This is a genomic window from Pseudomonas sp. AN-1 (genome assembly GCF_034057115.1).
Lineage (GTDB): Bacteria > Pseudomonadota > Gammaproteobacteria > Pseudomonadales > Pseudomonadaceae > Geopseudomonas.
This window is the reverse complement of the sequence record NZ_CP139195.1, coordinates 3,033,591-3,088,462: the sequence shown is the minus strand read 5'-3', so window position 1 is coordinate 3,088,462 and position 54,872 is coordinate 3,033,591. Positions and strand designations below refer to the sequence as shown.

The window sequence follows — 54,872 nt, the reverse complement described above, 5'->3', positions numbered from 1 at the left end:
CCTTGCCGGTGATGGCCAGGGCGTCCTTGTAGTTGAGGGTGCTGTGGCTGACGCGCACGCGCACGTCGCCTTCCGGCAACTGGGCCTCGTCGAGCGCCTGCAGGCTGGCGCGGTAGCCGGAGTCGTCCTTGTCGATCAGGATGGCGCGGAACATGGGATCACACCTCTCTGGTTTTAGACCGGTCGTCTAGAAATGGGCGATAAGAAATCAGCGCGGCAGCAGGGCGAGGAAGCCGCGGATGAAGGTCTGCAGCGGCGCGTCGCTCTGCACCAGGCGGGCGCGCAGCACCGCGCCTTCCCAGCCGATCCAGAAGAACGCCGCCAGCTCGTCGCAGTCCAGCGTCGCCGCTAGGCTGCCGTCCTGCTGGGCGGCGCGCAGGCAGGCGGCCAGGCGCGCCTGCCAGTCGCACAGCACTGCTTCCAGTTGCTCGCGGAAGCCCTCGGGCAGGCGGGTCACCTCCTGGCCGAGGTTGCCGACCAGGCAGCCGCGGCGGAAGGCGTGGCGGGCCATGCCGGCGCGGGCGTCGGTGACGAAGTCCTCCAGGCGCGCCAGCGGCGGGCGGCTCTCGTCGAGCAGCCAGCGGTCCAGCTTGGCAGCGAAGTAGCCGGCGTAGCGCTCCAGCACGGCGCGGCCGAAGGCCTCCTTGCTGGGAAAGTAGTGGTAGAAGGAGCCCTTGGGCACGCTGACCTGCTTGAGCACCGCGTCGATGCCGGTGACCAGGAAGCCCTGCTCGGTGAGCAGGCGCATGCCGGCGTGCAGCAGCGCCTCGCGGGTTTCGCGCAGGTCGCGGTCGAGCTTGGGCGGGCGGCCGCGGCGCGGCTGGGGGGCGTGAGCTGTCATGCGCCGATTATTGGACCGGTCGTCTTGAAAAATCAACCGGCGACAGGCATGAGGGCCGGCGCCTCATGGCCACTGGCTCCGGAAGGCTTGCCAACGAGATTCTCCAGGTTCGCCTCAGCCTCACGGCTCGATCTCGCGTTCGCTGATCCACTTGACGTCGATCGGGCCATGATGGCCGTCAGGGCAAAGCTCAGCGGCATTGAGCGACCACTCATTGCGATCTGGCGAAAATAGGAGTACCCCGATGTCTGCAAGGACTGCCGCCAGAGCACTGGAGTCAGGCGGATTGCCCCTATCGTAAGTAGCCCTGAAATAGGCCGTTCCGATTCCAAATTCCGCTTCGTTGGCGCGGACCTGCGTTGCGCTGTTGGCCAACCGGAAAGGAGCATCGCCGCATTCCTCCCTGAGGTTGTTCAGCATGCGATTGATCACGTCGACCGGAAAGCGGGAGCCTCTCTTGAGGAGGATTCCGGTGTCGTCAATGCGATAGTGGAACTGCTTCTGCCTCGCAGTGGTGTAGCACTCAGTCCAGGCAGGATGAGGAGCCGGAATACTGCTTGGCACCGCTTGGGCGGCGCGGTCGCTCCTGGGCAGGTCATACCCGATCATGAACAACGCCGCTTCCAGGCGGCGCAGTGCCGGAATCGAGGAGGGCTGAACAAACTGGCTGGTCTTGTCCCGACGCAACACTTCGCCGAGAATCCAGCTCGCTTTCAGGTTCCATTCCGCGTGAAGCGGACCGGGATTCAGGCGCGGAAAGCTCAGACCATTCCGGCCAGGATTGCGGTTCTTGGGAACTGCTGCATTGGGCGCCTCTTTCGACGGTGCCCAAGGAAATGCCAGTCCTTCCGGCACGCGCGACAGGCCATTCTCCTGGCAGTACTTAACAACGAGCCAGCCCAGTGCTGCAGCAACACGGCTGTCGTAGATGATGAAATCCTCGGCCAGCAGCGAATACACCTTGGTCATGCCTGCATTGAAGCGCAGGTTCTTGTGCAGCAGGCCGGGATTGCCACTGTCCAACACTGCCGTAGTCGAACACAGCAACTTGGCGAGCCCTTCGGTATTGGTCTGGAGCCAGCGGATATTCCCTGCCCCGACCCCGCCCCATCTCATGACTGCGCAGGCAGCATCACAGGCAGCATGGTCATTCCCACAGGCGAGAGCGCTCTGCAAGGCAGTACGCAGGGCATCCAGGGCATCAGCGTTACTCGCCAGCGTGTTGCCCGGCGGCACGCCAGGAACTCCCCGATGCTTCCACTGGTATCGCTCACAGGCATCTTCCAGACCGTTGAACTGCCACTTCCGGCCGCTGCGCCTATCGATGTATTCGTGCATGAACAACGTCTTGCTGCTCAGGTTCCCGGCCAGCCAATCGATAAATTCACGAACGGCATGAGGCTCCACGCCGGAGGTATCGGCGCCAAGATACTGACTGCGGTACATTTCCCTACTCCTTGCCTGATTCGAATCGGATGAAACCATCATCGCGCCCACCGGCCACCTCTGACACACGCTGAACCCATCCAGCTGTCGACGCCATGTCAATACGCGAACAGGAGCAGATGCACATCGAACCATTTGGCTCGACCTGTAATGGATACTGTTGCTATCAGGCGACACAGCGGTGGCAGGCTCTCCTCTGCGGCACTGCAGACATCGACGTAATCGCCCAAGGAAAATTCGCCATTGGCATACATGTGCAGAAGAGCCAGTTTCACTCTTGCAGACGGAAGGCCTGCTATCCGATCCCGGAGAACAGAAATGGCTGCGTCAAGCTCTCCTGCGCCGCATGACAGACCTCGCGCAAAGGCAGAGTCCGGCAACAGATCGGCATAATCCTCCCAGGTCAGTCCAATGACTCCCGGACGGGCCAGCATGGAGAACAGGCTGGCGCAGAAGGCGCTGCCGACCTCCCGGCTATCCCATAGATAGTGGACTCCACCAGGGGCAACAGCTGCAGCAGCTCCTCCGACGTGATGGAAGAACACTCGCCTGGCTTGGGGCTTGACATCTTGCCACCAAATGCCGGGCGCCTTTGCATCGACGATGACATGAGCTTCATGGATATCCCCGACAGACAACAGCTGGTTGTATGCACAGGCATGGAACCGGAAGCGTCCATAACGGGCTTCATCCGCCTCGACCCCCGGCCTACAGTGGCTCAGTGTTTGCTCAATCCATGACTGAGCCAAATCCCTTATTTCGGTAATCACGGCAATATTCACCGGAGCTACGCAGGGCTCATCATTTATCATGCTCAAGTCGCGTGCACTGAAGTCGGAATAGCTCGGTGCATCCTTATCGAGGGGGGCGGCGTGCTGCATGGCTATCGAACCTGCATCGGAGCGCCGCAGCACTTGTACCCCGGATACTGCGCTTCGGCAGTGATCCTGGCCATCTGTGAGTCGGTAGCCTGCACGGTTACCCGGAAGTTGGCTCGGGGGCCTGCGTTGGGGATGACACGCTGCAACAGGGCAGAGTAGGTTTTCAGCATGACGACGCTCCTGATTGTCGTGGGGCGGATCAAGTATCCACCGCCTACGCGACATTCCACGTCGCAATGCCTTTATCCGCGACTCACCCCTGGTAAAGCGCAGCCATGCGTCGTGCTTTCTCGCCGACTTCGTCACGCAGTGCCTGCGGAGCCAGGACTTCTATGCTGTCGCCCTGAGACAGTATCCATAGCTTCAGCCCTTGGCTTTCGACAATCCGGCACTCCAGAGTACCTCCACCATCAGCCCCGGGCTCCAGCACCTGCTCCGCGGTCAAGGCGTTTTCAGAAAGCCGTTCGAACATCGGCTTGTCCAGACGCAAGCGCAACTCGATAGGCGGCGCGTCCTCAGAGGTGATGAACGACTTTCCTCTCACCGCCTTGCTCATCTCGAAGCCTGCAGGGACTTCAGCATGCGCAGCCCCTTTGGGGGGATCGACACGCTTGAAGCGCTGCAGAGGCAAGGCGCGGACCTTGCGTTCGCTATCGCCATCGAAGGTGCACGCCAGATAAAGGTTGCCATCCTGGAACGACATCCCCAGCGGGTTGATCACCGCCTCCTGATCCCTGTGGGAACTGCGCGAACGATAGAGTACGCCAACCTTTCTATTGGTCACGACTGCATCTTTCAGATGGGAGAGAACTTCGGGACGGATCTCGGCAGGGAGCAGCTGCTGAAACCGCGAGTTGCTGACGAACTTCCTCGCCCAGTCACCAACACTGTCCTTGTAGCCCTGCTCGACGATACGCCTGGCATGCTGATAAAGCGGCTCCAGATCCTCAAGGAGGATAGTCGCGCAGAGGGGGCGGGCATGATCGATCAACATCATCAGGGACAGCGCCGTCTCATGGGGCAACATAAGCTCCGGCACCGACTTGTCCAGCCACCACCTCTTGGCCTTCCCATCCTCTACGCACTTGAGATATCCGAACTCCGGCAGCCCACGCAGCTTTTGCAGATGTCGCTCCAGCGTACGCTTCTCGATGGCGAAGCCGGCTTCCTCGACCTTAGCAAATAGCAGAGGTGTACTGATGGCATCGTTCCGTTTTCTAGGCAACAGGCTCAGAATACCCAGCATGCGAGCTGCGATGCTGCCCGGCGGCTTACCTTTACTCGGCTTTGGCATAGAACTCTCCCTGTCGCCACATGCGACATGGTTTGTCGCACCCTTGTGGAAGAATATCAACCTCACCTGAAGAGGGAAAGGTTCATGCCGCGCAAGGAAGGAATCGGCTACCTGCCGTCGATGCGATTGCCCACGCTTGAACAGCTGCGGATCACTCCCATGAGCGAAATCCAGCGTTACTGGATGGGGGTGGGGCTGTCGACCTCGCTCTTCAGTGAACGGGTGTGCGAATTCGAGACAATCGGAGAATTTCAAGAGTATTACCGACTACTGCGCAAGGCGGCTCTGGCCGGTGTGGGTAACGCCTGGAACGAGCTTGGCTGGCTGTGGATGAACGGCTTTTTCCTTGCGAAAGACCACGAACAAGCCGTCAGAGTGCTACAGATCGCGACACAATTCCAGTGCCCGGAGGCCCATTACAACCTGGGGCTGATATATGGTTATATGGGGAGCCCACATCGCAATCAGCCAGAAGCACTGCCCCACCTGGAACAAGCCTATGGACGCGGGATCTTGCTGGCGGCGTATTCCCTGGGCGAACTCTACGAAGGTAACTGGGTGGCGGAGCAAGGAGAGGTCGGCGTTTTCGTCGAGCCTGATCCGAAGAGGTCTTGGGAATGGTACTTGCGAGGCGCTCAGGGCGGGCACGTCTGGGCGTCGATGAAGGTCGCTCTCCGCCAACTGGAAGGCACTGGTTTGTCTGGCAGCGTAGAGGATGGCGTGAACCTTCTCAAACAAGCCGCCGAGTACGCACTCGGTGCAGAGCCGGCGGAAGCACTGATGGAGTTCTATTTGGTGACCCAACCCGGCAGCGACGAATACCACCACTGGCGCGACAGGGCTATTGCCATGAATAGCAGCCAGGCTAGAAGATACCGGGCCTACGATGCCCATAGGCAGACCAGCGAAAAGGAGAAGCAGGCGTGACTAAACGTGGAACTACGATTACCGAGCTTTTTCGAGCCGTGCCTGAAAGCCGACTGGCCGAGGCGAATGACGGTTATCAGCGCCAGAGCACGCTCCGCATTCCCAGCAATGTTCCCTACGTCGTGGACAATATCTGGGAGTGGCTGCGACCAGCCTCGATGCCATCGCGTCGCCATGCCGTCTATGCCAGTCCGACGCCTAAGCTGGCGCTTGAGAATGCCAGCGCCCCGCTTGCCGACGGAGATCGCTACGTCGCATGCCGGGTAATTGTCGGCGCGGACGAGATCCGCGTCGCTCAACTCGAAGTGAGCGATGCACGAAACCATACGGATATCCGCATGATTACCCGCTGGCTCAGTCTTCACAGCCGGGAGTTCACTGAGAAGCCTCTGGCCGACAGGCAAAGACTGGCACTGCTGTTCAGTCCGGGGCTGCGGCAGGATGAGCTGGAGACTCTACGACAGCAGAACCCGTTGATCGAACAGCTTTGCACTCATGTACAGCAGCACTCGACACTCTGGCGCACGGCATCTTCCGCTCCCGGCGCGACGACTGGTGAGCTTTTTTTTGAACTGCTGGGTTCCGCTCGCTACAGACTGGAGCCACTCCGGACTTTCTAGGGAAACGCCGACGCATTCACGTCACCCCGGGCAGCTCCCACGGAAACCGTTGCTTTCAGGCCTGCTGCCGGATGAAAAATGAATGCTTCAGCGTTTTCCTAAAGACCTGACAGAGAAAGGAGTTCAACCAAATGAGCCTGAGAGTTTCGCGCGGTGGAAAAATAACCTACCAAACAGCAAGTGGCGACTCTTTTGATGTATCCAGCCAAGCGATCGAATACCTTTTCGAGGGTGTCGAACTTGATCGGGATGTACTTCTGAGAGATTTGCTTCTGATCCTTAATAAAAACCCTATTCTAATTGGTGTTTTCGCTCGACTTCGTGCCGAAGAGATCCTGGAAGATATACTTGAAGGACAGGTCAATGAAAATCACGAATACGGCATTGAAAATATCGAATACTTGGAGTTGGACTGGGGCTTTTCATTCAGAGGGGATGATCTTCTCTCAATCTGGCCGAAAATGTCTTTTTCTGGCATTGGCTATGAGTTGCAGGAACCGCTGCAGACCGACTATGCGGTTTTTCCTGCCGGTGCACGGCAGGACTGGGCCCTGGAGTTTTGCGCACCCAGAGAGCTGGCAAGCTACCCAGTACGTATAAATTCTGGGATCAAGATTGAGCCCAATTGCCAGCCAAAATTGATCGACCTTGGTCGCCCTGACTTGGGAAAAGTGATTGAGGGAGTTCTTTACTGCCTTTCGTGGTTTGGTTCAAAAACCGATCGAGAAGAGACAAAGTCCAGAATACTCGCAGCGATCGAAGAAAATGATTTTCACGAAATCGATGTAGACGACCACCTCAAGGAGCTGGGGGAAATGATCGCGAAAATTGACGAAAAGGAAAATCCTTGACACCGCGCCCATGCTGAGCCCCGATGTTTATTGACCTGATCAAAGCATTACATACCCAGGTTACACTCAGAGCCTGTGGAGGACCACCAGATGCCAATTCTAGCTCGCACCCCGGAACAAATCATGCGAGAGGAGCCGAGAGATCTGTACTTTATTGAGTTCGCCAGTGCCAGTGGTGAAATATTCCCCCTGGATCCGTTGCGGCACATTGAGAGTGGCCGACACCCAAGGCCGGACGACCCGCCTGGTCGCGCTGAATTGCTGGCGTGGTTGGAGGAGCACCTACCGAACATGAGAATAGAACCCCTGGCCCCCTACGAAGACTCTTGCGTTATCAGTGGGGGAGTGCTTGGCCGACTTCGTCTGGACTTCGACGAAGAAAGCCTACAAGTCTATGTTAAGCGCTGGGAAGACGCCGATGGCAAGCCTCTTGATCCGCGTTTTGCCTGCTATGCTTTAAGCTATGTGCAGATGACGGATGCTCTTAAATAGCTAGATGATGACCCTCGGCAGGGGGCGTCAATATGCGTTTAGTTAAATGCATTGAGTGAGTAGGGTCGCGCGAAGGAAATTTACCTGTAAAACTAATCGCCATTAATGGTTTTTGTCGCAGTTTCATGAAAAGTATTTGGGTTTTTTCTGCTTCCGGTCGCTGGCTGGGCATATAGAGGCCGGCACATCAAACAGCCACTCCCAATGCGGCAGCAAAAGTTCAAGAACAAAAAAAGGGGAGCCATTCGGCTCCCCTCAAGGGACTTATTCTCCAATCTCGATGAGTACTTCACCGGGATTGACCCTGTCGCCCTTGACCACGTGGATGGCCTTCACGGTACCGGCGATCGGCGCCTGCACCTCGGTCTCCATCTTCATCGCTTCGGTGATCAGCACCGGCTGGCCGGCCCTGACCACATCACCTTCCTTCACCAGCACGTCGACGATGTTGCCCGGCATGGTGGTGCTGACGTCGCCCGGGGCGGCGCTCTGCTTGCGCTTGCCGCCGGCGGCGCCGCCGACGAAGGCGTTGAGCGGCTCGAACACCACCTCTTCCGGCATGCCGTCGATGGCCAGGTAGAAGTGGCGCTTGCCGTCGGTCTTGACGCTGACGCCGGTGATGTCGACGCGGTAGCTCTCGCCGTGCACGTCGACCACGAACTCGGTCGGCACGCCTTCCTGGGCGGCCGGGCGGCCGGCGGCGTCCGGCTGCGGCAGCAGGGCTTCCGGCTTGAGGGTGCCGGCGGCGCGCTCCTCGAGGAACTTGCGGCCGATGTCCGGGAACATGGCGAAGGTCAGCACGTCTTCCTCGGACTTGGCCAGGGCGCCGATCTCCTCGCGCAGGCGGGCCATTTCCGGCTTGAGCAGGTCGGCCGGGCGCACGTCGATGACGTCCTCGTGGCCGATGGCCTGGAAGCGCAGCTGCTCGTTGACCTCGCCCGGGGCCTTGCCGTAGCGGCCCTGCAGGTACAGTTTCACCTCGTTGGTGATGGTCTTGTAGCGCTCGCCGGCCAGCACGTTGAACACCGCCTGGGTGCCGACGATCTGCGAGGTCGGGGTGACCAGCGGCGGGAAGCCGAGGTCGGCGCGCACGCGCGGGATCTCCTCGAACACCTCGTTGATGCGGTGCAGGGCGCCCTGCTCCTTCAGCTGGTTGGCCAGGTTGGACATCATGCCGCCCGGCACCTGGTTGACCTGCACGCGGGTGTCGACGCCGGTGAACTCGCTCTCGAACTGGTGGTACTTCTTGCGCACGTTGTAGAAGTACAGGCCGATCTCCTGCAGCAGCTCCAGGTCCAGGCCGGTGTCGAACGGGGTGCCGCGCAGGGCGGCGACCATCGACTCGGTGCCCGGGTGGCTGGTGCCCCAGGCGAAGCTGGAGATGGCGGTGTCGATGTGCTCGGCGCCGGCCTCGATGGCCTTGAGCTGGCACATGGCGCCCAGGCCCGCGGTGTCGTGGGCGTGGACGAAGATCGGCAGGTCGATCTCGGCCTTCAGCGCCTGCACCAGCTCGGCGGTGGCGTAGGGGGTGAGCAGGCCGGCCATGTCCTTGATGGCGATCGAGTCGACGCCCTTCTCCTGCATGCGCTTGGCCAGCTCGACGAACGACGCGGTGGTGTGCACCGGGCTGGTGGTGTAGGCGATGGTGCCCTGGGCGTGCTTGCCGGCGGCCTTGACCGCCTCGATGGCGGTGCGCAGGTTGCGCACGTCGTTCATCGCATCGAAGATGCGGAACACGTCGATGCCGTTGACCGCGGCCTTGGCGACGAAGGCCTTGACCACGTCGTCGCTGTAGTGGCGGTAGCCGAGCAGGTTCTGGCCGCGCAGCAGCATCTGCAGGCGGGTGTTGGGCAGCGCGGCCTTGAGCTGGCGCAGGCGCTCCCACGGGTCTTCCTTGAGGAAGCGCACGCAGGAATCGAAGGTGGCGCCGCCCCAGACTTCCAGCGACCAGTAGCCGACCTGGTCGAGCTTGGCGCAGATCGGCAGCATGTCCTCGAGGCGCATGCGGGTGGCGATCAGCGACTGGTGGGCGTCGCGCAGGATGGTGTCGGTGACGTGGATCTTCTTGTTCATGCTCAATTCCTCACAGGCCGGCGTGGGCGGCGATGGCGGCGGCGATGGCCAGGGCCAGCTCTTCGGGCTTGCGCTTGACCGAGTAGTTGATCAGTTCCGGGTGGGCTTCGACGAAGCTGGTGTTGAACACGCCGCTGCGGAACTCCGGATTGCGGAGGATTTCCTGGTAGTAGGGCGCGGTGGTCTTCACCCCCTGCACGCGCATGTCGTCCAGCGCGCGCAGGCCGCGGTCCAGCGCCTCTTCCCAGGTCAGTGCCCAGACGATCAGCTTCAGGCACATCGAGTCGTAGTACGGCGGAATGGTGTAGCCGGTGTAGATCGCCGTGTCGGTGCGCACGCCGGGGCCGCCGGGCGCGTAGTAGCGGGTGATCTTGCCGAACGAGGGCAGGAAGTTGTTCTTCGGGTCCTCGGCGTTGATGCGGAACTGGATCGCGTAGCCGCGGTGGACGATGTCCTCCTGCTTGACCGACAGCGGCAGGCCGCTGGCGATGCGGATCTGCTCGCGGACGATGTCGATCCCGGTGATTTCCTCGGTGATGGTGTGCTCCACCTGCACGCGGGTGTTCATCTCCATGAAGTACACCTCGCCCTCGGCGAGCAGGAACTCCACGGTGCCGGCGTTCTCGTAGCCGACCGCGCGCGCCGCCTTGACCGCCAGCTCGCCGATGTAGGCGCGCTGCTCGGGGGTCAGCTGCGGGCTGGGGGCGATCTCGATCAGCTTCTGGTTGCGGCGCTGGATCGAGCAGTCGCGCTCGAACAGGTGCACGGTGTTGCCGAAGCTGTCGGCGAGGATCTGCGCCTCGATGTGCTTGGGGTTGACGATGCACTTCTCGAGGAACACCTCGGCGCTGCCGAAGGCCTTGGTGGCCTCGGAGATCACCCGCGGGTAGGCCTGCTCCAGCTCGTCGCGGCTGTTGCAGCGGCGGATGCCGCGGCCGCCGCCGCCGGAGGTGGCCTTGAGCATCACCGGGTAGCCGATGCGCTCGGCCTCGGATAGGGCCTCCTCGAGGTCGGCGACGTTGCCTTCGGTGCCGGGGGTGCAGGGCACGCCGGCGGCGATCATCGAGCGGCGCGCCTCGGTCTTGTCGCCCATGCGGCGGATCACCTCGGCCGATGGGCCGATGAACTTGATCCCGCGCTCGGCGCAGATCTCCGCCAGTTCGGCGTTCTCGGAGAGGAAGCCGTAGCCCGGGTGCAGGGCGTCGCAGCCGGTCTCGACGGCCAGGTTGACCAGCTTGCGCGGGTTCAGGTAGCCGGCCAGCGGCTCGTCGCCGAGGTTGTGCGCCTCGTCGGCGCGCTTGACGTGCAGCGCATGACGGTCGGCTTCGGAATACACGGCCACCGAGCGGATGCCCATCTCGGCGCAGGCCCGCACGATACGCACGGCGATCTCGCCACGGTTGGCGATGAGGATTTTTCTTATCACGGAGGTCTCCCTCGGCTTGGGCTGGCTGACCGGCCGGTCAGGCCGCAGGTGCATTCACCCTAGCGCCGCGGGGTCGATTAAGAAAAATGAATATTTGTTAGGTTGAGCATAAACTACAACTTATGCATCGGCGGAGCGCCCGGATTTCCTGGCCTGCAGTCGACCGTCGGGTCACGACCAGCCGCTCGTCGCTACATGTTGCAACCCGGTTGCCGAATGGTTGCAGCGCGCTGCCGAGTGCCTTTCTCCCGTTGCCGAGGTCCCCATGCGCAAGTCCCTGATGCGTCTCACCCTGCGCCAGCTGCAGGTGTTCCGCGCGGTGTGCGAGACCCGCTCGTACAGCCGCGCCGCCGAGGAGATGGCCCTCACCCAGCCGGCGGTCAGCCTGCAGATCCGCCAGCTCGAGGAGCTGGTCGGCCAGCCGCTGTTCGAGTACGTCGGCAAGAAGCTCTACCTGACCGACGCCGCCGAGGCGCTGCGCCGCGCCGGCGCCGACATCTTCGGCCGCCTGGAGAGCCTCGACATGCAGCTCTCCGACCTGCAGGGTTCGCTGCAGGGGCTGCTCAGCCTGACCGTGGAGTCCAGCGCCGAGTACTTCGTTCCCCACCTGTTCGGCGAATTTCGCCGCGAGCACCCCGAGGTCGGCCTGCAGCTCACCGTCGCCAGCCACGCCCAGGTGCTGCGCCGCATGGGCGTCAGCCGCGACGAGCTGATGATCCTCTCCCAGGTGCCGACCGGCATGAACCTGGAGTTCAACCCGTTCCTCACCAACCACATCGTCGCCGTGGCGCCACCCGGCCATCCGCTGTGCCAGCGCGAGTCGCTGACCCTGCAGGAGCTGACCGCCTGGCCGCTGCTGGTGCGCGAGCCGGGCTCGGGCACCCGCCAGGCCTGCGAGCGCTTCTGCCACGACAAGCGCGCCCACTTCGCCCAGACCCTGCAGCTCGGCTCGCAGGAGGCGCAGCGCGCCGGGGTGCTGGCCGGCCTGGGCCTCGCCCTGCTGCCGCGCCATGCGGTGAGCCTGGAGCTGGCCAGCGGCCGCCTGCGCGAGCTGCCGGTGGCCGAGCTGCCGCTGCAGCACAGCTGGTGCGTGGTGTACCCGCGCGACCGCTACCTGAGCCCGGTGGCCAGCGCCTTCCTCGAGTACATCCGCGCCAACCGCGCGGCGATCAACGCCCTCGGCCAGCGCCTGTGAGCGGCTTCAGGCGCCGGGCTGGCGGCGTGCCTCGGCGCGCAGCGCGCGCACGTAGTTGACGGCGATCAGCTCGGGATAGTCGTGGATCTCCTGATCCAGGCGGCGCTCCTCGTTGTACAGCTCGATGGCCCGGCGGAAGGCCATGCGGCGCTGGTCCTCCAGCTTGCGGCGGGCCTTGGCGTCCAGGCGCGGGGCTTCGGGGTTGGCGGCGACAGCATGGTGGCGGGGCATGGCGTCTCTCCCATCGCGAATGATCCAGGGAGTTCGAGCATGCCGCAGGAGGAGTGACGGCTTGACGGCAGCGCGGTGACGCCGGCGTGACAGGCGCTTCCCGGCAATGACCTTGTTCAGCGCGAGGGCATTCGGCTACCCTGCGCGCCGCGAATCAATCCGCGACAACCTCATCGGAAGAGGAATGCACCATGCACAAACCCCTCCTGCTGGCTGCCGGCCTGCTGCTCGGCAGCAGCGCCTGGGCTGCGGCCCCTGCCAACGAACCCATCCAGCCGGTCGAGCCGGCGCGAATCACCGAACCGGCCAAGGTCGAGCTGGGCAAGCAGCTGTTCTTCGACCCGCGCCTGTCGAAGTCGGGCTTCATCTCCTGCAACTCCTGCCACAACCTGAGCCTGGGCGGCAGCGACAACCTGCCGACCTCCATCGGCCACAACTGGCAGAAGGGGCCGATCAACTCGCCCACCGTGCTCAACTCGGGCATGAACATCGCCCAGTTCTGGGACGGCCGCGCCGCCGACCTCAAGGCGCAGGCCGGCGGGCCGATCGCCAACCCGATGGAGATGGGCTTCAGCCACGACCTGGCCGTCGACGTGGTCGGCTCGATCCCGCAATACCGCGCCGCCTTCCGGCAGATCTACAAGACCGACCAGGTCACCATCGACGCGATCACCGATGCCATCGCCGCCTTCGAGAAGACCCTGGTCACCCCGAATTCGCGCTTCGACCGCTGGCTGGGCGGCGACCAGAGCGCCCTGACCACGACCGAACTGGACGGCTACCGCCTGTTCAAGGACGTCGGCTGTACCGGCTGCCACAATGGCCCGGCGGTCGGTGGCAACTCGTTCCAGAAGATGGGCCTGGTCAATCCGTACCTGACCAACAACCCGGCCCAAGGCGTCGCCGGGCTGACCGGCAAGGATGCCGACCGCTTCAAGTTCAAGGTGCCGACGCTGCGCAACGTCGAGCTGACCTATCCCTACTTCCACGATGGCGCCTACTGGAAGCTGGAGGAGGCGGTGGACGTGATGGCGCGCCTGCAGCTCGGCCGCCAGCTGCGCGAGGACGAGATCGGCAAGATCACGGCCTTCCTCAAGACCCTGACCGGCGAGCAGCCGAAATTCCCGCTGCCGATCCTGCCGCCGTCGGCGGCCGACACGCCGCGACCGCAGCCGTTCGAGTAACGGCTGGCGGCCCGGGCCGGCTCAGGCGCCGCCCGGGCCGTCCTCGGCCGGCTTGGCGGTCTTCGGCGACAGGCGCAGGCTGCGCAGGCTGCGCTTGACGCTCTTCAGGTGGTTGACCAGGTCCGGGCCGCGGGCCATGGCCACGCCCATCGCCAGCACGTCGATCACCACCAGGTGGGCGATGCGCGAGGTCAGCGGGGTGTAGATCTCGGTGTCCTCCTGCACGTCGATGGCCAGGTTGACGGTGGCCAGGTCGGCCAGCGGGGTCTGGCTCGGGCACAGGGTGATCAGCGTGGCGCCGCTTTCGCGCACCAGGTTGGCGGTGGTCAGCAGGTCCTTGGAGCGCCCCGACTGCGAGATGCAGATGGCCACGTCGCCGGGCTTGAGGGTCACCGCGCTCATCGCCTGCATGTGCGGGTCGGAGTAGGCGGCGGCGGTCAGCAGCAGGCGGAAGAACTTGTGCTGGGCGTCGGCGGCCACCGCGCCGGAGGCGCCGAAGCCGTAGAACTCGACGCGCGAGGCGTTGGCGATGGCGTTGACCGCGCGCTCCAGCGCCTGCATGTCGAGGTGCTCGCGCACCTCCATCAGGGTGTGCAGGGTGGTGTCGAAGATCTTCAGGCTGAAGTCGGCCAGCGAGTCTTCCTCGTGGATGGCGAACTGGCCGAAGCTGGCGCCGGCGGCCAGGCTCTGCGCCAGCTTGAGCTTGAGATCCTGGAAGCCCGTGCAGCCGATGGCGCGGCAGAAGCGCACGATGGTCGGCTCGCTGATGCCGACCTCGTGGGCGAGGTCGGCCATCGAGCTGTGCATGACGGAAGCCGGGTCCTGCAGCACGTAGTCGGCGACCTTGAGCTCCGACTTGCGCAGCAGGGAGCGGGATTGGGCAATGTGTTGCAACAGATTCACGGGGCGGACTCGGGTTATGATCGGCCAAAGCCGGAGGTAGTGACCTTGTAGTTATACTACAAGAACTGCGCCAGCGCCCAGGCAAACCGCATCGGAGAATTCCCCGTGCCGTCCCCCTCTCCCGTTCTTCCCTGCGACATGCTGGTGTTCGGCGGCACCGGCGATCTGGCCCTGCACAAGCTGCTGCCGGCACTCTACCACCTGCACCGCGAGCAGCGCCTGCCCGCCGATCTGCGCATCCTCGCCCTGGCCCGCACCGGGCTGGACCGCGACGCCTACCGCGCGCTGGCCGAGCGCCGCTGCCGCGCGCAGATCGCCCGCAGCGACTTCGACGCCGACACCTGGCAGGGCTTCGCCGCGCGCCTCGACTACTTCGCCATGGACGTGTCGCAGAGCGCCGAGTTCGGCCGCCTGGCGCGCCGCCTGGGCGAGACCTGCGCGCGTGCGCGCATCTACTACCTGGCCACCGCGCCGCAGCTGTTCGCCCCCATCGCCGCCCACCTGGCCGTCGCCGGGCTGGCCGGCGCCGACACGCGCATCGTCCTCGAGAAGCCCATCGGCCATTCGCTGGAGTCGGCGCTGGCGATCACCGGGGCGATCGGCAAGGTGTTCGACGAGTCGCAGGTGTTCCGCATCGACCACTACCTGGGCAAGGAGACGGTGCAGAACCTGATGGCGCTGCGCTTCGCCAACGCCCTGTTCGAGCCGGTGTGGCGCGCCGGGCACATCGACCACGTGCAGATCAGCGTGCTCGAGACCCTCGGCGTGGAGAACCGCGGCGCCTACTACGACCAGGCCGGCGCCATGCGCGACATGCTGCAGAACCACCTGCTGCAGCTGCTGTGCCTGGTGGCCATGGAGGCGCCGGTGCGCTTCGACGCCGAGGCGGTGCGCAACGAGAAGGTGAAGATCCTCCAGGCGCTCAAGCCGCTGAGCGGCCTCGACGTGCGCGACAAGACCGTGCGCGGCCAGTACGCCAGCGGCCGCATCGGTGGCCAGGAGGTGCCGGCCTACTACTTCGAGAAGCACGTCGACAACGACAGCGACACCGAGACCTTCGTCGCCGTGCAGGCCGAGATCGACAACTGGCGCTGGGCCGGCGTGCCCTTCTACCTGCGCACCGGCAAGCGCCTCAAGCGCAAGTGTTCGGAGATCGTCATCCAGTTCAAGCCGGTGCCGCACCGCCTGTTCCCCGGCGCCGCCGAGCAGGCCAACCGCCTGCTGATCCGCCTGCAGCCGGAGGAGCGCATCAGCCTGCAGCTCTTGGCCAAGACCCCGGGCAAGGGCATGACCCTGGAGCCGGTCGAGCTCGACCTCAACCTGGCCACCGCCTTCTCCCGCCAGCGCCGCTGGGACGCCTACGAGCGCCTGCTGCTCGACGTGATCGAGGGCGACCCGACCCTGTTCATGCGCCGCGACGAGGTCGAGGCCGCCTGGCGCTGGGTCAGCCCGATCCTCGACGGCTGGCACCAGCACTACCAGAAGCCGCGCCCCTACCCGGCCGGCTCGAGCGGCCCGGAGCAGGCGCACAGCCTGCTCGAGCTGGCCGGCCGGCAGTGGCACGACTGAGCGGAAAGTACTGCGGCAGAGGCGCTCGAGCCCTGCCGCGGGCATGTTGCGCAATTCATCTATCCTTCACCTCAGTGCAACTTCCGTAATCCGCCTGAATATATCCGTCGAATCATTTCGGAGCGGGCGGATTTTTCGCCAGATATATCCGCCGAGGATTTTCGGAAACTTCGTCGAGTGCGTCCGATATATGTCGCGGTTGTCGGCGGCGGATCTGCCGTGCCTGTCGGCGGATTGGTAACAAGATATTTCAACGGCTTCGCGGCGCCTCTCCGGGTGGCGATCCGGGGTGCCGTGATTCAAAAAAAATCATTTTGAATCAATAGCTTACTTTTTTATCCCGACGTTCCCGAGCGACGCCCGAAGGCGCCGCCGCGGACGGCTGCGGATGCCGCCGTTGGTGCCGGCCGGCGGGAATTGCCGGTTGCACCGACCAACTTCCTGTGTTTGGGTGAATAAGGACTCCGACAACAACCATCAAGGATCCCGTTTTGCCAAGTATCCCCGTCAGGCTCCGTCGTCCAACCGACGGCGACGGATACAGCCTCAATCAGCTGGTGGCCAGTTGTCCGCCGCTGGATACCAACTCGGTATATTGCAATCTGCTGCAGTGTGCCGATTTCGCCGATACCGCCATCGCCGCCGAAGACCTCCAGGGTCGCCTGGTCGGCTTCATCTCCGGCTACTGTCCGCCGGCCCGCCCGGACACCCTGTTCGTCTGGCAGGTGGCGGTGGACAGCTCGCTGCGCGGCCAGGGACTGGCCCTGCGCATGCTGCTGGCGCTGACCGCGCGGGTCGCCGCCGAACGCGGCGTGCGCTACCTGGAAACCACCATCTCGCCGGACAACGCCGCCTCGCAGGCGCTGTTCCGCCGCGCCTTCGCCAGTCTCGGCGCCGAGTTCGAGACCCGCACCCTGTTCTCCCGGGCCGTGCATTTCGCCGGCAGGCACGCGGATGAAGTGCTCTACCGTGCCGGCCCGTTTGCCGCCCCCGCACTCGAAGAACAACTCAAGGAGATCGCATGAACGCCTTCGAACAGCACGAATCGACCGTCCGCAGCTACTGCCGCTCGTTCCCGGTGGTGTTCCAGCAGGCCCGCGGCGCGGAGCTGATCGCCCGCGACGGCACCCGCTACCTGGACTTCCTCGCCGGCGCCGGCACCCTCAACTACGGGCACAACCATCCGCTGCTCAAGCAGGCGCTGCTCGACTACATCGAGAACGACGGCCTCACCCACGGCCTGGACATGCACTCGGCGGCCAAGGAGCGCTTCCTCGAGACCTTCCACCGGCTGATCCTCGCGCCGCGCGGCATGTCCGGCTACCTGATGCAGTTCACCGGGCCGACCGGCACCAACGCCGTCGAGGCGGCGCTCAAGCTGGCGCGCAAGGTCACCGGGCGCAGCGGCATCCTCAGCTTCACCAACGGCTTCCACGGCTGCACCCTGGGCGCCCTGGCCGCCACCGGCAACCAGCACCACCGCGGCGGCGCCGGCACCGCGCTGGGCGACGTCAGCCGCATGCCCTACGCCAACTACTTCGGCGAGCAGGTCAACACCATCGCGATGATCGACAAGCTGCTCGACGACCCGAGCAGCGGCGTCGACAAGCCGGCCGCGGCCATCGTCGAGACGGTGCAGGGCGAGGGCGGCCTCAACGTCGCCTCGGCCGAGTGGCTGCGCCGTCTCGAGCGGCTGTGCCGCAAGCACGGCATGCTGCTGATCGTCGACGACATCCAGGCCGGCTGCGGGCGCACCGGCAGCTTCTTCAGCTTCGAGCAGATGGGCATCCGCCCGGACCTGATCACCCTGTCCAAGTCGCTGTCCGGCTACGGCCTGCCGTTCGCCATGCTGCTGCTGCGCAGGGAACTCGACCAGTGGCAGCCGGGCGAGCACAACGGCACCTTCCGCGGCAACAACCACGCCTTCGTCACTGCCACCGCGGCGCTCGAGCAGTTCTGGCAGGACGACGCCTTCGCCGCCAGCGTGCGCGCCAAGGGCCAGCGCATCGCCGAGCGCCTGCAGCGCATCGTCCGCCGTCACGGTCCTGCCTCCCTGCAGCTCAAGGGCCGCGGGATGATGCTCGGCATCGCCTGCCCGGACGGCGATACCGCCGCGGCGGTGTGCCGCCACGCCTTCGCCAGCGGCCTGGTGATCGAGACCAGCGGCGCCCACGGCGAAGTGGTCAAGTGCCTGTGCCCGCTGATCATCGAGGAGGCGCAGATCGACCGCGCCATGGACATCCTCGACGGTGCCTTCGCTGCCGCCCTGTCCACCCAGACCGCCACCCGAGCCTCCTGAGGAGAATCCGCATGATCGTACGCACCCTGGCCGAATGCGAGCAGTCCGGCCGCAAGATCGTCACCGACACCTGGGACAGCACCCGCATGCTGCTCAAGGACGACAACATGGGCTTCTCGTTCCACATCACCACCATCTACGCCAACAGCGAGACGCACATCCACTACCAGAACCACCTGGAGTCGGTGTACTGCATCAGCGGCGAGGGCGAGATCGAGACCATCGCCGACGGCAAGGTCTACCCGATCAGGCCCGGCACCCTGTACATCCTCGACCAGCACGACGAGCACCTGCTGCGCGGTTTCAGCGAGATGAAGATGGCCTGCGTGTTCAATCCGCCGCTCAACGGCAAGGAAGTCCACGACGAGAACGGCGTCTATCCGCTGGAAGCCGACGCCGTCGCCTGACCACCCGTCAACCGAGGAGGAAAGCCGCGTGACCAACGTGCAAACCGACCTTTACCCCTCGCGCCAGGCCAGCGAGCCGCGCTGGCAGGAGCGTCTCGACCCGGTGGTGCATCGCACCGACCTGGAGAATGCGCCGATCGCCGCCGAGCTGATCGAGCGCTTCGAGCGCGACGGCTATCTGGTGCTGCCGAACGTGTTCAGCGCCGAGGAAGTGGCGCTGCTGCGTCGCGAGCTGCAGCGCATGCTGAGCGACCCGGCGGTGACCGCCTCGGGCAAGGCCATCCAGGAGCCGGACAGCGGCGCGGTACGCTCGGTGTTCGAGATCCACCGCGACAACCCGCTGTTCGCCCGGGTGGCCCGCGACCAGCGGATCGCCGGCATCGCCCGCTTCATCCTCGGCGGCGACATCTACGTGCACCAGTCGCGGCTGAACTTCAAGCCGGGCTTCGACGGCAAGGAGTTCTACTGGCACTCGGACTTCGAGACCTGGCACGTCGAGGACGGCATGCCGCGCATGCAGGCGCTGAGCTGTTCGGTACTGCTCACCGACAACCACAGCTACAACGGCCCGCTGCTGCTGATGCCCGGTTCGCACCGCCACTACATCCATTGCGTCGGTGCGACCCCGGAGAACCACTACGCACAGTCGCTGCGCCGCCAGGAGGTCGGGGTGCCCGACCAGGCCAGCCTCAGCGAGCTGGCCGCGCGCCACGGCATCGCCACGGCGACCGCACCGGCCGGCAGCGTGGTGCTGTTCGACTGCAACATCATGCACGGCTCCAACGGCAACATCACACCGGACGCGCGCAGCAACCTGTTCTACGTCTACAATCGCGTCAGCAACGCCGTACAGGCACCCTTCTGCGAGCAGGCTCCGCGCCCGGCCTTCGTGGCCGAGCGTCGGGACTTCCGCGCGCTGGACATCCAGCCGCAGCAGTACCTCTGACGTTCCGGCGACGGTCCCGCGCTCTGCGCGGGGCCGCCGGCGGCGGCAGCGGCCGGCCCGCCTCCCATCGACGACTGACGCTGAAACCACGATGCATACCGTAGAAAAGATCGGCGGCACCTCCATGAGCCGCTTCGAGGAACTCCTCGACAACATCTTCATCGGCCCGCGACAGGGCGCTGAGCTGTACCAGCGCATCTTCGTCGTCTCGGCCTACAGCGGCATGACCAACCTGCTGCTCGAACACAAGAAGACCGGCGAGCCGGGCGTCTACCAGCGCTTCGCCGATGCCCACAACGAGGGCGCCTGGCGCGAGGCCCTGGAAGACGTGCGCGCGCGCATGCTGGCCAAGAACGCCGAGCTGTTCGCCGGCACGCCGGAGCAGGCCGCCGCCGACGCCTTCATCGGCTCGCGCATCGACGACGCCCGGGACTGCATGGACAGCCTGCAGAAGCTTTGCAGCTACGGCCACTTCCAGCTCACCGAGAACCTGATGAAGGTGCGCGAGATGCTCGCCTCGCTCGGCGAGGCGCACAGCGCCTTCAACAGCGTGCTGGCGCTGCGCCAGCGCGACGTCAACGCGCGCCTGGTCGACCTCAGCGGCTGGCAGATGGAAACCCCGCTGCCGTTCGAGGAGATGATCCGCGCCAGCTTCGCCGGCATCGACCTGTCCCGCGAGCTGGTCATCGCCACCGGCTACGCGCACTGCGCCGAAGGCCTGATGAACACCTTCGACCGCGGCTACAGCGAGATCACCTTCGCCCAGATCGCCGCCGCCACCGGCGCCCGTGAGGCGATCATCCACAAGGAATTCCACCTCAGCAGCGCCGACCCCAACCTGGTCGGCGTCGACAAGGTGGTGACCATCGGCCGCACCAACTACGACGTCGCCGACCAGCTGTCCAACCTCGGCATGGAGGCGATCCACCCGCGCGCCGCGCGCACCCTGCGCCGCGCCGGCATCCAGCTGCGCATCAAGAACGCCTTCGAGCCCGAGCACGCCGGCACCCTGATCAGCCAGGACTACTGCAGCGCACGGCCCTGCGTGGAGATCATCGCCGGGCGCAAGGACGTGTTCGGCCTCGAGGTGTTCGACCAGGAGATGCTCGGCGACCCCGACCACGACATCGAGGTCAGCAAGCTGCTCAAGCAGCTCAAGCTGTACGTGGTCAACAAGGACTCCGACGCCAACAGCATCACCTACTACGTCACCGGCTCGCGCAAGCTGATCAACCGCGCCGCCAAGCTGGTCGAGGAGCGCTACCCGGCCGCCGAGGTGACCGTGCACAACGTCGCCATCGTCTCGGCGATCGGCTCCAACCTCAAGGTCAAGGGCATCCTCGCCCGCACCGCCAGCGCGCTGGCCGAGGCCGGCATCAGCATCCAGGCGCTGCACCAGTCGATCCGCCAGGTGGAGATGCAGTGCGTGGTCAACGAGGAAGACTACGCCGCCGCCATCGCCGCGCTGCACCGCGCGCTGATCGAGCCGGAGAACCACGGCGACGTGATCGCCGCCGCCTGACGCGCTGCAGGCCGTGCCTCCCGGGCGCGAGGCACGGCCATTTCCCCTCCCCCTCCTTGCGCACCGGGCGGCGCGGCATCCGTGCTATGGTCGCGGCAGGTGGCCGTCCGCCACGGCCGAGATCGCCGGCAACAAGGAGAACGCCCATGATCCGTCTGCATACCCTGCTCGCGCCCACCGACCTTTCCGCCCCGGCGCGCCAGGCCGCCGAGCGCGCGGCCCGGCTCGCCGCCGACGGCGGCGCCCGCCTGGTGCTGCAGCACGTGGTCAGCAGCGGCGCACTGGACACCCTGCGCCAGCTGTTCGGCGCCGCTCCCGGCGACCTGCAGCAGCGCCTGCTCGACGAGGCCCGCGAGGAGCTGCGCGAGCTCGGCGCCGCGCTGCACGAGCGCTGCGGCGTGGACGCCGAGCTGCACCTGGGCAGCGGCGCGGTGGCCGCCGAGATCGCCTGCGAGGCCGATGCCCTCGACGCCGATCTGCTGGTGCTCGGCGCGCGCGGCGCCAGCCTGGTGCACGATCTGCTGCTCGGCTCGACCACTGAGCGCGTGCTGCGCAAGACCGGCCGCCCGCTGCTGGTGGTGCGCCGCGCGGCCGCGCACGCCTACCGGCGGGTGCTGCTGCCGGTGGACTTCTCGGCACGCTCGCGCCAGGCCATCGCCATGGCCCGCGCGCTGGCGCCGCAGGCCGAGCTGCTCCTGCTGCACGCCTTCGAGGTGCCCTTCGAGGGCCGCCTGCGCCACGCCGGGGTCGGCGAGGCGGAGCTGGCCGCGCTGACGGCCAGCGCCCGGCGCGAGGCCGAGGCGCGCATGGCCGAGCTGGTCGCCGCCAGCGGCCTGCCGGCCGACGCCGTGCAGCCCCTGGTACTGCACGGCGACGCCAGCGTGCACATCCTCGACCAGCAGCAGCTGCACGGCAGCGAGCTGATCGTCATCGGCAAGCGTGGCCAGGGCGTTCTCGAGGAACTGCTGCTCGGCAGCGTGACCCGCCACATCCTCACCCAGGCGCGCAGCGACGTACTGGTGATCTGAGTCGACCCGCGGGCTGACGCAGTTCGTGGACGCCGCCCCGGCAGGCCGGCTATCGTGGCTCCATCCCAAGGACGCCTCCGGCAACGGACCCCGCCATGCCCTCGATCTACCAGCTCAAGCCGCGCTTCCAGGCGCTGCTGCGCCCCGCGGTGCAGCGCCTGCACGCGCGTGGCGTCACCGCCAACCAGGTGACCCTCGCCGCCGCGGCGATCTCCGTGGCGCTCGGCGCGCTGCTCGCCGCCTGCGCCAGCCAGGTCTGGCTGTTCGCCTTGATCCCGCTGTGGATGCTGCTGCGCATGGCGCTCAACGCCATCGACGGTGTGCTCGCCCGCGAGTTCGGCCAGCAATCGCACCTCGGCGCCTACCTCAACGAGCTGTGCGACGTGATCGCCGACAGCGCGCTGTTCCTGCCGTTCGCCCTGCTGCCCGGCGTCAGCCCGCTGTGGGTGGTGCTGGTGACCCTGCTGGCGCTGCTCGCCGAATACGCCGGGGCGATGGGCCCGCTGGCCGGCGCCAGCCGCCGCTACGACGGGCCGATGGGCAAGAGCGACCGCGCCTTCGCCTTCGGCGTGCTCGGCGCCGGGGTGGCCACCGGCCTGCTGCCGCCGGCCTGGCTCGACCCCCTGCTGCTGCTGATCGCCGCCCTGCTGCTGCTGACCCTGGTCAACCGCGTGCGCCAGGGCGTCGTCGAGGCCGCACGCCAGTCACCGCCGGCCTGAGCGCCGACCCGTCGCAGCAAGGAGCACGCCGATGAACGACACCCCGATCCCGCCCAGCGGCGAAGACCTGCCGCCAGCCCCGCCGCCGCCGCGCCCGCCCAGCGGCCCGGCGCAGCGTCTGCTGGCCCGTCTGATCATCGGCTTCGCCCGCCTGCTCACCGGCGCGCGCAGCCTGTGGCGCGGCTGCCTGCCCGAGGCGCGCCAGCGCATCTATTTCGCCAACCACAGCAGCCATGCCGACTTCGTGCTGCTGTGGTCGTCGTTGCCGCCAGCGCTGCGCGCGCGCACCCGTCCGGTGGCCGGCGCCGACTACTGGCAGCGCGACGCCGTGCGCCGCTTCCTGATCCACCGGGTGTTCCACGGCGTGCTGGTCGACCGCGAGCGCAGCTCCGCCGCCAACCCGCTCGAGCCGCTGCTCGCCGCCCTGCACGCCGGCGACTCGCTGATCCTGTTTCCCGAGGGCACGCGCAACCTGACCGACGAGCTGCTGCCGTTCAGGAGCGGCCTGTACCGCCTCGGCCGGGCCTGCCCGCAGGTCGAGCTGGTGCCGGTGTGGATCGCCAACCTCAAGCGGGTGATGCCCAAGGGTCGCGTGCTGCCGCTGCCGCTGCTGTGCACGGTGAGCTTCGGCGCGCCGCTGAGCATCGGCGCCGACGAGAGCAAGGAAGCCTTCCTCGCCCGCGCCCGCGACGCCCTGCTCGAACTGGCTGCGGAGGCCGACTGACATGGACCGCGACACCCTGACCCTGTTCGCCGGCATCGGCGCCCTGCTGGCGCTGGCCTCCCTGATCGGCTTCGTCCTCAAGTGGCGCAGCCGCGGCGCCGCCAGCCCGGTGATCGACAACCTCAACGCGCGGATCAACGCCTGGTGGGTGATGGTCGCGGTGCTCGGCACGGCCTTCTGGCTCGGCCAGGGCGCGGTGATCGGCCTGTTCGCCATCATCTCCTTCTGCGCCCTGCGCGAGTTCATCACCCTCACGCCGACCCGCGCCAGCGACTACCCGGCGCTGGCGGCGGCCTTCTACCTGGTGCTGCCGGCGCAGTACCTGCTGATCGCCCACGACTGGTACGGGCTGTTCGCGATCTTCATCCCGGTCTACGTCTTCCTCCTGCTGCCGATCCTCGCCTCGCTGGGCGGCGATACCACCGCCTTCCTCGAGCGCACCGCCAAGGTGCAGTGGGGGATGATGATCGCGGTGTTCTGCATCTCCCACGTGCCGGCGCTGCTGACCCTCGACATCCCCGGCTTCGAAGGGCGCAACCTGCTTTTGATCGCCTGGCTGGTGCTGGTGGTGCAGCTCAGCGACGTGCTGCAGTACGTCTGCGGCAAGCTGTTCGGCCGGCGCCGGATCGCCCCGCAGCTGTCGCCGTCGAAGACCGTGGAAGGCTTCGCCGGCGGCGTGGCGCTGGCCACCCTGGTCGGTGCCTCGCTGTTCTGGATCACCCCGTTCGGCTTCTGGGAGGCGCTGGCGGTCGCCCTGGTGGTCACCCTGCTCGGCTTCTTCGGCGGCCTGGTGATGTCGGCGATCAAGCGTGACCGCGGGGTGAAGGACTGGGGCCACATGATCGAGGGTCACGGCGGCATGCTCGACCGCCTGGATTCGGTGTGCTTCGCCGCGCCGATCTTCTTCCATGTGCTGCGCTACGGCTGGACCTGAACGGCGCTCCGCGGGCGCGGCAGGATTCGCGGTGCGCAGGGCGCACCCTACGGACGGTACGGCGACGAGTGCCACGTGGAGCAGGCGCTGGTTGTAGGGTGCGCCGCGCGCACCACGTGAGCGCGGCGGGATTCGCGGTGCGCCGCGCGCACCCTACGTTGGGCGTCCGTCGCGACTGCCTCAGAACTCCAGGCAGATCTTGCCGAAGTGCCGGTTGCTTTCCTGGTAGCGGAACGCCTCGACGATTTCCTCGAGGGCGAAGCGGCGGTCGATCACCGGGCGCAGGCCGTTGGCGTCGATGGCGCGGACCATCGCCTGCTGCTGGGCGCGGCTGCCGACCAGCACGCCCTGCAGGCGCAGCTGCTTGAGCAGCGCCGGCACCAGCGGCAGTTCGCCGGCCACCCCGCTGAGGATGCCGATCACCGCGATGTGCCCGCCGACCCGCGCGGCGGCCATCGACTGCGCCAGGGTGGCCGGGCCGCCGACCTCGATGACGTGGTCGACGCCGCGCCCGCCGGTCAGCGCGCGGGCGGTTTCGCCCCAGGCCGGATCCGTGCGGTAGTTGATCAGGTGGTCGGCGCCCATGGCCGCGAGGCGCTCGAGCTTGGCGTCGCTGGACGAGGTGGCGATCACCGTGGCGCCGGCCAGCTTGGCGAACTGCAGGGCGAAGATCGACACGCCGCCGGTGCCCTGCACCAGCACAGTGTCGCCGGCCTTCAGCGCGCCGTCGGCCATCAGCGCGCGCCAGGCGGTGAGGCCGGCGGTGGTCAGGGTGGCCGCCTCGGCGTGGCTCCAGCCGCGCGGCGCGCGGGTGAAGGCGCTGGCGCGGGCGGTCACCACTTCGCGGGCGTAGCCGTCGATGCCGTCGCCCGGCACCGTGGCGAAGCCCTCGACCGGCGGCTCGCCGTCCAGCCAGTCGGGGAAGAAGGTGCTGACCACCGAGTCGCCGACGGCGAACTCGTCGACCCCGGCGCCCACGGCGATCACCTCGCCGGCGCCGTCGGCCATCGGGATGCGTGGCTCGCTCGGCCCCCACATGCCGCTGACCACGGCGAAGTCGTGGTAGTTGAGCGAGCTGGCGTGCAGGCGCACGCTGATCTCGCCCGGCCCGGGGGCGGCCGCGGTGCTGCTGCCGACGCTGACCCTGTCGTAGCCGCCGCCCGGCTGGACGTAGATGGCCTTGCCTTGCATGGGGAATCTCCTTCGATGACATGGTTGCGGAACTGACCGGCTGATCTGACCGGAGCCGGGGCGCGCTGTCCAGTCGCACGACGAGCCGGCGCACGGTCGGCGCCGCGATGGCGCATGATCCCGGTCAATACGCGCGGCCGCGGCGGTGCCACCATGAAGCCAAGAGCAAGTCACGGTTTCCCGATGCTGCGGCCGTCATGGCCGCCCGCCCCTTCGCTGTAGCCACGAACCAGGAGTTTGCATGTTTCCCGAATATCGCGACCTGATCACCCGCCTGAAGACCGAAGACGCGCACTTCACCCGTCTGTTCGACGAGCACAACGAGCTGGACCAGCGCATCAAGAACCTCGAGGCGCGCATCGAGCTGGGCACCGATGCCGAGATCGAGACCCTGAAGAAGGAGAAACTCAGCCTCAAGGACCAGCTCTACGTGATCCTCAAGGACGCCGCCGCGGCCTGACGCCCGGCCTTGCCGTCACGGCCCGCCATCCGGCGGGCCGTGTCTTTTCTGCGCCCCGTGCCGGCGGCGGCAGTCCCGCCGTTCAGCCGCGCAGCCACGGCGGCGTCGGTTCCTCGCGTACTGCCGGCGCGTCGGCCGCCTCCAGCGCGGCCTTGCGCCGCGCCTCGTCGGCCAGGGTGGCCTCGATCTCGCGCAGCACCGCGTCGAGGTCGGCGGCTTCCTCCGGCTCGTCGAACTCGCCAGTCAGCACGCTGCTCGGCGTCAGCTTGCCGGCTTCGTACAGCGCCCACATCTCCTTGGCATGCTTGCACTCGCGCAGTTCGGGGGCGAACTGGCCGAAGTAGGCGTTCATGTTGGCGACGTCGCGCTCGAGCATGCGCAGTGCATGGTTGTTGCCGGCGGCGTCCACTGCCTGCGGCAGGTCGATCACCACCGGGCCGTCCGGGCCGAGCAGCACGTTGAACTCGGAGAGGTCGCCGTGCACCAGGCCGGCGCAGAGCATCAGCACCACCTGGCGGATCATGAAGGCGTGGTATTCGCGGGCCTGCTCGGCGGTCAGCTCGACGTCGTTGAGGCGCGGCGCGGCATCGCCGTCGGCGCCGGCGACCATCTCCATCAGCAGCACGCCGTCGAGGAAGTCGTGGGGCTTGGGCACGCGCACGCCGGCGCCGTCCAGGCGGTACAGTGCGGCCACCTCGGCGTTCTGCCAGGACTCCTCCTGCTCGCGGCGGCCGTACTTGCTGCCCTTGGCCATGGCGCGCGCGTCGCGGCTGTTGCGCACCTTGCGGCCTTCCTGGTATTCGGCGGCCTGGCGGAAGCCGCGCTTGTTGGCTTCCTTGTAGACCTTGGCGCAGCGCAGCTGGTTGCCGCAGCGCACCACGTACACGGCCGCTTCCTTGCCGCTCATCAGCGGACGGATGACCTCGTCGATCAGGCCGTCCTCGACCAGCGGCTCAAGGCGTTTCGGGGTTTTCATCGGTTTGTGCGGTGCTCGTTGTGGCGTGGAGAATTCCAGTCTCCCTTATACGGCAAACGGCGCGCGCGGGCATCCGGCCCGCGCCGTGCTCAGCGCCGGAGAGCCGCCTCGGCCAGCGAGCCGGCGATGCCGAGCGCGCTGCCGGCCACCTCGCCGAGACGGCCGAAGCCGCAGCGCCACAGCGCCACTTCGCCGACGTACGGATTGCCCCAGCCCATCTTGCAGGCGATCGCCTGGTTGCGCCGGCGCTCGGCCTCGCTGGCCGGGTGCAGGCGGTGCCAGGCCTCGTAGCGCTGGCGGTCCTGCTTGGACAGGCGCAGCTGGTAGCGCTCGTGCATGTACAGGTAGGTGCGCGCGATGGCGCCGCGAGTCGCCTCGGGGGGCATGGCCTGGCGGCTGCGGAAGTCGATCACCATCCCGCACCGGCCGTATTGCCCGGGACTGGCGGCCAGCCGGTCGGTGAGCGGGAAGTTGCTGCGGTCGCCGTTGACCTCGCCGATGGCCGGCACCAGGTTGTGCAGGTCGGCCTCGGCGCGGGCGAACACCGGGTCCCTTTCGCTGCAGCGGTCGCGCCCGCCCTGCTGCCAGCACTGGCGCTGGTGGCCGATCACCCAGGCCGGCACCACGTGCTCCCACTCGATGCGCGCCGCGCGCTGGGCGTTCCTGCGCGGGCGGTAGCCGCAGCTGGCCAGGTCGACGCGGTTGCCCTGGTAGGCGCAGCCGCAGTAGAAGGTCTGCCCCCGCTCGCCGTGGATGTCGCGGGCGATCCGCTTGGCTGCCTGGAAGCTGTCCGGGGCCTGTGGCGGGACCAGGAAGGCCGCGGCCAGCGCCGCCAGCAGGGCGATCCCCAGTTGCAGCAGGCGGTTGGCGGGTTTCTTGCGGGCCGGTTTCCGTCTGGCCGGTTTGCGCATCTCGGGTCTCACTCCACGCTGTCGAGGGGCGCGACTCTAGGCAGCGCCGCGCTCCGGGGCAAGGCCGCGCCTGTCGCGCCGCTGGCGGGCGGGCGCGCATTCGTGGTCAATCCACAGTAAAATGCTGCGTTTTTCCGACGCCCTGCGAGTCTGCCGCGCCATGACCACCGCCTTCCGTCCCGAACTGCTCTCCCCCGCCGGCACGCTGAAAAGCATGCGCTACGCCTTCGCCTACGGCGCCGACGCGGTGTACGCCGGGCAGCCGCGCTACAGCCTGCGGGTGCGCAACAACGAGTTCGACCACGCCAACCTCAAGCTGGGCATCGACGAGGCCCACGCGCTGGGCAAGAAGTTCTACGTGGTGGTCAACATCGCCCCGCACAACGCCAAGCTGAAGACCTTCATCCGGGACCTCGAGCCGGTGGTGGCGATGGGCCCGGACGCGCTGATCATGTCCGACCCGGGGCTGATCATGCTGGTGCGCGACCACTTCCCCGCGCAGGCGATCCACCTGTCGGTGCAGGCCAACGCGGTGAACTGGGCCTCGGTGGAGTTCTGGCGGCGCATCGGCGTCAGCCGCATCATCCTCTCGCGCGAGCTGTCGCTGGAGGAGATCGCCGAGATCCGCGAGCAGGTGCCGGCCATCGAGCTGGAGGTGTTCGTCCACGGCGCGCTGTGCATGGCCTACTCCGGGCGTTGCCTGCTGTCCGGCTACCTCAACCACCGCGACCCCAACCAGGGCACCTGCACCAACGCCTGCCGCTGGGAGTACAAGGTGCACGAGGGCAAGGAGGACGAGCTGGGCAACGTCGTCCACGTCCACGAGCCGATCCCGGTGATGCAGCTCGACCAGGCGGTTGAGCCGACCCTCGGCGCCGGCGCGCCCACCGACCAGGTGATGCTGCTGGAAGAAAGCAACCGTCCCGGCGAGTACATGGAGGCGTTCGAGGACGAGCACGGCACCTACATCATGAACTCCAAGGACCTGCGCGCCGTGCAGCACGTCGAGCGCCTGACCCAGATGGGCGTGCACTCGCTGAAGATCGAGGGCCGCACCAAGAGCCACTACTACGTGGCGCGCACCGCCCAGGTGTACCGCAAGGCGATCGACGACGCGGTGGCCGGGCGGCCGTTCGACATGAGCCTGATGGACACCCTCGAGTCGCTGGCCCACCGCGGCTACACCGAGGGCTTCCTGCGCCGCCACGTGCACGACGAATACCAGAACTACCAGCACGGCTACTCGCTGTCCGAGCGCCAGCAGTTCGTCGGCGAGTTCACCGGGGTGCGCAAGGACGGCCTGGCCGAGGTGGCGGTGAAGAACCGCTTCCAGGTCGGCGACCTGCTCGAGCTGATGAGCCCGCAGGGTAACCTCAACTTCCGCCTCGAGCACATGCTCGACAAGAAGGGCGAGAGCGCCACGGTGGCGCCAGGCGACGGCCACGTGGTCTACCTGCCGGTGCCGGAGGAGATCGACCTGCAGTACGCGCTGCTGATGCGTCACCTGGACGGCGGCAGCACCCGCGGCTGAGCCGGCGCACCCCGGGGCGGCGCCGGCTCAGCCGCGCGCTTCAGGCGAGGGCGCTGACCCTGGGTTTCTGCGCGTCCAGCAGCCCGGCCAGCGTCAGCGCCTCCACCGGGTGGCTGATCAGGTAGCCCTGGATCTCGTCGCAGGCGTGCTCGCGCAGGAACTCCAGCTGCGCCGGCCGCTCCACCCCCTCGGCCACCACCTGCAGGCCGAGGCTGTGGGCCATGGCGATGATCGCCCGGGTGATCGCCGCGTCGCCGCCCTCGCCGGCGTCCAGCTCGCGGATGAAGGTGCGATCGATCTTCACCACGTCCACCGGCAGGTGCTTGAGGTAGCCGAGCGAGGAATAGCCGGTGCCGAAGTCGTCGATCGCCAGGCGCACGCCGAGGGCGCGCAGCTCGCGGAACTGCCCGGCCAGGGTCTCGACGTTGTCGGCCAGCTGGCTCTCGGTCAGCTCCAGCTCCAGCAGGTGCGCCGGCAGGCCGGTTTCCGCGAGGATCGCCGCGACCCGCGCGACGAAGCCCGGCTGGCGCAGCTGGGCCATGGCGACGTTCACCGACACGCGCAGCTCGGCCAGCCCGCTCTGCCGCCACTCCTGCGCCTGGCGGCAGGCCTGGCGCAGGACGAAGTCGCCGATGGCGGTGATCTGCCCGGTCTCCTCGGCCAAGCCGATGAAGCCCCCCGGCGACAGCAGGCCGAACTCCGGGTGGCGCCAGCGCACCAGCGCCTCGGCGCCGTGCAGGCGCTCGCTGCGCAGGGTCAGGCGCGGCTGGTAGAACACCTCCAGCTGGCTGCGCTCCAGCGCCTTGTCCAGCTGCGCCTCGAGCAGCAGCCGCTCGCGGCTGCCGGTACGCAGGCTGTTGCGGTAGAACTGCAGGTTGTTGCCGCCCAGCTGCTTGGCGTGGCGCATGGCCATGCTCGCCTGGCTGAACAGGCTGGCCGGGTCGCCGGCGACGGACAGCAGGCCGATGCCCAGCGAGGCGCCGACCACCATCTCCTGGCCGTCGACCTCGATGCCCTGGCGCAGCACGGCGAGCAGGCGCCGGCCGAGCGGCTCGAGTTCGCCGGCCGGGCCGCCGCTACCGAGCAGCACGGCGAACTCGTCCACCGCGATGCGCGCGATGGTGTCGGCCTGCGGCAGGCTGGCGCGCAGGCGCTGGGCCATCTCGCAGAGGACGCTGTCGGCGGCCTGGTGGCCGAGGCTCTCGTTGAGCAGCTTGAAGCGGTCGAGGTCGAGGTGCAGCAGGGCCAGTTCGCCGCCCGCGGCGCGCACCCGCGCCACGGCGGCGTCGAGGTTCTCCAGCAGCAGGCTGCGGTTGGCCAGCCCGGTCAGCGGATCGTGGCTGGCGAGGAAGCGCCGCTGCGCCTCCTCGGCGCGGCGCGCCTGCTCGCTCTCGCTGAGCGCGCGGGTGCGCTCGCTGACCCGTTCCTCCAGCGCCCGCTGCGCGGTGCGCAGCTCGGCCTCGACCTGCTGGCGCTGGCGCACCTCGCTGGCCAGTTCCTGGTTCATGCGCATGCTGGCCTTGCGCGCCTGCTCCTGGAACTCCAGCAGCGACTGGTTCTGGAAGCGGTGCAGCAGGTTGCGCTGCCAGGCGCGGTTGATCTGCCAGGCGCTGACCAGCAGGGCCGGCAGCAGGAGCAGGCCGAACACTCCCCAGCCGCGCAGCTGCAGGTCGTCGCTGCCGAGCAGCGACAGGCTGGAAGGCAGCAGCGCCGGCAGGGCGAAGGCGAGGAAGGCGCGCAGGCTGGCGGCGTAGGCCACGCTGGCGGAGATGGTCGCGGTGGCCAGCAGGCCGTAGACCAGCGCCTGCTGCAGCGGTTCGGCCAGCGGCATCAGCAGGATGCCGGCCAGCGCCAGGGTCAGCCCCGAGGCGGCGGCGCCGAGCAGCAGGGTCAGCCGCCACACCGGGTCGGCCTGGCGTTCGGCGGGGGCGCGCTGGAAGGTGCGGGTCTGCCACAGGCGCAGGCCGACCAGCAGGCCCAGCCAGCCGAGCAGGGCGGCGAGCATGCCGGTGCGCTGCTGGTCCCAGAGCAGGACGACGCAACTGAGGCCGCCGAGCAGCATCAGCAGGCTGGGCAGGCGCGAACCGCGATACAGCTGGCGGGTCAGGGCGGCATCGATCGCCACGGCGTACTGCTGGCGTACCGCCTGGGGGTCGATGGCCGGCGGCTGGACATCGTGGGAGAAGAGAAAGGTCATGGGCGCAACTTGTGCTGTTGTTCTTGTCGTATTGTCCCGGACATGTGCGCCAGCTCTCCCTGCGTCGGTGGGCCGGCACTTCCGGCCAGGCCAGAGTTTGCCGCGTCTTCGCCCCGACCGCTAGAATGCCGCGATGCGCGAAGACCTATCCTTTCTGCTCAGTTCCCTCAACGATGCCCAACGCCAGGCGGTCGCCGCCCCGCTCGGCCGCCAGCTGGTGCTGGCCGGCGCCGGCTCCGGCAAGACCCGCGTGCTGGTGCACCGCATCGCCTGGCTGATCGAGGTGGAGGGCGCCGGGCCGCACTCGATCCTCTCGGTCACCTTCACCAACAAGGCCGCCGCCGAGATGCGTGCGCGCATCGAGCAGCTGCTCGGCAGCAGCCCGGCCGGCATGTGGGTGGGCACCTTCCACGGTCTCGCCCACCGCCTGCTGCGGGCCCACTGGCAGGAGGCGGGGCTGGCGGAGAACTTCCAGATCCTCGACTCCGACGACCAGCAGCGCCTGGTCAAGCGGGTGATCCGCGAGCTGGGCCTCGACGAGCAGCGCTGGCCGGTGCGCCAGGCGCAGTGGTTCATCAACGGCCAGAAGGACGAGGGCATCCGCCCGCAACACATCCAGCCGGCCGGCGACCTGTACCTGGCCACCATGCTCAACATCTACAGCGCCTACGAGGCCGCCTGTGCGCGCGCCGGGGTGGTCGACTTCGCCGAGCTGCTGCTGCGCTCGCTGGAGCTGTGGCGCGACAACCCGGGCCTGCTCGAACACTACCGCCAGCGCTTCCGCCACATCCTGGTCGACGAGTTCCAGGACACCAACGCCGTGCAGTACGCCTGGCTGCGCCACCTGGCCGCACCCAGCGGCAGCGCCGGCACCAGCCTGATGGTGGTCGGCGACGACGACCAGTCGATCTACGGCTGGCGCGGCGCGCGCATCGAGAACATCCAGCAGTTCGAGCGCGATTTCGCCGACGCCGAGACCATCCGCCTGGAGCAGAACTACCGCTCCACCGCACGCATCCTCGAGGCCGCCAACGCACTGATCGCCAATAACCAGGGGCGCCTGGGCAAGCAGCTGTGGACCGAGGGTGACGAAGGCGACCCGATCAGCCTGTACGCCGCCTTCAACGAACACGACGAGGCGCGCTTCATCGTCGAGCGCATCCAGGACGCCGTGCGCAAGGATGGCCTGCAGCGCCGCGAGATCGCCATCCTCTACCGCTCCAACGCCCAGTCGCGGGTGCTGGAGGAAGCGCTGCTCCGGGAGAAGATTCCCTACCGCATCTACGGCGGCCAGCGCTTCTTCGAGCGCGCCGAGATCAAGAACGCCATGGCCTACCTGCGCCTGATCCGCCAGCGCGACGACGACGCGGCGCTGGAGCGGGTGCTCAACCTGCCGCCGCGCGGCATCGGCGAGAAGACCGTGGAGATCCTCCGCGAGGTGGCGCGCAACCAGCAGCTGTCGCTGTGGCGCGCGCTGCACCAGGCGGTCGGCCAGAAGCTGCTGCCCGGCCGCGCCGCCGGCGCGCTGAACGCCTTCGTCGAGCTGATCGACAGCCTTGCCCTGCGCGTCGAGGACATGCCGCTGCACCTCTTGACCCAGACGGTGATCGAGCAGACCGGGCTGATCCCCTTCCATCTCGCCGAGAAGGGCGAGAAGGGCCAGACCCGCGTCGACAACCTCGAGGAGCTGGTCAGCGCCGCGCGTTCGTTCGAGAGCGAGGAGGACGAGCTGTCGCCGCTCGCCGCGTTCATCGACCACGCCGCGCTGGAGGCCGGCGACGCCCAGGCCGACGAGGGCGAGGACAGTGTGCAGCTGATGACCCTGCACAGCGCCAAGGGCCTGGAGTTCCCGCTGGTGTTCCTCGCCGGCATGGAGGAAGGCCTGTTCCCGCACAAGATGAGCCTCGAGGAGCCCGGCCGCCTCGAGGAGGAGCGCCGTCTCGCCTACGTCGGCCTGACCCGCGCCATGCAGCGCCTGGTGCTGACCTACGCCGAGACCCGCCGCCTGTACGGCAGCGAGACCTACAACAAGGTGTCGCGCTTCGTCCGCGAGATTCCGCCGGGGCTGGTCCACGAGGTCCGCCTGGCCGGCAGCGTCAGCCGCCCCTATGCCGGCAAGAGCAGCGTGGCCAGCCCGTTCGCCGGTGCCGGCGTGCCGGACACCGCCTTCGCCCTCGGCCAGCGCGTGCGCCACGCCCTGTTCGGCGAGGGGGTGATCCTCAACTACGAGGGCTCCGGCGCGCAGGCGCGGGTGCAGGTCAACTTCGACGGCGAGGGCAGCAAGTGGCTGATGCTGTCCTACGCCAAGCTGGAAGCGCTCTAGCGCGGCATTCCATACAACAACACCAACAAGGCCGCCCGTCGGCCCCATCGAGCAAGGGAGAACACCCGATGAATCGTCGCCAACTGTTCGGCGCTGCCGCAGCGCTGCTGGCCGCCATGGGCCTGGCCGGCTGCAAGGAAGAACCCGCCGCGCAACAGGGCGCCGCGCAGCCGGCGGCCGCGCCGGCGCAGACCTTCACCTGGAAGATGGTCACCTCCTGGCCGAAGAACTACCCGGGCCTGGGCACCGGCGCCGAGGGCTTCGCCCAGCGCGTCAACGCCATGAGCGGCGGCCGCCTGACCGTCAAGGTCTACGCCGGCGGCGAACTGGTGCCGCCGCTGGAGGCCTTCGACGCCGTGTCCCAGGGCACCGCCGAGCTGGCCCACACCACCCCCTACTACTGGAAGGGCAAGACCCCGGCCGCGCAGTTCTTCACCGCCGTGCCCTTCGGCCTGTCGACCATGGAGATGCACTCCTGGCTGAGCCACGGCGGCGGCCAGGCCCTGTGGGACGAGGCCTACGCGCCGTTCGGCGTCAAGCCGCTGGCCGCGGGCAACTCCGGCATGCAGATGGGCGGCTGGTTCAACAAGGAAATCAACAGCCTGGAAGACCTCAAGGGCCTGAAGATCCGCACTCCGGGCCTCGGCGCCGAGGTCTACAACCGCCTGGGCGCGACCACCGTCAACCTGCCCGGCGGCGAGGTGTTCACCGCCATGCAGACCGGCGCCATCGACGCCACCGACTGGGTCAGCCCGTACAACGACCTGGCCTTCGGCATCCACAAGGCCGCCAAGTACTACTACTTCCCGGGCTGGCAGGAGCCGCAGGCGGTCATCGAGCTGCTGATCAACAAGAAGGCCTGGGACAGCCTGCCGGCCGACCTCAAGGCCATCGTCGAGGAAGCCGCGCGCGGCTCCGTGCAGGTCATGCTCGAGGAGTACGCCTTCAACAACGCCAAGGCCCTCGGCGAGCTGAAGAAGCAGGGCACCGAGCTCAAGCGCTTCCCCGACGAGGTGCTGGCCGCCATGCGTCACGAGTCCGAGCAGGTGCTCGACCAGCTGGCCGCGCAGAACGAGCTGAACGGCCGCATCTGGGCCTCGATGAAGGCCTACCGCGAGCAGGCGGTGGAGATGAGCAAGGTCACCGACAAGGAACTGTACAACTGGCGCTGAGTCCAGCCTGCCCGGCGGCGCTGCGGCGCCGCCGGGCTCCCGCCCCCTTCCCGCGCAACAGTCCGAAACAATCTGCAACTGGCCGCCTGCCCGGCGCTGGGCAAAGATGACGCGCGTGAATCACCACACCGAGAGCACTCTCAACATGCAACGAATCCTCAGCCTGGCGATGGCCCTGTGCCTCAGCCTGACGCTCAGCGTCGACGCCTTCGCCGCCAAGCGCTTCGGCGGCGGCAAGTCCGCCGGCTCCGCGCCGATGCACCAGACCCAGCAGCGCCAGACCCAGCAGGCGGCGCCGGCGCCCACCGCGCCGGCAGCCGGCGCCATGGCCGGTGCCGCCGCCAAGCCCAGCGGCGCCTCGCGCTGGCTCGGCCCGCTGGCCGGCATCGCCGCCGGCGGCCTGCTCGCCTCGATGTTCATGGGTGACGGCTTCGAGGGCTTCCAGTTCCTCGACTTCCTGATCCTGGCGCTGATCGCCTTCCTGGCCTTCCGCTTCTTCGCCCGCCGCAAGGCCCAGCAGGCCACCCCGGCCTACGCCGGCATGGGCCACGCCCAGGCCTACCAGGCCCCGCAGCAGCCGGCCTACAGCCCGGCGGCCAACCCGGTGTTCGGCGGCTCCGCCCAGCCGGTGCGCACCTTCAACGCCCCGGCCTGGTTCGACGAGCAGCGCTTCGTCGGCATCGCCCGCGAGCACTTCATGAGCCTGCAGCAGCACTGGGACGCGGCGGAGATGGACAAGATCGCCGAGTTCGTCACCCCGCAGATGCTCGAGTTCCTCAAGCAGGAGCGCGCCAGCCTGGGCGACGGTTTCCAGTCCACCTACGTCGACAACCTGCAGGTGCAGCTGGACGGCGTCGAGCAGCAGGGCGGCAAGACCATCGCCACCCTGACCTTCGCCGGCGTGTCGAAGAGCTCGCGCTTCGACCAGGGCGAGGCGTTCAGCGAAAGCTGGCGCATGGAGCGCGCCGACGGCGACAACCAGCCGTGGCTGATCGCCGGCATCCGCCAGAACGGCTGATCCGCAGCGCAGTGACCACAGGACCCGGGCTTGCCCGGGTCTTGTCGTTTTCGGGGGGTGCGCTATAAAGCTCCCCCATTCCCCCTTCGAGAGAACCGCCATCGTGGAAGAAACCATCGACCGTCTGCGCGAACTGAACGAGCCGGTACCGGTGCCCCTGGAGCTGCCGGACGAGGACCTGCTGGTGGAGATCCAGGAGCAGATCCTCATCCACCTGCCCTTCGAGCTGCGCGAGTACCTGCTCAAGGCCAGCGACGTGGTCTACGGCCAGCTGGAGCCGGTGACCGTCTGCGATCCGCAGTCGCACACCTACCTGCCCGAGGTCGCCGCGCGCGCCTGGGACGAGGGCCTGCCGCGCTACCTGGTGCCGCTGTGCGAGGACCGCGGCCGCTACTATGCGGTCGATCCCGAGGGCCAGGTGCTGCTGTGGGACGGCGAGCTCGACGAGGAGAACACCTGGGACTCGGTGTGGGAGTGGGTCGAGCAGGTCTGGCTGGAGGGCGCCTGAGCCCTTCAGCCCTCGCGGCTGAACACGTAGAACAGGTTGGGCTCGCTGACCAGATAGAGATTGCCGCGTGCGTCGAGGGCGACCCCCTCGGCCTGCGGCACGCTCTGCTCCAGGCCGGCGGAGGCGCGCCACAGCGAGCGGTAGCCGAACAGCTGGCCGTCCATGCCCAGCTCCATCATCAGCTGGCTGGCGTCGCTGAGCAGCAGCAGATGGCCGCTGCGCGCGTCGAACTCCACCGAGGACAGGTCGCTGACGAAGTTCTTGTGGCGGATCCAGGCATCGCGGTCGATCACCGCCAGGCTGAAGTCGCCGCGCAGGCTGGCCTTGAGGCCGCGGATCTCGTACAGCTTGCGTGGCGAATGCTCCTTGACCACGAACAGGCGATCGCCGGCGCGATCGTAGCCCAGCCCCTCGAGGCCGCTGTTGTGCCGCTCCGGGTTGCCGAGGTCGAGGGTCAGCGCCCGGTAGTCGGCGCGCTGCAGCGGAGCGGACCCGCCTGGCCGCGGCACGATGACGAGTTCCTGGCGGCGCTCGTCGGCCAGCAGCAACTGGTCGTCGCCGAGGTAGGCCACGGCCTCGACGTCCTGGAAGCCGTGCAGCGGATAGCGCTCCAGCACCTCGCCGGCGGTGCTCATGGCGAGCAGCTCCGGCGGGTTGTTGATCACCGCCCACAGCTGCTGACGGTCGTCGTCGTAGCTCAGCCCGGAAAGATTGCCGTCGACCCCGGCCACCGGCTGCGCCTCGACCCGTACCCGGTATTGCGGCAGGCCGGCCTCCGCCACCGGCGCTGGCGAGCCGGCGAATTTCAGCCAGAAGTACAGGTGCTCGTGCAGGTGCAGCCCCAGGACGGGGTATGCCAGCAGCACGGCCAGCAACAGCGGCAGCCAGGCCTTGCGGCGCCGGCCGGACAGCTGCCCGAGCAGGCGGTTGCCAATGGTGATCATCGCGAACTCTCTTGTTGTAGGGCCGGCCGTGGAGCCTGCCCGGGATATGTTGCGGCCGTGCGTGCGCCCCAGGTCGGCGGCGCCGGACATGCCGGACGACGGTGAGTACGAGCGGTCATCTACCGCTCAGCATCGGTTGGCGGGAGCGTCGCGAATGTTAGTTTCCGCAGTATTAAGCCAGCATTAGGCGTCGTTGATTTCGGGGCCGGTGCTGGCCCGGACGCGTCCGGAGGTGTCGCCACCCTGGCCGCCGCCGGGGAGCGTCAGGTGCTTGCCCGTGGCGGCGCCACCGGCATGCGCCGCGCCCATTGCGGTGGGCAGCTGGCAGTGGCGTGAGCGTGGTTTGCGTTTTGTTTGCGGCCCTGCTGTTCGTGTAGTCTTCGATCGCCGCGCCAGACCGGGCCCCCTCTGCCTGGCCCTCCGGCTTCCACGATGGCCCTGTTTCCGTCGGGCGCCGACGACCGCTGCGCCCCTGTCCCGAGAGCATGAACCGATGAACGCCAGAACCGACACGTCCGCAGGGACGCCGTTTGCCATCGCTGTCTTGGGGCTGGTAGTGCTGCTGTGTTTCTGGGGGATCGGCGACATCCCCTTCCTCAGCGTCAACGAGGCGCGCCGCGCGGTATCCGCCCGCGAAATGTTCGAGAGCGGCCAGTGGCTGCTGCCATACATGAACGGCGAGCTGTATCTGACCAAGCCGCCGCTGTTCAACTGGCTCACCCTGCTGCCGACACAGCTGCTCGGCGCGGCGACGGAGTGGACGCTGCGCCTGCCCTCGGCGCTGTTCGCGCTGGCTTCCTGTGCGGTGGTCTACGGGCTGGGCCGGCACCTGGGGGGGCGGCAGGTCGGCCTGTACGCGGCGATGATCCTCGCGGCCAATACCGGCTTCAGCCTGTTCGCCCGCCGTGCCGAGATCGAGATGACCCTGACCGGGCTGAGCCTGCTGTCGTTGCTGGCAGCCTGGCCCTACCTGTTCGGCCAGGGCGGCCGGCGCTGGGTGCTGCTCAGCTTCGCCCTGACCGGCCTGTGCCTGCTGACCAAGGGGCCGGTCTGCCTGTTGTTCGTCGCCGCGCCGCTGCTGGCGTTCGCCTTCCTCCGCCAGCCGCGGGCGCGGGCCTATCTGGGCAGTATCCCCGGCTGGCTGACCGCCCTGCTGATCGGCGGCTCCTGGTATCTGGCCGTCAGCCTGCAGCTGGGCTGGGACATCTGGTCCACGGTCCTCCAGCGGGACATCGTCAACAAGGTCGGCGGCTCGCAGGGCGGCGAGGCCTGGTATGCCTACCTGCTCTACCTGGCCGGCGATTTCGCCCCGTTCTGGCTGGTGCTGCTGGTGCGCCCGCGCCAGCTGTGGCAGCAGATCCGCGCGCGCGCCGAGCTGCTGCTGCTGGCCTGCTGCGTGCTGCTGCCGCTGCTGGTGTTCTCGCTGTTTACCGACAAGCACGCCAAATACCTGCTGCCGGCCTATCCGGCCGTGGCGCTGCTGCTGGCCTGGCACTGGACCCGCGTGCTCGACACCCTGCAGGGCTGGCGTCGCAAGCTGATGACCTGGCTGCCGCCGGCGCTGCTGCTGGCCTTCGTCGTCTTCTTCGGCCTGTTCGAGGCGCGGGTGTTCGCCCACCGCCTGCAGGCGCTGCCGGAGATCGACAGGGCGCTGGCCGGCTATCCCGGCCAGCCGCTCTACAGCCTCGGCATCCCGGACATGCGCCTGGTGTACTACGCCGGCCGGCCGGTCGCGGCGCTGACGGTGGACGAGGTTGAGGCCCGGGTCGGCGAGGAGGGGCTGCTGTTCGCCCGCGAGCCGCTGCCGGAGCCGCTGGCCGGGCTGGCCAACTGCACCCAGGCGCGCTTCGCGCCCTACCTCAAGCGCAAGAAGTCCGCGCTGCTGATTCGCCTCGGGCCGACCTGCCAGGTCGCGCCATAGGCCGCTTCCCGGCCGGAACAGGCTGACGTCCGGCGTCGTGCCGAGGCGGGGTGGGCGGCGACGGCGGGCGCCTCCTGCGGGGGAAGCTGACGACGCGAGGGTCGCAGCGGATCGGCGGATGCCGGTCGTGGGCGCCACAGCGTGGGCGCCACAAAGCACAAGGGGGAGCCATAGGCTCCCCCTTCAAGTCGGTCGTGCTTTGTTCTTCTTGTGCTTGCGGGCTTGTTGTTCTTGTCGGTCACCCGTCCGGACGCCATGGTCCGGCTGGAGTCCCAAGACGGGACTCAAGAACAAGCGGATTCCTTTGGACGCTGATGTTGCCGCCACCCTTGCGGGTCTGACCGGTGCTGGCCGCTGCCTCGGGGCAGTTTTATCGTTCTCGGGCCGGTCGGGGGAGAACCCTGTCGGGCAACTCCTCTCCAAAAGAATCAGTTTGTTGCGCCTCCACCCTGTTGTTCTTGTTGTGTTGGAGCCGTTACGTCTTGTTTTTATTCTGTTGGTTCTGCGTTCTTGTTCTTGTTGTGCCAATAACAATGCAGGTGGCGTGCCAGTTTTTTAAAATCCTTTAAAATCAAAGACTTACGATTTAAAGACGACGCCGGTAGCCCGCAAAGAAGCGGGCTACCGTTACCGTGCTCCCCAGCGGGACGTTACGCCATGATGGCGAGGTAACACCGCTGCGGCCGGCCGCCGGGGCATCCCGCGCGGGCGAAGGCTCGCCGGCGCGCGGTTGGAGCACCCTGATCACCACCCTGGCCGGAGGCTTCGACCGGGCGCTGATCTTCGGCTTCCCGCCGAGCAGATGAGGCGGCCGCCCGCCGGCGGAGGCCATGCCGCCCACTGAGGTTCGCGGCGCCGGCATCCCGGCGGCGACTCTCGTCACCCCGGAGCCCTGCCGCCGGGGCGACGCGCCTCTGGCGGTCCCCGGGCGGATCGGGTAGCTTCGGGGAAAGCCGACCAGCGGTAGCGCCGCTGCCGGCAGACCCGGCGGATGCGGGACAGTCCGGCCGCCTCCCTCCACCAGCCTGCAAGGATGCGCCATGAGCACGCGAGCCCCCGATCGTCCGCCCACCGCCGCCTGCGTGGCGAAGCCGCCGTCCGCCGGCCTGGCCGGCTACCTGGACGGCAGCCAGCCGCTGTGGAAGGCCTGGCTGCTCTACTGGCTCGGTTCGGCGCTGCTGCTCGGCCTGCTGCTGCTCGGCCTGCAGTCCGTGCTGGCCGAGCTCATCCTGTTTCTCGAGCGCGTCTTCGGCGTGCGTCCGGCGACGACCATCCTGCTGCTGGGCGTGCCGCCCATCGCCGGCTTCCTGCTGTTCTCCCTGCTGGCGCTGTGGCGCTGCGCGGAGAACACCGGCTGGCCGGCCTGGACCCTGCTGACCCGCATCCTCGTCGGCCTGCACGTGCTGTGGTCGCTGGGCCAGCTGCTGGCCATCTTCTTCTAGACGTCGCGCCCGAAACGCGCCGGCACCAGGCGGCGCAGCTGCCGGCCGAGCACCGCACGGAAGCGCGCGCTGTGGATGCAGGCGCCGCCGGCCAGGCCGACCAGGCAGCCGAGCAGGGTGTCGTAGAAGCGCGCCTCGATCAGTGCGGCGACCGGCCCCTGGCCGAGGGTGGCGGCCTCGGCGAGGAGGATGGTCATCGGTGTGATGAAGATCACCGCGAAGCCGTAGTGGCGCACCACCGCCGTCTCCACCACGAAGGCCAGCAGCATCATCGTCAGGGTGATGCTCCAGGGCTCGAGCGGCAGCAGGAGCAGCCCCCAGGCGACCAGCAGGCCGATGGCGGTGCCGAGCAGGCGGTGCAGCTGCTTGTTCCATACCGCCTGCAGCGAGGCGCCCTGGATCACCGCCAGGCAACTGACCGGCACCCAGTAGGCCTTCTCCAGCTGCAGGAGCTGGGCGATGGCCAGCGACAGGCCGACGAACAGGCCGATCACCACCGAGTCGAACACCACGAAGTCGAAGGTCGGCACCGGCAGCGGCGGTGCCGGATCGGGCTCGCGCGAGCGCAGGATGTAGGCGCTGTAGAAGAAGGCGATCAGGCAGGCCAGCAGCGCCCCCAGGGCCACCAGGCCGACCATCAGCGGCACCTGCTGCCATTCCAGCGGCGTGTAGGCGCCGAGCGACGCGGCCATCACGAAGAACAGGCTGCCGGGCACGCCCAGACCGTAGAAGCGGCAGGCCATGCTCACCAGGATGGTGACGAACACCAGCGCCGGCATCTTCAGCAGCGGCACGAAGTGGCTCAGCAGCCCCAGCGCATAGCAGGCGATCAGCGCGAAGGCCGCGGCCATCACCGTCAGCATGCGGTGGTACAGCGGCGTGCGCGGCGTGTAGAGGAACACCATGCCGCCCAGCGCGGCCACCAGGCCGTAGTCCATGCGCCCGAGCAGCGTGCCGATCAGCAGCGGCAGGCCGCTGGCCAGCGCCGCGGCGAACGGCTTCTGCCAGGGCCGGTCGCTGGGGTTGATGGTCACCAGCTGGCGCCACTGCGCCAGCAACAGTCGTTTCAGTTCCGCCCGCTTGCCCTGCATCGCCCGCTCCTTTCCTCATGGGCAGCGCGGTCGGCCTCGCTCCGGCCGGCGCCCGCATCCGGTTTTTTCCTGCTTATCGCGGCAATCGCGGTGGCGGTGCAAGTGCTATTTGCTGCGGCATGCCCGCGGGGCGTCACCCAGGGAGCATGGCGCCGGGATGGAAGCCGAAGGCTCGACCGTGGCCGCCTTCCGTCAGGCGCTCGTCGGCTCGCCGCGTGGCTGGGGAACGCGGCCGGTGGCGGATGGTCTGCGCTCGGTCCGTCCACCCTGTCCCGGGAAAACTCCCCATGCTCCGCCCTGCCCGTCTGCTGTCCTCCTGCCTCGCCGCCCTGCTGCTGCTCGCCTCTACCGACGCCTCCGCCGCCACCGGTTCGCACCTCGACCGCGGCGAGGTGCGCGACCTGCTGCGCGTGCACAACCGCGCCCGCGCCGAGGTCGGCGTGCCGCCGCTGCAATGGTCGCCACGGATCGCCGCCAGCGCCCAGCGCTGGGCCGACCGCCTCGCCGACACCAGCTGCCGCCTGCAGCACAGCCGTGGCTCCGGCTACGGCGAGAACCTCTACCGCGCCACCGCCGGCTACTACGAGGTCAAGGACGCTGCCCTGGCCTGGGCAAGGGAGCGCCGCCTGTACCGCGGCGGCCCGCTGCGCCGGCACAACTGGGCGCCCAGCGGCCACTACACGCAGATGGTCTGGAGCGACACCCGCCAGCTCGGCTGCGGCGTCAGCGAGTGCGACGACAAGATGATCGTGGTCTGCCACTACGACCCGAAGGGCAACTACCTGGGGCAGGCGCCGTACTGAGGCGATCACCGGTGCGACCGGTGGCTGCCAGGCTGCGGCGTGGCTGCCTGCCCTGTGCACGCCCCGCGTCCGGCCGCGGGAGCGCGGGCACGCTCCGCGGCTGGGCCAGGCCGGAGTACTAGACTGAGCCCATCGAATGGCCACTTCGTCCAGAGGCGGGAATGTCCGGGGCTGCTCCGATTGCCGTTGTGCTCATGCTGCTCGCCGGCTGCGCCGCTCAATCCGTGCCCGTGCCGCGGCCGCAGAGCACGCAAAGCGCCGCGGTGGGCATGGCGCTGAAGGTTCGCATCTCCGCTCTGGCCACCTACCGGGCAGACGGTGCGTATTTCGTCAGGAGCTGCGCGACGGGCGCCGGCGAGGCATGCGAGGAGCGGCTGACAGGTTCGAACTACGGCAAGGATGGCCGCCTCTACCTGCTGAACGCCGAGCCCGGCGAATATCGGGCGGTTGCCGCAGTCTTTCGCTCGGGCATGCCGGGCGATCGGAGCCTGTATTTCGTCTACTTTCCCCGCGCCATGGCCGACGCCTCGAAAGTGCAGGTTCGGCCCGGGCAGTTCGTCCATGCCGGAAGCTATCTGCTGTCGGCCTTTCCCGGGCTGTGCCCCGGCAAGGCCGAGCCGGCCCAGCTGAAGTATGCGGAAATGATCGAGCCGGGCACCCCGAAGTGCGGCTTCTTCCGGACCCTGCTGCACAAGCTGGCGACCGACGACCACCTGTTCATCGGTGGCACGGCATATCCGGTCGGTATCCAGACCTTTCACTATCGCGGTGACGTGTTCGAAAGGCGGACAGAGCCGGCCGCTGCGCGCGAGTTCAGGAAAGCCGCCAGAAGCGACCTGGCAGGCGGCGGGTGGCTTGTCGGCGACTGAGCCTGGACCGGAGCGGGGCGGCAGGCCCCGGACGGGGGGCTCACTCCCCGTGCAGGGTCACCACCAGCGTCCGCGCCCCGCCATGCTCGCGGTGCTCGCCCAGGTAGATGCCCTGCCAGGTGCCCAGCGCCGGCCGGCCGTTGCTGATCGGCAGGCTCAGGCTGCTGCCCAGCAGGCTGCTCTTGATATGCGCCGGCAGGTCGTCGCTGCCTTCCAGGGTGTGCCGGTAGTACGGCTCGTCCTCGCGTACCGCGCGGTCGAACCAGGCCTCGAAGTCGCTGCGCACCGTGGGGTCGGCGTTCTCGTTGAGGGTCAGCGAGGCGGAGGTGTGCTGGATGAACACGTGCATCAGCCCGACCCGCATCTCGCGCAGCGCCGGACACTGGGCGAGGATCTCGTCCGTCACCAGATGAAAGCCGCGACGGCGGGGTTTGAGCTGGAAGCGGTATTGGTGCCACATGGTCTGGTGTTCTGCAGTCTGGAAATCAGGCGCGCAGCGGATGCGCGGTCAGCTCGACGCCCATCGCACGCATCACCTTCACCACAGTATCGAAGCGGGGTTTTGCGCCGGGAGCGAAGGCCTTGTACAGGCTGGCGCGGCCCAGACCGGAATCACGCGCAATCTGCGCCATGCCGCGCGCCTTGGCGACGTGGCCGACGGCGCGAATCAGTTCGTCGGTATCGCCCTCGGCCAGCACCTGGGACAGGTATTCGCTGATGGCTTCCTCGCTGTCGAGCAGCGCCGCCAGGTCGAATTCGGTAATCACGGGTTTCATTCGATCTCTCCAGCCAGCCGCTTGGCCAGCGCAATGTCACGCGACTGCGAGGACTTGTCCCCGCCGCACAGCAGCAGGATCAGCATCTCGCCACGTCGCGTGAAGTACAGCCGGTAACCCGGCCCAACATCCACGCGCATTTCCGAAACCCCCTCGCCCACCGGCTTCACGTCGCCCAGATTGCCGGCTGCGGCGCGGTCGATGCGACGGGCGATGGCGATCCTGGCGCGCAGGTCGCGCAACGCGGAGTGCCAGTGGGCGAAGGTGTCGGTCTGCTGGATGAGGTAGGTCATGTGCCTAGTGTATCCGAGTGGATACGCTTCGCAAGTTCCGCCCGGCTGCTGGCAACTCCCAGGGTGTCGATGGCTCCCACGCTCCTTCGTGGGGGGAGCGCGGAATTATTTGCCGTGGTTGGGGGCAGGTCAAAAGGCACTGTGTCTTGCTGTTTTGATGGCTTCCACGTTCCAGCGCGGGAGCCTGACCTCTGGACGCTCCTCCAGCCGCAGACAGATCTTCAGGTAGTTGTGGTCTGTCCGGGATTCGCGCGATCGGCTGGCAGGATCTGGTTTGGCGTCTGCGGATGGGATAGTGTCGAGCGAACGACTCTCCAGCCAGGCAAGGATGCCCCATGAACAGCAGCGATCCGTATCGCACTCCCGCAGCTAGTGCACTGGAGCCAGCCGGACTTCGTAGCGGACTCACCGGCTATCTGGACGGTACTCAGCCGCTATGGAAGGCATTCTGGCTGGTGTACTTGCTGGGCTCGGTTCTGGTTTTCGGCCTGCTGGGTATCGGCATCAGTTCGGTGCTGGTCAGGGGCGTCCTCTTCCTGAAACATTCACTAGGCCTTGCGCAGGAGACGGCTATCGTCCTCCTGCTCGCGCCGCCGATCATCGGTTTCCTGGCGTTTTCCCTGCTGGCGATCTGGCGGTGCGCGGACAATACCAAGTTGCAGTTGTGGACATGGCTGGCCCAACTGTTCGTGATCCTGCATGGGCTCTGGGCGGCGAGCAAGTTGCTGTGGATCCTGCTCTAGCCGCGTCCGCTCACGAGTACCATCCCGTAGGGTGGAAAACTCGCGCAGTGATTGTCCACCGCAGCCATTGGTAGAGGAGGCTTCGCCGTTGTCTACCCTACGTGCTGCCTCAAATATGAATATTGGCAAAGATCGATTGGAGAAGCACGGATGCTAAGATTAGCCTTGATTTTTTTTGCTCTGATTGCCGGTTGGATTGCGTTACTTTACAAAGGCGCTTCGGACGCTCGCTGGGCCATCAATTTGGTTGGCGGAGACATCGTTGTTGACTCGCAAAGAGACACCCAGCGAGACGACACGAACTTCATGCGATCGATAAAAACAAAGCCATCAAAAGATGACTTTTCCAGCCTTGAAAAAGTAATTCTGTGTGCCGAAGTGTCGATGGACTGTGCAGGCAAAGCGATGTCCAAGACGAATCTCATTACTTTAGTGACCGGAAACGGAAAGCCGTCAGCTGATCTGCTAAACGCGTATCTCAAGGAGGCCGAATATTCAGGCCTTGGCTGCCACGCAAAACATGAAATCTCGAGGATTATTGTCGAGACGTCATACTTGTTTGGGCGGGAAGACAAAAAGGCAAAGGCCGCTCAGCTGATTGAACGAATCAAAGCGAACGGCGGGCTTGATTTCTCCATAAAAAATGACTTGTGCAAAAAATTTTTTTCAGAAAAGCCGTATCTTGCCCGTGCGTATCTTTACCACTTATCCATCTTGTTGGGTGTTGCACAGGGAAGATACTCGCCGGAGTGGATTTATCTGTACTACAAGGCGGGCTTTTTTGAGGTTTGATTATCCAGTACCAGCCTTGAGAACCCCCACAAAAAAGCCGCCGCCTCCTAACGGAAGCAGCGGCTTTCCTCATCTAAGACTCGGTGCCGTAAGCCCTTACTTCCGCGCCCCCCGCACCCCCTCCGCCAACTCCCGACACAACCCCAGCACCCCACTCACCGCCTCGGCCGGCGAGGCCGCCTTGGCGATCTTGTCGATCAACGCCGACCCCACCACCGCGCCATCGGCGCGCTTGGCCACTTCGGCGGCGTGTTCGGGTGTACGGATGCCGAAGCCGATGCACAGCGGCAGGTCGGTGTGGCGGCGCAGGCGCGCCACCGCTTCTTCCACCTGGCCCATGGTCGCCGCGCCGGCGCCGGTGACGCCGGCCACCGAGACGTAGTAGACGAAGCCGGAGCTGCCGGCGAGCACGGTCGGCAGGCGGGCGTCGTCGGTGGTCGGGGTGGTCAGGCGGATGAAGTCGATGCCGGCGGCCTGGGCCGGGTCGCACAGTTCGTCGTTGTGCTCCGGCGGCAGGTCGACCACGATCAGGCCGTCGACGCCGGCTTCCTTGGCATCGGCAACGAAGCGTTCCACGCCGTAGCAGAAGATCGGGTTGTAGTAGCCCATCAGCACCAGCGGGGTGTCCTGGTTGCCCGCGCGGAACTCGCGGACCATCTGCAGGGTTTTCTGCATGTTCTGGCCGTTGCCGAGGGCGCGGATGTTGGCCAGCTGGATGGCCGGGCCGTCGGCCATCGGGTCGGTGAACGGCATGCCCAGTTCGATCACGTCGGCGCCGGCGTCCGGCAGGCCCTTGAGGATTTCCAGCGAGGTGGCGTAGTCCGGGTCGCCGGCGGTGACGAAGGTGACCAGGGCGGCGCGGTTCTCTTGCTTCAGTGCGGCGAAGCGGCTCTGCAGGCGGCTCATGCGCGGGTCTCCGAGTCGGCTTTTTCATCAAGTGACAGGTAGTGCATCACGGTCTGCATGTCCTTGTCGCCGCGGCCGGACAGGTTGACCACCATCAGGTGATCCTTGGGCAGCTTGGGCGCGCGCTTGAAGGCTTCGGCCAGGGCGTGGGACGACTCCAGCGCCGGGATGATGCCTTCCAGGCGGCAGCACTGCTGGAACGCCTGCATGGCTTCGTCGTCGGTGATCGGCACGTACTCGACGCGGCCGACCTTGTGCAGCCAGGCGTGCTCGGGGCCGACGCCGGGGTAGTCGAGGCCGGCGGAGATCGAGTGGGCGTCGGTGATCTGGCCGTCGGCGTCCTGCAGCAGGTAGGTGCGGTTGCCGTGCAGTACGCCCGGCGCGCCGCCGGCCATGCTGGCGGCGTGCTTGCCGGTATCGATGCCGTGGCCGGCCGCCTCGACGCCGACGATCTGCACGCTCGGCTCGTCGAGGAACTTGTGGAACAGGCCGATGGCGTTGGAGCCGCCGCCGATGCAGGCGACCAGCGAGTCCGGCAGGCGGCCTTCCTGGGCGAGCATCTGCGCGCGGGTTTCCTTGCCGATCACCGACTGGAAGTCGCGGACCATCGCCGGGTAGGGGTGCGGGCCGGCGGCGGTGCCGATCAGGTAGAAGGTGTCGTGGACGTTGGTCACCCAGTCGCGCAGCGCCTCGTTCATGGCGTCCTTGAGGGTGCCGGTGCCGGCGGTGACCGGGATGACCTTGGCGCCGAGCAGCTTCATGCGGAAGACGTTGGCCTGCTGGCGGTCGATGTCGGTGGTGCCCATGTACACCACGCACTCCATGCCGAAGCGCGCGGCCACGGTGGCGCTGGCCACGCCGTGCATGCCGGCGCCGGTCTCGGCGATGATGCGCTTCTTGCCCATGCGCCGGGCCAGCAGGATCTGGCCGATGCAGTTGTTGATCTTGTGCGCGCCGGTGTGGTTCAGCTCCTCGCGCTTGAGGTAGATCCTGGCGCCGCCGCAGTGCTCGGTGAGGCGCTCGGCGAAGTACAGCGGGCTCGGGCGGCCGATGTAGTCGCGCTGGAAGTAGGCCAGCTCTTCGAGGAAGGCCGGATCCTGCTTGGCGGCCTCGTACTCGGCGGCTAGGTCGTTGATCAGCGGCATCAGGGTTTCGGCGACGAACTGGCCGCCGAACGGGCCGAACAGGCCGCGCTCGTCGGGGCCGTGGGAATAGCTCTGGGTCATGGCTGGCTCCAGTGGGGAATGGGGCGACAGGGGCGGGCAGGGCGCGCGCCTGTGGCGAGTGGCTACAAGGTAGCCAATGGCGGACGGCGGGAAAAGCGATAAGATCGCCCTGACCTGTCAGGAAAAATCACCGATGAGCCAGCTCCGCGACCTCCCTCCGCTGAACGCCCTGCGTGCCTTCGAGGCTACTGCGCGGCTGGGCAGCGTCAGCCGCGCCGCCGCGGAGCTGCACGTCACCCACGGCGCGGTCAGCCGCCAGCTGCGCGCGCTGGAGGAACACCTCGGCGTGGCGCTGCTGGCCAAGGACGGACGCGGCGTGAAACTCACCGATGCCGGTTTACGCCTGAGTGCGGTGGCGGCGGCGGCCTTCGACGACCTGCGCAGCGTGTGTGCGGAGCTGCGCGAGGGTCGCGCGCAGGCGCCGTTCGTGCTCGGCTGTCCGGGCAGCCTGCTGGCGCGCTGGTTCATCCCGCGCCTCGACCGCCTGCAGCGCGACCTGCCGCAGCTGCGCCTGCAGCTCTCCGCCAGCGAGGGCGAGCTGGACCCGCGTCGGCCGGGGCTGGACGCCACCCTGTGGTTCGCCGCGCCGCCGTGGCCGGCGGATATGCAGGTGTTCGAGCTGGCCGAGGAACGCATCGGCCCGGTGCTGTCCAGCCGCCACGCGCGTTACGCGGCGCTGCGTGCGGCGCCGGCGAGTGTGCTGCTCGGCGAGCCGCTGCTGCACACCGCCTCGCGGCCGCAGGCCTGGCCGCAGTGGGCTCGCGCACAGGGGCTCGATCCGGCCGGCCTCAGCCTCGGCCAGGGCTTCGAGCATCTCTACTACCTGCTGGAGGCGGCGGTGGCCGGCCTCGGCGTGGCCATCGCCCCGCAGCTCTTGGTCGCCGACGACCTGGCCGCCGGGCGGCTGGAGGCGCCCTGGGGCTTCGTCGCCACCCCGGCGCGGCTGGCGCTGTGGGTGCCGGCGCGCGGCGGCGACCGCCGGGCGGTGGAGCTGGCGGCGTGGCTACGCGCCGAGCTGGCGACGACCCCGTAGGGGCGAATTCATTCGCCTTTACGCGGCATTGTGGCGAATGAATTCGCCCCTACTGGTTGATGCAATGCCACTCCTGGCCGTCGGCCAGGCGCTTGCCGCTGGCGTCTTCCAGCCAGGACTCGGTCCGCAGCAGCTGGTGGCGTGCGACGAAGCGGTAGCGCGTCCCGGCGGCGAAGCCGGCGTAGTCCAGGCGCAGGTAGCAGAGCATGTACACCGGATCGCGGGCGAACATCGAGCCGATGTACTCCTCGAAGCGGTAGCTCGCCTCCAGGCGGTGGGCGCCGGGGCTGACCTGGAAGTAGCGGCCGTCGTCGAGGCGCCGGCCGTCGAGCTTCTCGGCCATCAGCAGCTCGCCGGGTTCGGTACGGAATTCGATCCAGGCCTGCTGCGGATCGGGGGCAGGCAGGGGGCTGGCGCAGGCGCCGAGCAGGCTCAGCGCGGCCAGCAGGAGGAGGGCGCGCATGGCGGGCTCCGGGAGTGGGGGATCTGTGTTCAGCATAGCGCCGCACGCTGGCTGGCGGCAGGCGGGGCGATCGGCTAGCGTGGTCGGCATGTTGCGCCTCTGCCTGCTCTCCTTGCTCGTCCTGCTGACCGGCTGCTCCAGCCTCGGCTACTACGCCCAGCTGGCCGGCGGCCAGTGGCAGCTGCTGGCCGCGCGCCAGCCGGTGGACGAGCTGCTCGCCGATCCCGGCCAGCCGGCGGAATTGCGCCAGCGCCTGACGCTGGCGCAGGACGCCCGCGCCTTCGCCAGCGCGCGGCTGGCCCTGCCGGACAACCGCAGCTACCGCCTGTACGCCGACCTCGGCCGCCCCTACGTGGTGTGGAACCTGTTCGCCACGCCCGAGTTTTCCCTGGAGCCGGTGACCCACTGCTTCCCCATCGCCGGCTGCGTGGCCTACCGCGGCTGGTTCGACGAGCAGCGCGCCCGCGGCGCCGCCGCGCTGCTGCGTGTGCAGGGGCTGGACACCGCGGTGGCCGGGGTGGAGGCCTATTCCACCCTCGGCTGGTTCGACGATCCGCTGCTCGCCGGCATGCTGGCCTGGAGCGATGCGCGGCTGGCGGCGCTGATCTTCCACGAGCTGGCCCACCAGCGCCTGTACCTGCCCGGCGACACCGCCTTCAACGAGTCCTACGCACGCTTCGTCGAGGAGGAGGGCCTGCGCCAGTGGCGCCGCGCCCGCCATCTGCCGCCGCCGCCGGCGCACCTGGAGCGCCAGCGCGAGCAGTTCGTCGCGCTGGTGATGGCCAGCCGCGCGCGCCTCGAGGCGCTGTACGCCCGCCCGCTGGCGGCGGAGGCGCTGCGTGCGCTCAAGCAGGCCGAGTTCCAGCGCCTGCGCGGCGAGTATGCGGCGCTGCGCGACGGCCCCTGGCAGGGCGACGCGCGCTTCGACGCCTGGTTCGCCCGCCCGCTGAACAACGCGCGGCTGCTGCCGTTCGGCCTCTACGAGCAGTGGGTGCCGGCCTTCGCCGCGCTGTTCGCCGAGGCCGGCGGCGACTGGCCGCGCTTCCATGCGCGCGCCGCCGAGCTGGCCGCGCTGGGCGAGGGCGCGCGCCGCGAGCGGCTGGCGGCGCTGCAGCGGCGTGGCGGATTTGCCGGGTCGGCGCGGCTTGACTAGCGTTCAGTGGACCCCAGTCAGCGGAGAAGCGCCGTCATGTCGGATCACCACACCTACAAGAAGATCGAGCTGGTCGGCTCGTCGCGCACCAGCATCGAGGACGCCATCAACAACGCCCTGGCCGAGGCGGCCAAGACCGTGCACCACATGGACTGGTTCGAGGTGCTGGAGACCCGCGGGCACATCGAGAACGGCCTGGTCGGCCACTACCAGGTGACCATCAAGATCGGCTTCCGCATCGTCGGCAGCTGAGCCGCCTCACAGCGCGCCGCAGCGCAGCACCCGGGCGCGCGCCAGGGTCTGGCCGCGTTCGTCCTGCAGTTGGGCCACGGCGCGGTGGGCGATGGCGCGGCCGCTCAGGCGATAGCGCGCACCGGCGGCGAATCCGCCGTAGCGCACCTCGAGGATGCAGGTACGCCAGCCGCCGCCGTCGTGGTTGTCCGGGCCGCTGCCGCCGGGCACCTCGAAGCCCAGGCGCACCTGCAGGCGATGCTCGCCCGGTTCGACCTGGAAGTAGCGGCGGTCCGCCCAGCTCCGCCCGTCGAGCTGGTCGGCGCCGAGCTGGATGGCCGGGTCGCCGCGGACCTCGATCCAGGCCTTGCCCGGATCGTGCGGCGGCAGCGGGGTGGCGCAGGCGGCGAGGAGGATTGCGGCGAGCAGGGGCAGGGCAGGCGGGCGCATGGCGGGCTCCGGAGCGGGACACTCTGCAGTGCACCTTAGCGCAAGGCCGGCCGGCGTGGTCCGGCGGTGCGGAAAAGCCCGCGGCGGCTGTGATGCGCAGGGGCGGCCGGAGCGTCTAGTCGTTCTCCAATAACAACGATTCCGCCCCCTCCATGCAGCAGCTGCTCAACGAGATTCTCGACGAAGTCCGCCCCCTGATCGGTCAGGGCAAGGTGGCCGACTACATCCCCGCGCTGGCCAGCGTGCCGGCCAACCAGTTGGGCATCGCCGTGTACGGCGTGGACGGCCAGCTGTACAGCGCCGGCGACGCCGGCACGGCGTTCTCCATCCAGAGCATTTCCAAGGTGTTCGCCCTGGTCCAGGCGATCCAGCATTCCGGCGAGGCGATCTGGCAGCGCCTCGGCCACGAGCCGTCCGGCCAGCCGTTCAACTCGCTGGTGCAGCTGGAGCTGGAGCGCGGCAAGCCGCGCAACCCGTTCATCAACGCCGGCGCGCTGGTGATCAGCGACATCAACCAGTCGCGCTTCGCCGCCCCGGCGCTGTCGATGCGCGACTTCGTCCGCCGCCTGTCCGGCAATCCGCACGTCGTCTCCGACGCCAGGGTGGCCGAGTCCGAGTACCAGCACCGCGCGCGCAACGCGGCGATGGCCTACCTGATGCAGTCGTTCGGCAACTTCGCCAACGAGGTGGAGGCGGTGCTGCGCAGCTACTTCCACAACTGCGCGCTGGCGATGAACTGCGTCGACCTGGCGCGCGCCTTCGCCTTCCTCGCCAACCAGGGGCGCTGCCCGCACAGCGGCGAGGCGGTGCTGACGGTGCAGCAGACCCGCCAGGTCAACGCGGTGATGGCCACCAGCGGCCTGTACGACGAGGCCGGCAGCTTCGCCTACCGGGTCGGCCTGCCGGGCAAGAGCGGCGTCGGCGGCGGTCTGGTGGCGGTGGTGCCGGGGCGCTTCGCGGTGTGCGTGTGGTCGCCGGAGCTGAACGCCTCGGGCAACTCGCTGGCCGGCATGGCGGCGCTGGAGAAGCTCAGCGAGCGGATCGGCTGGTCGGTGTTCTGAGGGCGCGGTTGCCGGACGCTGCAGGCTGTCCGGTATTGCACTTTTTCGCGGTGGTTTTCCGGTTTTCAGCGTCTGCCTGCCATGGAAAGTACAGCGGTAAGACCGTTGCGTGCATTTATCGCCACTTTTCGTGCGGTCAATAATCCTCGTGCGTCAACGATCCCGGGCAGGGACCAGGCCCCGCTGCGGGGCGCACGGGACTTCCGAAAAGCCACCAAGAACAAGACGAGGCTGCAATGCACAAGCACAATCCGCTTCTCGAAGACCTCAAGGCGATCCTGCCGCAGATCGCCGCCAATGCCGCCCAGGCCGAGATCGAGCGCAAGGTTCCGGACGAGAACATCGCCCTGCTGAAGAGCATCGGTCTGCACCGTGCCTTCCAGCCCAAGGCCTACGGCGGCATGGAAATCTCCCTGCCCGAGTTCACCGAATGCATCGTCGCCCTGGCCGGCGCCTGCGGCGGCACCGCCTGGGCCTTCAGCCTGCTGTGCACCCACAGCCACCAGCTGGCGATGTTCTCCAAACAGCTGCAGGACGAGATCTGGGGCGACAATCCGGATGCCACGGCGAGCAGCAGCATCGCGCCGTTCAGCACCATCGAGGAGGTCGAGGGCGGCGTGCGCCTGAGCGGCGAGATGGGCTGGAGCAGCGGCTGCGACCACGCCGAATGGGCCATCGTCGGCATGCGCCGGATGAACGCCGCGGGCGAGCCGGTGTACAGCTTCGGCGTGCTGCCGCGCAGCGACTACGAGATCCGCGACGACTGGTTCGCCATCGGCATGCGCAGCAGCGGCTCGAAGACCCTGGTGATCAGGGACGCCTTCATCCCCGAGCACCGCATCCAGGCCGCGAAGGACATGATGGAGGGCAGCTCCGCCGGCTTCGGCCTGTATCCGGACAGCAAGATCTTCTACGCGCCGTACCGTCCGTACTTCGCCTGCGGCTTCGCCGCCATCAGCCTGGGCGTTGCCGAGCGCATGCTGGTCGCCTTCCGGGAGAAGCAGCAGAACCGCGTGCGCGCCTACACCGGCGCCAGCGTCGGCACCGCCACTCCGGCGCTGATGCGCCTGGCCGAGTCGACCCACCAGGTCGCCGCCGCGCGCGCGTTCCTCGAGAAGACCTGGCAGGAGCACGCCGAATTCGCCGCGCGCCACCAGTACCCGACCCGCGCCGAGCTGGCCTGCTGGCGGACCAACCAGGCCTATGCGGTGAAGATGTGCATCGAGGCGGTCGACCGCCTGTTCGCCGCCGCCGGTGCGATGAGCTGGTTCGAGGGCAACGAGATCCAGCGGCTGTTCCGCGACTCGCACATGACCGGCGCGCACGCCTACACCGACTACGACGTCTGCGCGCAGATCCTCGGCCGCGAACTGATGGGCCTGGAGCCGGACCCGAGCATGGTCTGAGCCTCGATTCGCGTATGCGACACGCCTCCTTCGGGAGGCGTGTTCGTTTGCGGGCGGGGCGCCCTCAGTCGCGCAGTTCCCCGCACAGGTCGACGGCGAACCAGCGCTCCACCTCGGCCTGATCCAGGCCGGCGCCGAGCAGGGCGAACAGCTTGGCCAGCGCCGCCTCGCGGGTCATGCCGCCGCCGCCGACCAGACCGGTGGCGGCCAGGCGGCTGCCGGCGGCGTAGACGCCGAACTCGACGTGGCCCTCGGCGCACTGGCTGATCGCCGCCAGCACCACGCCACGCGCGTGGGCCTCGCGCAGCGCGGTGAGCAGGGCCTCGTCGTCGGACGGACCGGTGCCGCTGCCGTAGCACTCCAGCAGCAGGGCTTCGACGCCCGTGGCGAGCAGGGCGCGCACCTGGGCGGCCTGCAGGCCGGGGAACAGCGGCAGCACGGCGACGTTCGCCGGGCGGCGCGGCTGGCGC

The 54,872-nt window shown here is 67.6% G+C and carries 56 protein-coding genes (2 of these 56 cut by a window edge); 33 read left to right on the top strand and 23 right to left on the bottom strand.

The features are described 5' to 3' along the window. The 5 genes from SK095_RS14490 to SK095_RS14470 form a co-directional block, all read right to left on the bottom strand. Window positions 1–154, bottom strand: the start of a protein-coding gene (locus SK095_RS14490; protein WP_136491068.1) for an MDR family oxidoreductase. It extends 830 nt beyond the left edge of the window; the window shows 154 of its 984 coding nt (coding positions 1–154); its start codon is at window positions 152–154; its stop codon lies off the left edge, out of view. A 54-nt stretch (window positions 155–208) separates the two neighbouring features. Further along, the gene (locus tag SK095_RS14485; RefSeq protein WP_136491067.1) at window positions 209–841 is read right to left on the bottom strand and encodes a TetR/AcrR family transcriptional regulator; all 633 of its coding nucleotides are present in this window, start codon (window positions 839–841) and stop codon (window positions 209–211) included. Window positions 842–961: 120 nt separating this feature from the next. After that, entirely contained in the window at window positions 962–2,287 is a 1,326-nt protein-coding gene (locus SK095_RS14480) for a hypothetical protein (RefSeq protein WP_320546685.1), read from the bottom strand. A 98-nt stretch (window positions 2,288–2,385) separates the two neighbouring features. Next, window positions 2,386–3,168, bottom strand: coding sequence for a hypothetical protein (locus tag SK095_RS14475; RefSeq protein WP_320546684.1), 783 nt, complete (start codon window positions 3,166–3,168; stop codon window positions 2,386–2,388). A 253-nt stretch (window positions 3,169–3,421) separates the two neighbouring features. Continuing rightward, window positions 3,422–4,462, bottom strand: a complete 1,041-nt coding sequence (locus SK095_RS14470) for a helix-turn-helix transcriptional regulator (RefSeq protein ID WP_136491186.1) — start codon at window positions 4,460–4,462, stop codon at window positions 3,422–3,424. An 84-nt stretch (window positions 4,463–4,546) separates the two neighbouring features. Between SK095_RS14470 and SK095_RS14465 the strand changes: the two genes are divergently transcribed. The 4 genes from SK095_RS14465 (at window position 4,547) to SK095_RS14450 (ending at window position 7,352) form a co-directional block, all read left to right on the top strand. Continuing rightward, the gene (locus SK095_RS14465; protein WP_320546683.1) at window positions 4,547–5,389 is read left to right on the top strand and encodes a hypothetical protein; all 843 of its coding nucleotides are present in this window, start codon (window positions 4,547–4,549) and stop codon (window positions 5,387–5,389) included. After that, entirely contained in the window at window positions 5,386–6,009 is a 624-nt protein-coding gene (locus SK095_RS14460; RefSeq protein ID WP_320546682.1) for a hypothetical protein, read from the top strand. The genes SK095_RS14465 and SK095_RS14460 overlap by 4 nt, the downstream gene beginning before the upstream one ends. A gap of 131 nt (window positions 6,010–6,140) precedes the next feature. Then, on the top strand, window positions 6,141–6,860 hold the full coding sequence (locus tag SK095_RS14455) for a hypothetical protein (protein WP_320546681.1): 720 nt from the start codon (window positions 6,141–6,143) through the stop codon (window positions 6,858–6,860). 90 nt (window positions 6,861–6,950) lie between these two features. Next, window positions 6,951–7,352 carry a hypothetical protein gene (locus SK095_RS14450; protein WP_320546680.1) on the top strand — a complete coding sequence of 134 codons (402 nt, stop codon included), beginning with the start codon at window positions 6,951–6,953 and terminating at the stop codon, window positions 7,350–7,352. Between the two features lie 264 nt (window positions 7,353–7,616). Here SK095_RS14450 and oadA read toward each other — a convergent pair whose 3' ends face one another. Both oadA and SK095_RS14440 read right to left on the bottom strand, forming a co-directional pair. Then, on the bottom strand, window positions 7,617–9,425 hold the full coding sequence (oadA, locus tag SK095_RS14445; RefSeq protein ID WP_136491190.1) for a sodium-extruding oxaloacetate decarboxylase subunit alpha: 1,809 nt from the start codon (window positions 9,423–9,425) through the stop codon (window positions 7,617–7,619). 10 nt (window positions 9,426–9,435) lie between these two features. After that, window positions 9,436–10,851, bottom strand: a complete 1,416-nt coding sequence (locus tag SK095_RS14440) for an acetyl-CoA carboxylase biotin carboxylase subunit (RefSeq protein ID WP_136491191.1) — start codon at window positions 10,849–10,851, stop codon at window positions 9,436–9,438. A gap of 265 nt (window positions 10,852–11,116) precedes the next feature. Here SK095_RS14440 and SK095_RS14435 point away from each other — a divergent pair, with 265 nt between their 5' ends. Beyond that, complete coding sequence (locus tag SK095_RS14435) at window positions 11,117–12,046, top strand: LysR family transcriptional regulator (protein ID WP_136491192.1); 930 nt, start codon at window positions 11,117–11,119, stop codon at window positions 12,044–12,046. A 6-nt stretch (window positions 12,047–12,052) separates the two neighbouring features. Here SK095_RS14435 and SK095_RS14430 read toward each other — a convergent pair whose 3' ends face one another. Then, on the bottom strand, window positions 12,053–12,277 hold the full coding sequence (locus SK095_RS14430; RefSeq protein WP_201486746.1) for a PA3496 family putative envelope integrity protein: 225 nt from the start codon (window positions 12,275–12,277) through the stop codon (window positions 12,053–12,055). A gap of 191 nt (window positions 12,278–12,468) precedes the next feature. On the opposite strand from SK095_RS14430, the gene SK095_RS14425 reads away from it, so the two are divergent. Continuing rightward, window positions 12,469–13,461 (top strand): cytochrome-c peroxidase, encoded by a 993-nt coding sequence (locus SK095_RS14425; RefSeq protein ID WP_136491194.1) that lies wholly within the window; start codon window positions 12,469–12,471, stop codon window positions 13,459–13,461. Window positions 13,462–13,482: 21 nt separating this feature from the next. On the opposite strand, the gene hexR is transcribed toward SK095_RS14425, so the two are convergent. Further along, window positions 13,483–14,364 carry a transcriptional regulator HexR gene (gene hexR / locus SK095_RS14420; RefSeq protein ID WP_136491195.1) on the bottom strand — a complete coding sequence of 294 codons (882 nt, stop codon included), beginning with the start codon at window positions 14,362–14,364 and terminating at the stop codon, window positions 13,483–13,485. 138 nt (window positions 14,365–14,502) lie between these two features. Here hexR and zwf point away from each other — a divergent pair, with 138 nt between their 5' ends. The 10 genes from zwf (at window position 14,503) to SK095_RS14370 (ending at window position 24,512) form a co-directional block, all read left to right on the top strand. After that, entirely contained in the window at window positions 14,503–15,933 is a 1,431-nt protein-coding gene (zwf, locus tag SK095_RS14415) for a glucose-6-phosphate dehydrogenase (protein WP_320548907.1), read from the top strand. A gap of 491 nt (window positions 15,934–16,424) precedes the next feature. Next, the gene (ectA, locus tag SK095_RS14410; protein ID WP_320546679.1) at window positions 16,425–16,958 is read left to right on the top strand and encodes a diaminobutyrate acetyltransferase; all 534 of its coding nucleotides are present in this window, start codon (window positions 16,425–16,427) and stop codon (window positions 16,956–16,958) included. Further along, on the top strand, window positions 16,955–18,232 hold the full coding sequence (ectB, locus tag SK095_RS14405) for a diaminobutyrate--2-oxoglutarate transaminase (RefSeq protein ID WP_320546678.1): 1,278 nt from the start codon (window positions 16,955–16,957) through the stop codon (window positions 18,230–18,232). Before ectA ends, ectB begins: the two co-directional genes overlap by 4 nt. Before the next feature lie 11 nt (window positions 18,233–18,243). Then, window positions 18,244–18,639: an ectoine synthase gene (locus SK095_RS14400; protein WP_320546677.1), complete on the top strand. Its 396-nt coding sequence runs from the start codon at window positions 18,244–18,246 to the stop codon at window positions 18,637–18,639. A 37-nt stretch (window positions 18,640–18,676) separates the two neighbouring features. Further along, entirely contained in the window at window positions 18,677–19,585 is a 909-nt protein-coding gene (thpD, locus tag SK095_RS14395; RefSeq protein ID WP_320548906.1) for an ectoine hydroxylase, read from the top strand. 91 nt (window positions 19,586–19,676) lie between these two features. Further along, the gene (locus SK095_RS14390; RefSeq protein ID WP_320546676.1) at window positions 19,677–21,107 is read left to right on the top strand and encodes an aspartate kinase; all 1,431 of its coding nucleotides are present in this window, start codon (window positions 19,677–19,679) and stop codon (window positions 21,105–21,107) included. 146 nt (window positions 21,108–21,253) lie between these two features. Further along, on the top strand, window positions 21,254–22,135 hold the full coding sequence (locus SK095_RS14385; protein WP_320546675.1) for a universal stress protein: 882 nt from the start codon (window positions 21,254–21,256) through the stop codon (window positions 22,133–22,135). Between the two features lie 95 nt (window positions 22,136–22,230). Next, a complete protein-coding gene (locus SK095_RS14380; protein ID WP_320546674.1) occupies window positions 22,231–22,854 on the top strand; it encodes a CDP-alcohol phosphatidyltransferase family protein in 624 nt (207 codons plus the stop codon). A 31-nt stretch (window positions 22,855–22,885) separates the two neighbouring features. Beyond that, window positions 22,886–23,578 carry a lysophospholipid acyltransferase family protein gene (locus SK095_RS14375; protein ID WP_320546673.1) on the top strand — a complete coding sequence of 231 codons (693 nt, stop codon included), beginning with the start codon at window positions 22,886–22,888 and terminating at the stop codon, window positions 23,576–23,578. Between the two features lies 1 nt (window position 23,579). Beyond that, on the top strand, window positions 23,580–24,512 hold the full coding sequence (locus tag SK095_RS14370; protein ID WP_320546672.1) for a phosphatidate cytidylyltransferase: 933 nt from the start codon (window positions 23,580–23,582) through the stop codon (window positions 24,510–24,512). Between the two features lie 180 nt (window positions 24,513–24,692). On the opposite strand, the gene SK095_RS14365 is transcribed toward SK095_RS14370, so the two are convergent. Next, window positions 24,693–25,703, bottom strand: a complete 1,011-nt coding sequence (locus SK095_RS14365; protein WP_320546671.1) for an NAD(P)-dependent alcohol dehydrogenase — start codon at window positions 25,701–25,703, stop codon at window positions 24,693–24,695. Window positions 25,704–25,944: 241 nt separating this feature from the next. On the opposite strand from SK095_RS14365, the gene SK095_RS14360 reads away from it, so the two are divergent. Beyond that, window positions 25,945–26,163 (top strand): YdcH family protein, encoded by a 219-nt coding sequence (locus SK095_RS14360; protein ID WP_320546670.1) that lies wholly within the window; start codon window positions 25,945–25,947, stop codon window positions 26,161–26,163. Window positions 26,164–26,245: 82 nt separating this feature from the next. On the opposite strand, the gene SK095_RS14355 is transcribed toward SK095_RS14360, so the two are convergent. Further along, window positions 26,246–27,139: a PA4780 family RIO1-like protein kinase gene (locus SK095_RS14355; RefSeq protein ID WP_320546669.1), complete on the bottom strand. Its 894-nt coding sequence runs from the start codon at window positions 27,137–27,139 to the stop codon at window positions 26,246–26,248. An 89-nt stretch (window positions 27,140–27,228) separates the two neighbouring features. Then, complete coding sequence (locus SK095_RS14350; protein WP_414153892.1) at window positions 27,229–27,996, bottom strand: endonuclease; 768 nt, start codon at window positions 27,994–27,996, stop codon at window positions 27,229–27,231. Window positions 27,997–28,210: 214 nt separating this feature from the next. Here SK095_RS14350 and yegQ point away from each other — a divergent pair, with 214 nt between their 5' ends. Then, window positions 28,211–29,581, top strand: a complete 1,371-nt coding sequence (gene yegQ / locus SK095_RS14345) for a tRNA 5-hydroxyuridine modification protein YegQ (protein WP_320548905.1) — start codon at window positions 28,211–28,213, stop codon at window positions 29,579–29,581. A gap of 40 nt (window positions 29,582–29,621) precedes the next feature. On the opposite strand, the gene SK095_RS14340 is transcribed toward yegQ, so the two are convergent. Further along, the gene (locus SK095_RS14340; protein WP_320546667.1) at window positions 29,622–31,778 is read right to left on the bottom strand and encodes a bifunctional diguanylate cyclase/phosphodiesterase; all 2,157 of its coding nucleotides are present in this window, start codon (window positions 31,776–31,778) and stop codon (window positions 29,622–29,624) included. A 133-nt stretch (window positions 31,779–31,911) separates the two neighbouring features. On the opposite strand from SK095_RS14340, the gene uvrD reads away from it, so the two are divergent. The 4 genes from uvrD to SK095_RS14320 all read left to right on the top strand — a co-directional run bounded on the left by uvrD (window position 31,912) and on the right by SK095_RS14320 (window position 36,799). Continuing rightward, window positions 31,912–34,101, top strand: a complete 2,190-nt coding sequence (gene uvrD, locus SK095_RS14335) for a DNA helicase II (protein ID WP_320546666.1) — start codon at window positions 31,912–31,914, stop codon at window positions 34,099–34,101. A 68-nt stretch (window positions 34,102–34,169) separates the two neighbouring features. After that, entirely contained in the window at window positions 34,170–35,273 is a 1,104-nt protein-coding gene (locus SK095_RS14330) for a TRAP transporter substrate-binding protein (protein WP_320546665.1), read from the top strand. A gap of 145 nt (window positions 35,274–35,418) precedes the next feature. Beyond that, window positions 35,419–36,291 carry a Tim44 domain-containing protein gene (locus SK095_RS14325; RefSeq protein ID WP_320546664.1) on the top strand — a complete coding sequence of 291 codons (873 nt, stop codon included), beginning with the start codon at window positions 35,419–35,421 and terminating at the stop codon, window positions 36,289–36,291. Between the two features lie 103 nt (window positions 36,292–36,394). Continuing rightward, window positions 36,395–36,799 (top strand): SMI1/KNR4 family protein, encoded by a 405-nt coding sequence (locus tag SK095_RS14320; RefSeq protein WP_136491201.1) that lies wholly within the window; start codon window positions 36,395–36,397, stop codon window positions 36,797–36,799. A 5-nt stretch (window positions 36,800–36,804) separates the two neighbouring features. Here the strand turns inward: SK095_RS14320 and SK095_RS14315 are convergent, their stop codons facing one another. Next, entirely contained in the window at window positions 36,805–37,743 is a 939-nt protein-coding gene (locus tag SK095_RS14315; RefSeq protein ID WP_320546663.1) for an SdiA-regulated domain-containing protein, read from the bottom strand. A gap of 493 nt (window positions 37,744–38,236) precedes the next feature. Between SK095_RS14315 and SK095_RS14310 the strand changes: the two genes are divergently transcribed. Both SK095_RS14310 and SK095_RS14305 read left to right on the top strand, forming a co-directional pair. After that, window positions 38,237–39,664: an ArnT family glycosyltransferase gene (locus SK095_RS14310; RefSeq protein WP_320546662.1), complete on the top strand. Its 1,428-nt coding sequence runs from the start codon at window positions 38,237–38,239 to the stop codon at window positions 39,662–39,664. 1,040 nt (window positions 39,665–40,704) lie between these two features. After that, a complete protein-coding gene (locus SK095_RS14305) occupies window positions 40,705–41,106 on the top strand; it encodes a hypothetical protein (protein WP_136491204.1) in 402 nt (133 codons plus the stop codon). Here the strand turns inward: SK095_RS14305 and SK095_RS14300 are convergent. Continuing rightward, window positions 41,103–42,197: an FUSC family protein gene (locus tag SK095_RS14300; protein WP_320546661.1), complete on the bottom strand. Its 1,095-nt coding sequence runs from the start codon at window positions 42,195–42,197 to the stop codon at window positions 41,103–41,105. The two genes, SK095_RS14305 and SK095_RS14300, sit on opposite strands and share 4 nt — an antisense overlap. Before the next feature lie 287 nt (window positions 42,198–42,484). On the opposite strand from SK095_RS14300, the gene SK095_RS14295 reads away from it, so the two are divergent. Then, window positions 42,485–43,000, top strand: coding sequence for a CAP domain-containing protein (locus SK095_RS14295; protein WP_201486759.1), 516 nt, complete (start codon window positions 42,485–42,487; stop codon window positions 42,998–43,000). Between the two features lie 161 nt (window positions 43,001–43,161). Next, on the top strand, window positions 43,162–43,869 hold the full coding sequence (locus SK095_RS14290) for a hypothetical protein (protein WP_201486760.1): 708 nt from the start codon (window positions 43,162–43,164) through the stop codon (window positions 43,867–43,869). A gap of 40 nt (window positions 43,870–43,909) precedes the next feature. Here SK095_RS14290 and SK095_RS14285 read toward each other — a convergent pair whose 3' ends face one another. Genes SK095_RS14285 through SK095_RS14275 form a run of 3 tightly spaced genes read right to left on the bottom strand, consistent with a single transcriptional unit; the run spans window position 43,910 to window position 44,938 of the window. After that, the gene (locus SK095_RS14285; RefSeq protein WP_320546660.1) at window positions 43,910–44,329 is read right to left on the bottom strand and encodes a secondary thiamine-phosphate synthase enzyme YjbQ; all 420 of its coding nucleotides are present in this window, start codon (window positions 44,327–44,329) and stop codon (window positions 43,910–43,912) included. Window positions 44,330–44,354: 25 nt separating this feature from the next. Further along, a complete protein-coding gene (locus tag SK095_RS14280) occupies window positions 44,355–44,645 on the bottom strand; it encodes an addiction module antidote protein (protein ID WP_320546659.1) in 291 nt (96 codons plus the stop codon). Then, entirely contained in the window at window positions 44,642–44,938 is a 297-nt protein-coding gene (locus SK095_RS14275; protein ID WP_320546658.1) for a type II toxin-antitoxin system RelE/ParE family toxin, read from the bottom strand. Before SK095_RS14275 ends, SK095_RS14280 begins: the two co-directional genes overlap by 4 nt. A gap of 335 nt (window positions 44,939–45,273) precedes the next feature. Between SK095_RS14275 and SK095_RS14270 the strand changes: the two genes are divergently transcribed. Together SK095_RS14270 and SK095_RS14265 are read left to right on the top strand one after the other, a co-directional pair. Next, a complete protein-coding gene (locus tag SK095_RS14270) occupies window positions 45,274–45,681 on the top strand; it encodes a hypothetical protein (protein ID WP_320546657.1) in 408 nt (135 codons plus the stop codon). A gap of 150 nt (window positions 45,682–45,831) precedes the next feature. Further along, the gene (locus SK095_RS14265; RefSeq protein WP_320546656.1) at window positions 45,832–46,473 is read left to right on the top strand and encodes a hypothetical protein; all 642 of its coding nucleotides are present in this window, start codon (window positions 45,832–45,834) and stop codon (window positions 46,471–46,473) included. A 96-nt stretch (window positions 46,474–46,569) separates the two neighbouring features. Here SK095_RS14265 and trpA read toward each other — a convergent pair whose 3' ends face one another. Next, the gene (trpA, locus tag SK095_RS14260) at window positions 46,570–47,379 is read right to left on the bottom strand and encodes a tryptophan synthase subunit alpha (RefSeq protein WP_320546655.1); all 810 of its coding nucleotides are present in this window, start codon (window positions 47,377–47,379) and stop codon (window positions 46,570–46,572) included. Further along, on the bottom strand, window positions 47,376–48,605 hold the full coding sequence (gene trpB, locus SK095_RS14255) for a tryptophan synthase subunit beta (RefSeq protein ID WP_320546654.1): 1,230 nt from the start codon (window positions 48,603–48,605) through the stop codon (window positions 47,376–47,378). Before trpB ends, trpA begins: the two co-directional genes overlap by 4 nt. Before the next feature lie 133 nt (window positions 48,606–48,738). Here trpB and SK095_RS14250 point away from each other — a divergent pair, with 133 nt between their 5' ends. After that, the gene (locus SK095_RS14250; RefSeq protein ID WP_320546653.1) at window positions 48,739–49,638 is read left to right on the top strand and encodes a LysR family transcriptional regulator; all 900 of its coding nucleotides are present in this window, start codon (window positions 48,739–48,741) and stop codon (window positions 49,636–49,638) included. Window positions 49,639–49,687: 49 nt separating this feature from the next. Here the strand turns inward: SK095_RS14250 and SK095_RS14245 are convergent, their stop codons facing one another. Continuing rightward, on the bottom strand, window positions 49,688–50,101 hold the full coding sequence (locus tag SK095_RS14245; protein WP_320546652.1) for a hypothetical protein: 414 nt from the start codon (window positions 50,099–50,101) through the stop codon (window positions 49,688–49,690). Window positions 50,102–50,189: 88 nt separating this feature from the next. Here SK095_RS14245 and SK095_RS14240 point away from each other — a divergent pair, with 88 nt between their 5' ends. Together SK095_RS14240 and SK095_RS14235 are read left to right on the top strand one after the other, a co-directional pair. After that, window positions 50,190–51,254: an aminopeptidase gene (locus tag SK095_RS14240; RefSeq protein ID WP_320546651.1), complete on the top strand. Its 1,065-nt coding sequence runs from the start codon at window positions 50,190–50,192 to the stop codon at window positions 51,252–51,254. A 36-nt stretch (window positions 51,255–51,290) separates the two neighbouring features. Further along, entirely contained in the window at window positions 51,291–51,506 is a 216-nt protein-coding gene (locus tag SK095_RS14235; protein WP_136491784.1) for a dodecin, read from the top strand. A gap of 6 nt (window positions 51,507–51,512) precedes the next feature. Here the strand turns inward: SK095_RS14235 and SK095_RS14230 are convergent, their stop codons facing one another. Beyond that, the gene (locus tag SK095_RS14230) at window positions 51,513–51,935 is read right to left on the bottom strand and encodes a hypothetical protein (RefSeq protein WP_320546650.1); all 423 of its coding nucleotides are present in this window, start codon (window positions 51,933–51,935) and stop codon (window positions 51,513–51,515) included. Between the two features lie 152 nt (window positions 51,936–52,087). Here SK095_RS14230 and glsB point away from each other — a divergent pair, with 152 nt between their 5' ends. Together glsB and SK095_RS14220 are read left to right on the top strand one after the other, a co-directional pair. Beyond that, entirely contained in the window at window positions 52,088–52,996 is a 909-nt protein-coding gene (gene glsB / locus SK095_RS14225) for a glutaminase B (protein WP_136491786.1), read from the top strand. A gap of 236 nt (window positions 52,997–53,232) precedes the next feature. Continuing rightward, window positions 53,233–54,402 (top strand): p-hydroxyphenylacetate 3-hydroxylase oxygenase component, encoded by a 1,170-nt coding sequence (locus SK095_RS14220; RefSeq protein WP_320546649.1) that lies wholly within the window; start codon window positions 53,233–53,235, stop codon window positions 54,400–54,402. Between the two features lie 64 nt (window positions 54,403–54,466). Here the strand turns inward: SK095_RS14220 and SK095_RS14215 are convergent, their stop codons facing one another. Next, a protein-coding gene (locus tag SK095_RS14215; RefSeq protein ID WP_320546648.1) for an asparaginase crosses the window boundary here: on the bottom strand, window positions 54,467–54,872 show its 3' portion. Its footprint extends 587 nt past the window's final position; only the last 406 of its 993 coding nucleotides appear in the window; its start codon lies off the right edge, out of view — the gene reads right to left on this strand; it ends in the stop codon at window positions 54,467–54,469.

Bases quoted from the DNA above. Each gene is read 5' to 3' on its own strand.
- SK095_RS14480 (WP_320546685.1), bottom strand. From the start codon at position 2,287: ATGTACCGCAGTCAGTATCTTGGCGCCGATACCTCCGGCGTGGAGCCT.
- SK095_RS14370 (WP_320546672.1), top strand. From the start codon at position 23,580: ATGGACCGCGACACCCTGACCCTGTTCGCCGGCATCGGCGCCCTGCTG.
- SK095_RS14375 (WP_320546673.1), top strand. From the start codon at position 22,886: ATGAACGACACCCCGATCCCGCCCAGCGGCGAAGACCTGCCGCCAGCC.
- SK095_RS14300 (WP_320546661.1), bottom strand. From the start codon at position 42,197: ATGCAGGGCAAGCGGGCGGAACTGAAACGACTGTTGCTGGCGCAGTGG.
- oadA (WP_136491190.1), bottom strand. From the start codon at position 9,425: ATGAACAAGAAGATCCACGTCACCGACACCATCCTGCGCGACGCCCAC.
- SK095_RS14250 (WP_320546653.1), top strand. From the start codon at position 48,739: ATGAGCCAGCTCCGCGACCTCCCTCCGCTGAACGCCCTGCGTGCCTTC.
- SK095_RS14265 (WP_320546656.1), top strand. From the start codon at position 45,832: ATGCTAAGATTAGCCTTGATTTTTTTTGCTCTGATTGCCGGTTGGATT.
- SK095_RS14310 (WP_320546662.1), top strand. From the start codon at position 38,237: ATGAACGCCAGAACCGACACGTCCGCAGGGACGCCGTTTGCCATCGCT.
- SK095_RS14380 (WP_320546674.1), top strand. From the start codon at position 22,231: ATGCCCTCGATCTACCAGCTCAAGCCGCGCTTCCAGGCGCTGCTGCGC.
- ectB (WP_320546678.1), top strand. From the start codon at position 16,955: ATGAACGCCTTCGAACAGCACGAATCGACCGTCCGCAGCTACTGCCGC.
- SK095_RS14425 (WP_136491194.1), top strand. From the start codon at position 12,469: ATGCACAAACCCCTCCTGCTGGCTGCCGGCCTGCTGCTCGGCAGCAGC.
- glsB (WP_136491786.1), top strand. From the start codon at position 52,088: ATGCAGCAGCTGCTCAACGAGATTCTCGACGAAGTCCGCCCCCTGATC.
- SK095_RS14450 (WP_320546680.1), top strand. From the start codon at position 6,951: ATGCCAATTCTAGCTCGCACCCCGGAACAAATCATGCGAGAGGAGCCG.
- SK095_RS14285 (WP_320546660.1), bottom strand. From the start codon at position 44,329: ATGTGGCACCAATACCGCTTCCAGCTCAAACCCCGCCGTCGCGGCTTT.
- SK095_RS14485 (WP_136491067.1), bottom strand. From the start codon at position 841: ATGACAGCTCACGCCCCCCAGCCGCGCCGCGGCCGCCCGCCCAAGCTC.
- SK095_RS14325 (WP_320546664.1), top strand. From the start codon at position 35,419: ATGCAACGAATCCTCAGCCTGGCGATGGCCCTGTGCCTCAGCCTGACG.
- SK095_RS14470 (WP_136491186.1), bottom strand. From the start codon at position 4,462: ATGCCAAAGCCGAGTAAAGGTAAGCCGCCGGGCAGCATCGCAGCTCGC.
- SK095_RS14230 (WP_320546650.1), bottom strand. From the start codon at position 51,935: ATGCGCCCGCCTGCCCTGCCCCTGCTCGCCGCAATCCTCCTCGCCGCC.
- SK095_RS14355 (WP_320546669.1), bottom strand. From the start codon at position 27,139: ATGAAAACCCCGAAACGCCTTGAGCCGCTGGTCGAGGACGGCCTGATC.
- SK095_RS14360 (WP_320546670.1), top strand. From the start codon at position 25,945: ATGTTTCCCGAATATCGCGACCTGATCACCCGCCTGAAGACCGAAGAC.
- SK095_RS14340 (WP_320546667.1), bottom strand. From the start codon at position 31,778: ATGACCTTTCTCTTCTCCCACGATGTCCAGCCGCCGGCCATCGACCCC.
- SK095_RS14270 (WP_320546657.1), top strand. From the start codon at position 45,274: ATGAACAGCAGCGATCCGTATCGCACTCCCGCAGCTAGTGCACTGGAG.
- yegQ (WP_320548905.1), top strand. From the start codon at position 28,211: ATGACCACCGCCTTCCGTCCCGAACTGCTCTCCCCCGCCGGCACGCTG.
- SK095_RS14435 (WP_136491192.1), top strand. From the start codon at position 11,117: ATGCGCAAGTCCCTGATGCGTCTCACCCTGCGCCAGCTGCAGGTGTTC.
- SK095_RS14385 (WP_320546675.1), top strand. From the start codon at position 21,254: ATGATCCGTCTGCATACCCTGCTCGCGCCCACCGACCTTTCCGCCCCG.
- trpB (WP_320546654.1), bottom strand. From the start codon at position 48,605: ATGACCCAGAGCTATTCCCACGGCCCCGACGAGCGCGGCCTGTTCGGC.
- SK095_RS14465 (WP_320546683.1), top strand. From the start codon at position 4,547: ATGCCGCGCAAGGAAGGAATCGGCTACCTGCCGTCGATGCGATTGCCC.
- SK095_RS14290 (WP_201486760.1), top strand. From the start codon at position 43,162: ATGTCCGGGGCTGCTCCGATTGCCGTTGTGCTCATGCTGCTCGCCGGC.
- SK095_RS14220 (WP_320546649.1), top strand. From the start codon at position 53,233: ATGCACAAGCACAATCCGCTTCTCGAAGACCTCAAGGCGATCCTGCCG.
- SK095_RS14295 (WP_201486759.1), top strand. From the start codon at position 42,485: ATGCTCCGCCCTGCCCGTCTGCTGTCCTCCTGCCTCGCCGCCCTGCTG.
- uvrD (WP_320546666.1), top strand. From the start codon at position 31,912: ATGCGCGAAGACCTATCCTTTCTGCTCAGTTCCCTCAACGATGCCCAA.
- trpA (WP_320546655.1), bottom strand. From the start codon at position 47,379: ATGAGCCGCCTGCAGAGCCGCTTCGCCGCACTGAAGCAAGAGAACCGC.
- SK095_RS14245 (WP_320546652.1), bottom strand. From the start codon at position 50,101: ATGCGCGCCCTCCTCCTGCTGGCCGCGCTGAGCCTGCTCGGCGCCTGC.
- SK095_RS14475 (WP_320546684.1), bottom strand. From the start codon at position 3,168: ATGCAGCACGCCGCCCCCCTCGATAAGGATGCACCGAGCTATTCCGAC.
- SK095_RS14330 (WP_320546665.1), top strand. From the start codon at position 34,170: ATGAATCGTCGCCAACTGTTCGGCGCTGCCGCAGCGCTGCTGGCCGCC.
- SK095_RS14365 (WP_320546671.1), bottom strand. From the start codon at position 25,703: ATGCAAGGCAAGGCCATCTACGTCCAGCCGGGCGGCGGCTACGACAGG.
- SK095_RS14315 (WP_320546663.1), bottom strand. From the start codon at position 37,743: ATGATCACCATTGGCAACCGCCTGCTCGGGCAGCTGTCCGGCCGGCGC.
- SK095_RS14240 (WP_320546651.1), top strand. From the start codon at position 50,190: ATGTTGCGCCTCTGCCTGCTCTCCTTGCTCGTCCTGCTGACCGGCTGC.
- SK095_RS14455 (WP_320546681.1), top strand. From the start codon at position 6,141: ATGAGCCTGAGAGTTTCGCGCGGTGGAAAAATAACCTACCAAACAGCA.
- SK095_RS14275 (WP_320546658.1), bottom strand. From the start codon at position 44,938: ATGACCTACCTCATCCAGCAGACCGACACCTTCGCCCACTGGCACTCC.
- zwf (WP_320548907.1), top strand. From the start codon at position 14,503: ATGCTGGTGTTCGGCGGCACCGGCGATCTGGCCCTGCACAAGCTGCTG.
- SK095_RS14430 (WP_201486746.1), bottom strand. From the start codon at position 12,277: ATGCCCCGCCACCATGCTGTCGCCGCCAACCCCGAAGCCCCGCGCCTG.
- SK095_RS14400 (WP_320546677.1), top strand. From the start codon at position 18,244: ATGATCGTACGCACCCTGGCCGAATGCGAGCAGTCCGGCCGCAAGATC.
- SK095_RS14305 (WP_136491204.1), top strand. From the start codon at position 40,705: ATGAGCACGCGAGCCCCCGATCGTCCGCCCACCGCCGCCTGCGTGGCG.
- SK095_RS14280 (WP_320546659.1), bottom strand. From the start codon at position 44,645: ATGAAACCCGTGATTACCGAATTCGACCTGGCGGCGCTGCTCGACAGC.
- SK095_RS14390 (WP_320546676.1), top strand. From the start codon at position 19,677: ATGCATACCGTAGAAAAGATCGGCGGCACCTCCATGAGCCGCTTCGAG.
- SK095_RS14235 (WP_136491784.1), top strand. From the start codon at position 51,291: ATGTCGGATCACCACACCTACAAGAAGATCGAGCTGGTCGGCTCGTCG.